The organism is Micromonospora sp. NPDC007220, from assembly GCF_040634035.1.
GTDB lineage: Bacteria > Actinomycetota > Actinomycetes > Mycobacteriales > Micromonosporaceae > Micromonospora > Micromonospora reichwaldensis.
This window is the reverse complement of the sequence record NZ_JBEYEU010000018.1, coordinates 1-57671: the sequence shown is the minus strand read 5'-3', so window position 1 is coordinate 57671 and position 57671 is coordinate 1. Positions and strand designations below refer to the sequence as shown.

Sequence of the window (57671 nt, the reverse complement as noted above, 5' to 3'; positions counted from 1 at the left end):
GGCGTGGATCCCGACCACGAGTTCGCCACCTACCTGCTCTCCGCCGGCAATCCCGCACCCGACGACGGCACCGGTCCCACCGGGCCGGGGTATCCACCGCCGTTCCGCCTGGCCGCCAGCTCCCACCGGTCACCGGCCGACCCCGCCGCCGGCCCGGAGCAGCTCGGATGAGCCCGACCGGCCGCACCGGCGTCCCCATCGTGGCGCCCGGCACCGGCAGCCGCGGGGCCCCGCCCGGTCACGCGGCCGGCCCGGCGTCCGTCGTCGGCGTGCCGGCCACCGGCCACCGCCGGGCGCGCCGCACGCCATGAGCGCGCCCACCAGCCCCGCCACCGCCGCCGCGCAGAAGCTGAGTCAGCACCCGCGGTTCCTGCGGGTGTGGGCCAGCCAGTCCGCCGGGGCCGTCGCCGACCAGATCCTGCCGGTCGCGTTCGCGCTGTACGCCGTACAGCGCGGGGCCGGTGCCGGCACCATCGCCGTCATCCTCGCCGGCCGGGCGATCGCCCTGGTGGTCTGCCTGCTCGCCGGGGGCATCCTCGCCGACCGCGTCTCCCGGCCCCGGATCCTGTTCACCGCCGATCTGATGCGCACCGCCATCGTCCTCGGCACGCTGCTCGCCCTCGACGACCTGCCCCTGGCCGCGCTCGGCATCGTCACCGCGCTCTCCGGCGTGGCCGAGTCCCTGTCCCGGCCGGCCATGCGGTCGTTGATCCCGGCGCTGCTCCCCGCCGGCCTGCTGGAGCGCGGCAACGCCCTGATGTCCGCCGTGCAGCGCTCCGCGACCCTCCTCGGGGCGCTCGCCGGCGCCGCGATCGTGACCGCCATCGGCATCCACGCCGCGCTGGGCCTGGCGGCCCTGCTGTTCGCGACCGGCGCCCTCGCGGTGCTGGGCGTACGCGACGTCGCCGCCGGTGACCGGCCCCGGACCAGCGTCCTTGCCGACGCCGCGGCCGGCATCGCCACCGTCCGGCGCCGTCCCTGGGTCGCCGCCGTCATGGCTGCCGTCGCGGTCCAACTCTTCGCCGGCACCGCGCCCAGCCTGACGCTGCTCCCGCTGATCGCCGCGGACCGCCTCGGCGGCGAACTCGCCTACGGGCTCGTCCTCGCCGCTGCCGCCGCCGGCGCTCTCCCGGCCATCGCGCTGGCCGGCCGGTGGCGGCCCCGGCGGCCCGGCACGGTCAGCATGCTCGCCCTCACCACCTACGCCGCCCTGCCCGCCAGCCTCGCCTTCGCCCTGCCGCTACCGGTCACGGCGCTCTGCTTCGCCCTCGGCGGATTCGTCGTGGAGATCTACTTCATCTCCTGGCTCTCCGCCCTGCAACGCGAGATCCCCGCCGAGGTACTGGGCAAGACCCTTGCCCTGGATCAGCTCAGCGCGTTCGCCCTGCTGCCGGTCGGGTACGCCCTCACCGGGCCGGCGGTCGCGGCGTTCGGGATCCAGCCCACCCTCGTCGCGGCGGCCGCCCTGACCGCCGCGGCCAGCGCCGTCACGCTGCTGGTCCCCGGCGTCAGCACCTTCAGCGACCCCGCCCGGGCCCACGCCGCCGGTGCGCCGGCGGGCGGCGCGGACCGCAGCGGATGATCCCTTCGGGTACGCGGAACGGGCCGTGACCGCCTGGCGGCCACGGCCCGCTGCGCGTGGAGACCGCTGCCGGGTCAGCCCACCCGGGCCGCGGCGGCGGTGACGCCCGTGACGCCGCTGCCCGACTTCGTGACGTGGTAGGTGACGGTCGTGCCGCTCCAGAAGTGGAACGTCAGGGTCACCCGGGCGCCGTCGTTGACCTCCGCGAAGAAGGCCTCGGTCAGCGTGATGCGGTTGCCGGCGTAGTCGGGGGCGAAGGCCACGTCGAACTCCTTGAACGGCGTCCAGTTGTGCGGGCCGGCGTTGCTGCCGTCGGCGTACTTCGCCTCCAAGGTGGCGAGCTGGTCACCCCGGAACTGGGTCGGCACGGCGAACGAGGTGGTGCTCCCGGTCGCGTTCGACAGCACCGGCGGGTCGTACGTGATCACGTTGATCCGCCACGGGACCCCGGCGGAGAACCGCGCGTGCAGGGTGGCGTTCACGCCGTACGCCCGGCTGCCGACCAGCCGGGTCAGCGCGCTCGCGGTGAGCGTGAGCTGGCTGCCCGACACGGTGTAGTCGGTGCCCTGCGCCAGGGCGGTGCTGCCCTGGTACAGCCCCTGGATGGTGGTGCCGTTCAGGTTCAGCGCGAGCGTTTTGGCAGTGATCGAGCCGGTACGCGGCACGTACACCTGGTCGGCGAAGGCCGTGCCGGAGCGGGTGGTCCAGCTCGACTTGATCTGCGCGAACAGCTCCGCGTCCTTCCACTGGAACGTGAGCCGGTTGAAGTGCTGCCCGTTGTCCCAGAACTGGGTGGTGATCTTCCTGGTCTTCGCGTACCAGCCGAGGAACTCGAAGAACTTCAGCTTCTCGCCCTGCTGGATGGTGCCGGTGTGCCGGTCGAAGCCGAGCAGGCCGTACTCGCCGATCACCACCGGGATGCCCTTGGCGACGAAGGCGTTGTGCACCCGGTCGAAGGCGTCGGTCAGGTCCTTCTGGGTGGTGGCGTCGAACCGGGTGCCCCCGGCGACGTTCACGCTGAACGGCCAGTAGCCGTAGAAGTGCACGGTGGCGATCAGGTTGCGGTCGCCCAGCTGGGTGAAGGTGCTGGTCAGCTCGTCGATGCGGGCCTGGTCCGACGAGGTGTGCAGGGTGGGCAGGACGAGCATCCGGGTGGCGTTGTTGCCGCCGGAGGCCCGCACGATCCGGTGGAAGGACGTGTTCAGCTCGTGCAGCAGCTGGGCGTTCTGGGCGTCGCCGGAGCTGTTGGCGAACTGCGGCTCGTTGACGCTCTCGAAGTGCAGCCTCGGCGAGGCGTCCCGGAACGCGGCCGCGATCTGGGTCCACAGCGCGTTGTAGCGGTTGAGGACGGTGGTCCGGTCGGTCGGCATCGCGTTGATCCACTGCCACGAGTCGTGGTGGATGTTGATCATTACGTAGAAGCCGTCATCCAGGGCCCAGCCGACGACCTCCTTGATCCGGTTGAGCCACGCCGCGTCGATCGTGTACGCCGGCGCGGCCCCGTGGTGGTTGCTCCAGGTGACCGGGATCCGGATGCTGTTGAAGCCCTGCGCCCGGATGGCGTCCAGCTGCGCCTGGGTGACCCGCGGGTTGCCCCAGGCTGTCTCGTCGCTGCCGACCGCGTCGAAGGTGTTGCCGAGGTTCCAGCCGGGCTGCATCGCGGCCACGTAGGCCATCGGGTCACCGGTCGGCGGCGGGGTGGTGGGTGGCGGGGTGGTGGGTGGCGGGGTCGTCGGCGGGGCGGTGGTCGGCGGGGCGGAGGTGGGGCCGACGCCGCCGGTGCAGGTGACGCCGTTGAGGGCGAACGACGTGGGGGCGGTGTTCGCGCCCGACCAGGAGCCGTTGAAGCCGAAGGACACCGTGGCGTTGGTGCCGATGGCGGCGTTGTAGCCGACGTCGGTGGCGGTGACGTTGGCGCCAGCGGCGGTGACGTTGGCGTTCCACGCCGAGGTCACCTGCTGCCCGGAGGGGAACGTCCAGGTCAACCGCCAACCGTTGATCGGGTCACCGAGGTTGGTCACGGCCACGTTCGCGGTGAAGCCGCCGGGCCACTGGTTGGCCGAGTACGCCACCCGGCAGCCGGCCGCCGCGTGCGCGCTCACCGCGAACGTCAGGCCGAGGCTCACCAACAGCAGGGTGAGGGCGCCGGTGAACAGGCTCAGCCGCCATCGGGTTCTTCTCGTCGTGCCTCGCATCTCGGCCATGACGCTCCTCGCCTGGGTTGCCGCTGGGACGGGCTCGCGGCAGGCGCCACCACGAACGCGGCCGCACCCGATCGCGAACCGCAGATTAAGTTTGGATTCCAAACTTTGTCAATCGGCGTACCTCTATCTGGGCAAGGAGGCGCGGGACGGCCGGAGGTCCGACCGCCCCGCGCCGCGCCTCACTGGTTGCGGCGGTACACCTCGATGTACGCCGCGGAGCGGTACTGCTGCTTCACGTCCTCGGCCAGCACACCGATCCACAGCGGGCCGGTGCCGGTCTTCGAGCTGACCCTGGTGTGCGCCGGGTCCAGGGCGCCGGTGGGCAGGAACGCCGGCTGCTCCACCACGGCGGAGTGGTACGCGTCCGTGCCCCCCAGCCACCAGACCAGCACGTCCCTGGCCGCGACGTTGCGCGCGTTGTCGATCCGCCCGAGTGTCTGGTACTCGTCGGCCAGCACCTGCGGCAGGAAGTCGCCCCAGACGGTGTACCTGTGCGCCCCGAAAGTGCCCAGCGAGTAGCCGTGGCAGAAGAACCTCTGGTCACCGGTGACGGTGGGCGCCGCCCGCCACGCCTCCACGCGGGTGCCGAGATCGGTGCGTACGGAGAGGTTCATCCCGCTGACGTTGTTCGCCAGCGCGGGCTGGAGGAGGATCTGGTCGCCACTGGTCAGGTCGAACGGCTGCATGGGACTCCTCGGCACATGTGCGACGGATGTGAGCAGGGTTCGACCCTCGACCATCCGGTCACGCACGGCAAGCATGAGGTCACCAACCCGACCGGGGACGGGACGATCCGCGCGTGCCGGTCGGCGATGTCCCGGACGATCCGGCGGGGCCGTGGCCGGCCGTCGACGGCGGTCAGGCGACCGGCGACGTCCGTACGCCGGTGAGGTGTTTGGTGACGCGTAGCAGCACCTGGTCCGATGGCCCGGCGACGAAGGCGGCCGTGTCGGCCAGCGCGGTGATCAGGGGCAGTCCGCGACCACCGACGGTGAGCGGGGCGGGCAGTGCGGCGTCGAGCCCGGCGCCGTCGGGGATGCTGCCGCGGTTGCCGACCTCGAGCAGGCAGACGTCGTCGTCGATCACGATGGTGATGTCGACGCTGCTGTCGGCGTCCGCGTGCAGCACCGCGTTGGTGCACGCCTCGGTGATCAGCACGGCGAGGTGACCACGGGAGTCCTCGGCGGTGTCGGTGAGGCTCAGCAGGGTGGCGAGTACGTGCCGGGCGCGGGTCACCGAGGACGGTCGACGCGGGAGTGAGAACGTCGTGGTTACGCGCATCGCGCCGTTCCTCCTCCCCGCTGGGTGACCGCGCCGGACTACTGTGCCACAACTCGGGGCGGGACGCTTCCGCGGTGATCAGCACTACCCGGAGTTGCCGCGGTCAAACGGCCGGGCGTGTCGGCGCGACGCACGCCGGCCGGCGGCGGTCCGCACCCGGCAGCATAGGGTGAGCGGGGATCATCGGCGTGGGGAGGCTGTCGTGGCACTGCTGTTGTCGGTCCGGCCGGGCCGTGGTTGCACCGTGCTCGAGGTGCGCGGCGAGCTGGACCTGGCGACGTCCCCGCAGTTGCGTGAGGGTCTGCAACGGTTGGTCGACGCCGGTGACCGCCAGGTGGTGGTGGACCTGGCCGAGGTGGGGTTCATGGACTCCAGCGGGCTGGGCGCGCTGGTGGTGATGTTCAAGGCGTTGCGTGACGCCGGCGGTCGGCTCTGCCTCGCCGCGGTGCAGCCCGCCGTGCGGAGCGTCCTGACGGTCACGTCGGTGGACCGCGTGATCGACATCTACGACAGCGTGCAGGCGGCCGAGGCCGATCTGCCGTCCGGGCACGACGCGACGGGCCGGTAGTCAGTCGGGCAGCGCGCCGCTGGCACGTGCCTGGTCGGCGCCGGCGCTGGTGCTCCGGTCCTCGCTGTGCCCGCCGTGCCAGTCGAGGATGAACAGCGTGGCATCGTCGGCCAGAGTCGGCCCGCTGACCTCGAGCACGGCATCCGCCAACGCCCGGGCGGCCTCGCGCGGATGCAGCCCGGCGATCGACCGCAAGTGGGCCGGAAGGTCCAGGCTGGCGGCGTTGCGCTCCCGCATCCCGTCGGTGATCACCACCAGACGGTCGCCCGGTCGCAGCGTGACCTCGCCTGCGCCGTAACTGGCTTCGGCGAACATGCCGAGGGGGAAGTTGGCCGGTAGCGACAGCGCCCGGGTGTCCCCGTCGCGCACCAGCAGCGGCGGCACGTGCCCGGCGTTGAGCAGCGCGCACACCCCCGCGCGCAGGTCCAGACGGCCGAGGACCGCCGTGACGTAACTGCCGGGCACGCTGGCGTGAGCGGCCACGTCGGCGTTCGCAGCGTCGGCCTGCTCCACCAGACCAGCCCCGCGGCGGCGGCTGTTGCGCAGGCTGCCCACGCCCAGCGTGGCCGTCAGCGCACTGGCCACCCCGTGGCCCATCGCGTCGGTGACGCTGAAGTGCAGCACGTCGCGGGCGAGGCTGTAGTCGAAGGTGTCCCCGCCGATGCTGGCGGCGGGTTCGAGCCAGCCGGACAGGGTGAACGCGCTGGCCTCACACGTGAACGAGGCGGGCAGCAGGCGGCGCTGGATCTCCCCGGAGAGAGTGAACGGGGTCGTCCGTTGCCCCCACTCGAACAGGTCGGTGTACCGCCGGTTGGCGATCACCACGAACGCCAACACGTGCGCCGTGCGGGCGATCTCCTCCAGCGTTCGCGCATCGGGCTCGTCCGGCAGGACCATCTCGAGCAGGCCCATCGCCTCGCCGCGCTCGGTCACCGGGGCCAGCACGGTCCATCCGTCGGGCTGCGCGAGAACCTGCACCGCCTGGGCGCGCAGCGCCTGCTCGGCGGGGCCGCCGTCGAACGGCATCACCGTGGCGGCCTCGTCGCCGTCCCGGCGTCCCGCACCGGCGCCGTCGAGCGGCACGTGGGTCAACCGGACCAGCGCCCGGCCGCTGAGGTCCGCGATGAGGAACGCGATCGTACGTGCCCCCAGCGCCGCGCCGAGCCCTCGCGTGACCGCCTCCACCGCCTCGACCGGCGAGGCGTTCTCCGCAGCATCCAACAACATCTGAACCACGATCCGCCCTCGACTGCTCTCCACTGTCGGAGCCTACCGACCCGGCCGGTGAGCGCCGAGTACGGCGATCCTCCCCCGCGACGACCTCAGCCAGCCGCTTCGACGTACGACGCCAGGTTGGCCAGCGAGGAGGCGATCCCGGCCTCGTGGTCCGCCTGGTCGATACCGCGTGGTACGTCCGTGGCGGTGACGGTCACCTCGGTCCCCGCGCCGGTGGCCGCGAGGTGCCAGGTCATCGTCATGGTGCCCGCGTACGCCGGGTCGTCGGCCTCGAACACCGCCCGCTGCACCACGTGCTCGGATGGCACCAGGGCGGCGAACCCGACGTCGACGACATCCGTCGCGTCCGACGTCTTGCCGGGGCTGTCGGCGGCGTCGAGGTAGGTCAGGACCATCCGGAACCCGCCTCCGGGCCGGGGATCCCATCGCTCGATCCGCCCGCGCATGCCGTCCGGCGGCAGCCACGCCTCGAGCGCCTCCCGGTCGAGCAGGGCGCCGTAGACGGTCGCCGGTGGTGCCGCGATCACCCGGCTGGCGCGGTCGGTCCTTCCCATGACCCGATCCTAGGACCGGGCTCGCGCCGTGCCCATCCGCGTCGACCGCCCTGGGTCAGCTCAGCCTGGAACCGGTCAGCGTCGGGTTGCGGGCGCCGAGGAAGAAGATGCCGGGGTAGCCGCGCGTCTCGAAGCCGTTGCTCGGGTTGCGGCGCAGGGTGGAGTTCTCGATCCGCATGGTGCCGGTGCGGTCGTTGCTGACGAAGAAGACGGCCCCGCCGCCCTCGTTCGCCTCGTTGCCCTCGATGAGGGTGCCGGCGATCCGGACGGTGAACTCGTTGCCGTCGCAGTAGATCGCCCCGCCGCTGCCGCCGCCCGGTGTGCCGGGCCTGGCCGGGTTGGCCCCGGTGCCGACCGCCCGGTTGCCGCGCAGGACGCTGTTCAGCACCGCCCAGGTGACGCCGATGCTGCTCAGCGCGCCGCCGTTGGCGCAGACGCCGCCGTCGAACGTGCTGCCCACCACGTACACGGGCTTGTTCTCGTGCTGGCTGAGTACCCGGATGGCCGCGCCGCCCAGGTCGGGGCCGGTCCGGTCGCAGCGGTTGCGGACGAAGCGCGAGTTGACCACCTTGAACCGGCCGCCCCGGACGAAGATCGCCCCACCGCCGCCGCCCTCGGTGCGCTCGCCGGTGGAGTTGCCGTCGGCGAAGGTCAGGTTCTGCACGGTGAGCTGGGGGTGGTCCTGGTTCTGGCAGTGCGAGGTGGTCCAGCCCTGCGCGCTGTCGCAGGTGTTCATGTAGAGGATCCGCCGCTGCCCCTGGCCGCTGAGGGTGACCTTGCCGCCGCCGTCCAGCACCACCCTGGGACCGTTGGCGTTGCGGACCTTGGCGGTGGCCGTCATCTTGATCGTCACCGGTTGCGGCCCGCAGTCGAACGTGATGACGCCGCCGGCCGCGACCGCCTTCACCACCGCGGCCGAGGTGCAACTGGCGGCGGTGCCACTGCCGATCGTCCGGGTCGGCCTCGACGTGTCGACGACGCGCGCCTCCGCCGGCACGGCCGCGCCGCCGTCCGGGTTGCCGGCCTTCAGGGTCCCCGCCTTCGTCGCGCGCCCCGGGCTGGCGCTCGCGGAAGGTCCGCCGAGTCCGGAACGGGCCGTCGGGGCGGCCCCGGGGCTGCTCGCCTCGGCCCCACCGGCCGGCGTCGCCGCGGCTGGCGGGGCCGGCGGCGGGTCGCCGTCGGCGGCGGAGTTGCCGCAGGCGGGCAGGCCCGCCCCGGCGACGGACAGGACGAGTAGGGCGGCAAGCGACTTCACACGCACCCCGTGATGCTAGGGGCCGCCCGGCCTCCGCCGTCGACGGGACAGGGACCAGCGGTGCCGCCCGCCCGGTCACCGGACCCGACGGCGGACGAGCCCCGGTCGATCCACCAGCGATCGACCGGGGCTCGTCGTCCGGAGCCGGGTCAGACGAGGTCGAACCGGTCGAGTTCCATGACCTTGGTCCAGGCCGCGACGAAGTCGGCGACGAACTTGTCGCGCGCGTCCTGACTGGCGTAGACCTCGGCGAGGGCCCGCAGCTGGGAGTTGGAGCCGAAGATCAGGTCGACCGCGGTGGCGGTCCACTTCACCTCGTCGCTGGCCAGGTCCCGGATCTCGTAGACGTGCTCGGCGGACTCCGACGCCTTCCACCGGGTGCCCGGGGAGAGCAGGTTGGCGAAGAAGTCGTTGGTGAGCAGGCCGGGCCGGTCGGTGAGGACGCCGTGCCGAGTGCCGCCGGCGTTCGCCCCGAGGGAGCGCAGGCCGCCGACGAGGACGGTCATCTCGGGCGCGGTCAGGTTGAGCATGTAGGCGCGGTCGAGGAGCAGCACCTCCGGCTGGGTCTTCTCGCCGGCACGCAGGTAGTTGCGGAACCCGTCGGCGCGCGGCTCCAGCACCCGGAAGGACTCGACGTCGGTCTGCTCCTGGGTGGCGTCGGTGCGGCCCGGCCGGAACGGCACGGTCACCTCGACGCCGGCGTCGCGCGCCGCCTTCTCGACGGCCGCCGAGCCGGCCAGCACGATCAGGTCCGCGAGCGAGATCTTCGCGCCGCCGGCGGAGTTGAACTCCTGCCGGATGCCCTCGAGGGCCTCCAGGACCGTCGCGAGCTGCTCGGGCTGGTTGACCTCCCAGCCGCGCTGCGGCTCGAGACGGATCCGCGCGCCGTTGGCGCCGCCGCGCTTGTCGGTGGACCGGAAACTGGCGGCCGAGGCCCAGGCGGTGGAGACCAGCTGCGCGGTCGTCAGACCGGACTCGAGGACCTTCGCCTTGAGCGCGGCGACGTCGGCGTCGCCCACGAGCTCGTGGTCGACGGCCGGCACCGGGTCCTGCCACAGCTGGGCTTCCGGGACCCACGGCCCGAGGAAGCGCTCGACCGGCCCCATGTCGCGGTGCAGCAGCTTGTACCAGGCCTTGGCGAACGCCAGCGCGAACTCGTCGGGGTTCTCCAGGAAACGGCGCGAGATCTTCTCGTACGCCGGGTCGACGCGCAGCGACAGGTCGGTCGTGAGCATCGTCGGCTTGTGCTTCTTCGACGGGTCGTGGGCGTCCGGGATGATCGCCTCGGCGTCCTTGGCGACCCACTGCTTCGCGCCGCCGGGGCTCGTGGTCAGCTCCCACTCGTAGCCGAAGAGGATCTCGAAGAACCGGTTGCTCCACTGCGTCGGCACGTCGGTCCACGTCACCTCCAGGCCGCTGGTGATCGTGTCACCGCCCTTGCCGCTGCCGTAGGTGCTCAGCCAGCCCAGGCCCTGCGACTCCAGCGGGGCGCCCTCGGGCTCGGGGCCCACGTGGTCGTCGGCGACGCCGGCGCCGTGGGTCTTGCCGAAGGTGTGGCCGCCGGCGATGAGGGCGACGGTCTCCTCGTCGTTCATCGCCATCCGGGCGAAGGTCTCACGGATGAAGTGCGCCGCGGCGAGCGGGTCCGCGTTGCCGCGGGGGCCCTCCGGGTTGACGTAGATGAGCCCCATCTCGGTGGCCCCGACGCCGGTCACCATCTCCTTCTCGGAGGCGTAGCGCTCGTCACCGAGCCAGGTGTCCTCCGGGCCCCAGAAGATCTCCTCGGGCTCCCAGACGTCCTCCCGGCCGAAGGCGAAGCCGAAGGTCTTGAAGCCCATCGACTCCAGGGCGACGTTGCCGGCGAGCACGAGCAGGTCGGCCCACGAGATCTTCTGGCCGTACTTCTGCTTCACCGGCCACAGCAGCCGGCGGGCCTTGTCGAGGTTGGCGTTGTCCGGCCAGCTGTTGAGCGGGGCGAACCGCTGGCCACCGTCGCCGGCGCCGCCGCGGCCGTCCTCGATGCGGTAGGTGCCCGCGGCGTGCCAGCTCATCCGGATCATCAGGCCGCCGTAGTGGCCGAAGTCGGCCGGCCACCAGTCCTGCGAGGTGGTGAGGACCTTGACGATGTCCTGCTTGAGGGCCTCGACGTCGAGCTTGGCGAACTCCCTGGCGTAGCTGAAGTCCTCCCCCAGCGGGTTGCCCTTCGACGAGTGGGCGTGCAGCACCGAGAGGTCGAGCTGGTTGGGCCACCAGTCCCGGTTGGTGCGCGGACGGCCTCCGGTCTTCGGCGTCGGCGAGTCGATCGCCGGGTTCTCGCTCTCGCTGCCGTGCGCGGTCACGGAGTCGTGCGCGACCGGGCAACCGGCCGCCTCCTTCTTGTCCACGCCCTGCGCGCTGACGGGGCCATTGTCCTGGGTGTCGCTCATCTGCTTCCTTCCGGACTGGCGGTTCACTGAACGGTGCGTTCGGTCGCGCAGTCGGGGCAGGTGCCCCAGTAGACGACCTCCGCCTCGTCGACCACGAAGCCGCGGTCGTCGGAGGCGGTGAGACAGGGTGCATGGCCGACGGCGCACTCGACGTCGGCGATCGCGCCGCAGGAGCGGCACACGACATGGTGGTGGTTGTCGCCCACCCGGGACTCGTAGCGGGCGGTCGCCCCGGCGGGCTGGATGCGCCGCACCAGACCGGCGTCGGTGAGCGCGCGCAGCACGTCGTAGACCGCCTGGTGGGAGACCGTGGGCTGGTCCGCCCGCACCAGGGCGATCACCGTGTCGGTGTCGACGTGCGGGTGGTCACGCAGCGCTCTGAGCACCGCCAACCGGGGCCGCGTCACGCGCAACGAGACCGCCCGCAGCTGGGTCTCGAAGTCGGGCGTCACGTGTCGAACATAGTCCAGTATTTTGGAACGGATCAAGTTTTTCTGAGGTTCAACCCGCGCACCTCCGACCGACGCGGCCCCGGCCGCCCGGCGGGCGGTCGGGGCCGTTCACCGACTGCTCCCGGAGCGGCTGTCGGGCCGCAGCAGCTCGTCCACGCTGTCGCGCAGCGTCCTGCGGTTCGCGTGTCCGGTCTTGAGCAGCAGGCTGGCGACGTGCTTCTCGACCGTACGTGGCGAGAGGTGCAGCAGCGAGGCCAGATCCTGGTTGTCGTGGCCCTTCGCGAGCAGCACGAGCACCTCGTGCTCGCGGACGGTCACCCCGACGGCGCGCAGCCGGGCCGGGATGCGGTCGTGACCGGAGCGCCGCTGCCCGAGCGACGCGCCGGCCTGACGGAGCAGGCCCCGGCAGGCCCCGGCGATCACCGGCGCGTCGACGTTGTGGAAGTGGTCCTCCGCCGCCCTCAGCCAGGCGACGGGCTCGCCCCACCCGTCGGCGAGCGCGGCCTCGGCGACCAGACGCAACCCCAGGTGGTACGACATGCGGTACGGCGCCGCGGCCTCCAGGGCCAACGCGACCTCCGTGGCGGCCCGCTCGCGCTGCCCCGCGCGCCCGTACACCACCGCCTTCGCCAGGTGCAGGAACTGCCGGTTCCAGCGCAGGGTCGCGCCCGGGGCCAGCGCCACCGCCTCCATGCCGGTGCGGTCCAGCGACCCGGCCAGCGCGTCGAGCAGCGGTCGCAGTCCGAAGCGGCCCGTCATGTAGTAGGTGTTCGGGTGGTCGTCCTCCCACGCGCGGGCCAGGTCGAGGGCCCGGATCGCCGCCGGCCGGTCCTCCTCCAGCAGTGCGCAGACGGCCTCGCAGAAGCCGTAGGCGAGGGGAACGTGCCCGGACTCTCCCCCACCGACCGCCCGGAACTCCTCCAGCCGCTGCTCCATCAGTCGCCGTCGTCCCCGGTGGGCGGCGGAGGCGGCGGCCGTCACCAGCGCGAACTGCTGGTCGTCGATGTTGCGCAGCCGGGCGGTCGCCGCGGCGCACCGGGCGGCGAGCTCGTCCCCCGTCGGGTAGTCGCCCTGCATCACGGCCCGGATCGCGTACACGCCCTCGATGCTCTGCCCGATCATGATGGCGCCGGACAGCTGCGCGGCCTGCTCCGCCTGGCGCAGCAGGGTCTGCTCGCCGGTGCGCATGCTCTGGTTGACCCCGAGCCGGAACAGCGCGTTGATGCGCCACAGGGGCAGGCGGTGTTCCTCGGCCATCGCCAGCATCCTGGTCAGGTAGGACTCCGCCTCGTCGAAGCTCCGGCTCCGGGCGATCATGGCCAGGAGTTGCAGCGCCTGGCACGCCGTCTCCGCCATCGGCACCCGTTCGGCCACCGCCAGGGCCTGGAGCACGAGCTGCTCGGCCTGCGTGGTCCGGCCGCAGCCGTCACCGTCGCCGAAGATCAGGTGCGCCTCGACCACGTCCACCCGGGCCGCCGGCCCCGGCGGCGGGTTGCTGCCGAGGACCGCCCGGGCGATGCGCACCTGGGACGCGCCGTCGGCCCACCGCCCGGTCGTGACCGCGACCCAGGCGAGCCGGGTCCGGATGCTGACGTGCTGCTCGACGCCGAGGGTCACGGCGTTCACCCAGGTCGCGTCGTTGACCAGGGCGAACGCCCGGTTCGCGTGGCCGGCTTCGGCCAGGGCGTTGAGCAGCGACTCGAGAATGCCGGCGCGCGCCTCGGGGTCGGGCGGGTCGGACATCAGCTGGTACGCGCGGTCGAGCAGGGTGACGGCCGACGTGGTGGCGCCGTCGCCGAGTGCCCGCCGGCCCGCCTCCGCGAACAACAGGCCCGCGGCGTGGTTGTCCCCGGCGGTCTGCCTGAGTTCGGCCGCGAGCTGGCACCAGTGTCCGGGCAGCCCGGCGTACGCCGACTCCAGCGCGTCGGCGGCGCGTTTGGCCAGCGCGGACCGTTCGGCGGGGGTGAGCGTGGCCAGGATCGCGTCGGCGGTCAGCGCGTGGCGGAAGGAGTACCAGTCGGGCGTCGACCGGTCGGGCATGACGACCTCGACGTCCACGCCGGAGCGCAGATGGCTCAGCATGGCCCGCTCCTCGAGACCGGTCGCCGCCCGCAGCGCAGCCACGGGGAAGCGCCGGCCCAGCACCGCGGCGGTGTGCAGCAGTGTCCGCGCCTGCGGATCGAGGCCGGCCAGCCGGCGGGTCACGCTGAGCGTGACGGTGTTCGGCAACGCGATGGCCGGGTCGTCGGTGAACCGCCAGCCGTCGCCGTCGCGGACCAGTGCGCGCGCGCCGATCATGCTGTTCAGCAGTTCCTCGGCGACGAACGGGTTGCCCTCGCTGTCGCGTACCAGCCGGTCGGTCAGCTCGGCGGGCAGGGCGTCGGTGTTGAGGCAGGCGGCGGCGAGCTGGTGGACCTCCTGGTCGGACAGGGGGTGGAGTTCGACGACGGTCGCGGAGCGACGCACAGCCGCGGCCCAGGCCAGCTCGGTCGCGGGGCCGCTGCCCGGCCGCATGGTGGCCACCATCAGGATGGGCAGGTCGGCGAGGTTGTCGACCAGGTACTCCACGACGGCGTGGGTCTCGGCGTCGGCGTCGTGGATGTCCTCGAGGATGAGGACGCAGCCCCGGCCCCCGGCCACGGCGGTGACGAGCCGCAGGACCGCCTCGGCCAGTTCGACGATCGAGGCCACCCGTTCCGGCACCGCGGGGTCCCGCCACTCGGGGACGAGTCGGGCGAGGGCCGGGCGGTAGGGCGCCAGCTCGGTGTTGTCCGGCAGCCGGCCCGTGCGCGACAGCGCGAAGATCGCCTCGGTCAGCGGGCGGAACGGGACGATGGGGCCGGTGGAGCTGCTACGGCCCCGTAGCAGCTCCATACCGGCCTCCGCCGCCGCGTGCGCGCAGTGTTCCGCGAGCCGGGTCTTGCCGATCCCCGCCTCGCCGATCAGGAAGATCGTGCCGCCGGACGAGGACCGCGTGGCCGTCAGTCGAGCGTTGACGGCGCGGATTTCGGCATCACGTCCGATCACCACCGGCGAGGAGAAGCGCATGCCCGCAGGCTAACGTGAGCGGCACCCGCGTTACCGCGTCGAACACGGGCGCCCGCTGTCGATGAAACGACACGGGAAGGTGCCGCTCCCGGTCGAACTCACTCCGACGAGTGACCGCCAGTACCACCGGTGTCGATGATGGCCGCGATGGCGGGCGCGGCGATCATCAGGCCGGTCAGGATGCCCGACCGCCTCCCGACGTGCCACAGGAAGCTGAACTTGATGTCGCCCGCCGGGTGAGTGTCGGCCGGCTCGGGTTCCTCGGCCGCCCCCGCCGGTCGAGGAACAGTCAGGTCGTTCCGCATATCTTCCCCCTATCTGGTTCTCGACACCACGTCGGATGTCGTCGGCTCGGCATGCAGCAGCAGTGCCGAGGGCACTCGATCGGCGAAGCCGATACGGAGCAGTCCGTGGCCGATCCCGGCCAGGCCGTCCAGCAGGCCGGGGACGCTCACGCCGCCGGCGGCACCGCATCTCGGGCCGGCCTGGTCCAGCGCGGCGACCAGTTGTCCGGCCTGGTCGGAGCGGACGCTGGCGGCGGCCCGGCGACCGCGCGCGGCGGCGACCGACAGCATCTCCTGCCTGCCCAGCTCCCCGTGGCAGAGGCTGTGGTCGTCGACCAGCCCCGATCTCGACACGGCGGTCGCCGCGCGGTCCACGAAGGCGGCCAGCGCCGGGTCTGCCAGCAGCCGGCCCTGGTCGGCGATGGCGACCGCGATTCCGGGCACGCCGTGGCACCACGAGTGCGCCGACGGGTCCGGGACCGGGCCGGTGGCGGCACGGGCCAGCATCGCGCTGCCGGCCTCGGCGTACCGCTCGTCGCCCTCCGCCTGCGCGAACCGCAGCAGGGCCCAGCCGATCCCGGCCGTACCGGTGGCGAAGCCGGGCTGCGCGGGCAGCGTGGGGACTGCCGCCAGCAGCCGCTTGGCGCAGTCGCGGGCCGTCTCGGCGGCGAGCGGCAGGCCGGTCAGCTCGTTGACGGCGAGCATCGCGGCGAGACAGCCGGCCAGCCCGTCGAGCACGCCCGGGTTGGGGTCCGTCGCGGCGGCGATCGCCGCGAGGCGTACCGCCGGTTCGACGGAGTCGCCGAGCGCGTCGTCCCGGAGCAGGTCGGCGAGCCGGGCCGCCGCGTAGGCGATCCCCCCGAGGCCGGTGAACCCGCCGCTGCCGACCGTGTCCGCCAGGTACGGCCGGGCCTGCATCGCGGTGAGCAGCACGGGAAGTTGGCGCACCGCCCTGCGGGCGGCCTCGGCGTAGCGGTCGACGTCCGTCAGCCGGGCCAGTTCGGCCAGGAAGAGGGCGGTGCCCGGGTATCCGTTTCCCAGCCCCGCGCCCAGCGGCATGATCGTGCTGTGCCCGCCGTCCACCGGTTCGAGGCCGAGCCAGTTGGCGAACACGCCGTCGTCGTAGGCGTCCGAGATGATCTTGTCGGCGATGCCGCAGGCGACCGTGAGCAGCCTGCCCGGGTCCGGTGCCGTGGCCTCCCACCGGACGGGGGCCGGCTCCGCGCACTCGTGGCGTGCCCCGCCGAGTCGGCCGGCGAGCGCGGCCCGGACGATCCACTCCTGGTCGCGTTGGTCGACCGCGCCCATGGCGGCGATCCTGCGCAGCGCGGTCGTCAGCACCGGCTCGTCGAGCACGTCGACGAATCCGACGCCGTCGCCCCCGGCCAGGTCGCGGTCGTCCGGGCGGCAGGTGAACAGGGGGACGTCGCCGTCCCAGAGCTGTTCGATCTCGCGGGACACCAGTCGGTTGCGTACCGGGTCGTCCACCGAGGCCGCCCAGAGCAGGTCGAAGATCTGGTCTCGGTCGAGCGCGTCGCGCAGCACGTCGGGATGGGTGGACTCGCTCAGCAGCACGGTGTAGGTCCGCGTCGACCGGGCGATGACCCGCAGCTCGTCGGCGGTGAACCGCCGGAGCAGGCCGTCCGGGCCGGTCAGGTCGCCGGCCCGCCGGGCGATGGCGCGGTACCCGGCGCGGAAGCCGGCGAGCAGCTCGCCCGTGTACCCGGCGGCGTCGGCCGGGACGCCGTCCAGCGTCGGGCGGTTCTCGGCCGCCCGCACGGGCGCGGCACCACGTACCAGGTGCATCGTGTCGGTGCCGGCAGCGGCCCACTCGACGACCTCCCGGAGCTGCTGCGCGCCGGGGTCGCCGCCCAGGCCGGAGATGTCCAGCAGGCCGCGTTCGCCGATGAGCGGCTGCGGCAGCAGGGCGGTGCGGTACACCGACGTCCGCAGCGCCCGGGCGGCGGGATCGGGCGCGGCGGTCGGCACGGGCAGGTCGGGGTGCAGCAGCGTCTCGACATCGACGAGGACGGGCTGGTCGGCGCAGGCGATCAGGTTCTCGTGGTGGATGTCCGTCATGCCCAGCAGGTACAGCAGCGCGAGCAGCACCCCCTGCCGGCGGTAGAACGCGCCCACCTGGGCGGCGTCGGAGCAGGCGGCACGATCGACGACCTCGATCCACCCGTAGCCACCGCGGGCGAGCACGGTCAACCTGCGCAGCTCCAGCTCCGGCAGCAACCCGTTGAGCCAGTCCAGGACCTCGTTGAAGTGCACGTGGACGGCGACCGAGCGCGGCCGGTAGACCACCCGGGCGCCGGAGGCGAAGCGCAGGAGCGCCACCGCCCGCCCGTGCCCGTGCGAGTCTCCCGCCACGTCGACTCCGACCAGCGGGCCCGGATCGTGGCCGTCGAACAACCGCCGGAGGATCTCCGCCCGGTCCGCGACGAACCGGTCGAGCAGCTCGGCCGCCGCCTCGACGGCGTGCCGACAGGCGGTCGCCAGGATCCGCGCCAGCACGGGATAGTCCGTCATCACCCGCGTCAGCCGCTCGCGCTGGGCGAGGTCGGCCACGAAGGCGGCGAACCGGTGCTCGGGCGTGGGACCCGCCAGCCGGCCGGCGGCGCGGGCGACGTTGAGTTCCAGGACGAAGGTACGCGACGCCATCGAGACCAGCCGGGCGCGGAGCGCGTCGGCGAACCCGGCGTACACGGCGGCGAGGTCCACCACCGCGGGCGTCCCGGGAGCCCGTACCCGCTGCCGCAGGTCGGCGCAGGCGGCCGCGACGAACGGCGCCAGCACGCCGGCGAACGCGTCGGACCACGGGGTGCCCGGGGTCGGCTGGGAGGCGCCGTCGGGGGCGAGGCCGAGCGCCCGCTCGGTGTACTCGGCCCAGCCCGGCGCCGCCGACCCGGCCGCCAGCGCCGCCGGCGGTCGGTCGAGGAGAGCCAGGAACTGCCCCTCGGTGATCCTCAGGGCCGCCAGGCGGTGCGCGAACTGCCCCGTCGTCCCCAGCTCGTACGCCGAACGCCAGTCCTGCAACCGCCGCACGGCGTGCTCGGACCCGGGGTCGGCGACGACGGACCCGCCGTCGTCGGCTGCCCGTACCCGTTCGGCCAGCGTGAGGCCGGGCGCCCACCAGGCGTCGCCCGCACCGCCCACCGCCGCCGCAATTCGCGTCCCCGATCTCTCCACGCCGATATCGTGCCGGCGGCCCGCAGGGGGTCACATGGGTAACCGGTACCCATATTTGGGCGGCGCCGGCGCACCGCCGGTGACCTGGGACGATCCGCCACGCGGCACCCTCGGCCATGCCGCCGACGGCCCAGCCGCGCCGCACCCGGCTGTCCAGGTGGCCCACCAGCACCCCGTCCCGAGGGCGACCGGCTCGCCGGGGCTCCCGCCGCCGCCGTCGTCGTCGGGGGCCGTGCTGCGGGGCGGGCGGGTGCCGCGGCGACCCGCGGCCGGGCTCACCCGGCGCACCACTCCAACGCGGCCTGGGCGCTGGACATCTTGTGCCTCGCCTGAGCGAAGGCGATGCTGCGGGGACCGTCCAGCACGCCGGCGGTGACCTCCTCGCCCCGGTGCGCCGGCAGGTCGTGCATGAACACCGCCTCCGGGCTCGCCGCCAGCAGCGCCCCGTCGACCCGGAACGGCGCGAAGACGCGCCGCCAGTCCGGGTCCGGCTTGGTGGTGCCGGTGGTCTGCCAGCGGGTGGTGTAGACGACGTCGACCTCCGGCAGGTCCGCCATGTGGTGCGCCTCGGCGACCGCCGAACCGGTCCGCGCGGCGGCCGCCCGGGCGGCGGCGAGGACGTCCGGGTCCAGCCCGTACCCGGGCGGCGTGCGCAGGTGCAGCCGCGTTCCGGTGAACCGGCTGAGGGCCAGCGCGAGCGCGGCGGCGGTGTTGTTGCCCTCCCCCACGTAGAGCACCCGCAGCCCGTCGACCCGGCCGAACCGCTCGGTCATGGTGCTCAGGTCGGCCAGCGCCTGCGTGGGGTGCTCCTCGGCGCTCATCGCGTTGATCACCCCCATCCGGTCCTGCCCGGCGAACGCCCGCAGCTCGGCGACCGGGTCGGCGGTCCGGGCGACGAACAGGTCGACCATCTCGGACAGCACCCGGGTGGTGTCCTCGACCGTCTCGCCGGTGTTCAGTTGCAGGTCCCCGGGGCCGTAGCTGATCAGCTGAGAGCCGAGTCGCAGGGCTCCGCTGGAGAAGGCGGTACGGGTCCGGGTCGAGGTGCGGCGGAAGTAGACAGCGGTGACCAGTCCGCGCAACTGGTCGGCAGGCCCGACCCGACCGGCGGCGTGGTCGGCGCTGCGGGCCACGAGGTGCCGCAGGTCGGCGTCGCTGAGGTCCTTGATGGACAGCAGGTGACGGCGGGGACGACGGTCCATCGGGATCCTCCAGAAACGGTCGCGGTGGCGGGCGGCGGTCAGCTGGCCCGGATGGCCCGGTGCAGGACGGCGAGGCCCCGCTCCAGCCGGGCGAGGTCGATGGTGAGCGGCGGCATCACCTTGATCACCTCGTCGTCGCGCCCGCAGAGTTCGACGATCAGCCCGGTCTCGAAGCAGCGCCGCTGGATCCGATCGGCCCGCTCGGCGCCCCCGGCCGCCCGCAGGTCGATGCCGAGGACCATGCCCAGGCCCCGGACGGCGAGCGCCGGTTCGCTGTCGCGCAGGTCGGCGCCGAAGCGCTCCAGTCGCCGGGCGCCGACCGCGGCGGTGGTCCGGAATCCGTCCTGGCCCCAGAGTTCGCAGGCGGCGGCGCCGGCGACGAAGGCGAGCTGGTTGCCCCGGAAGGTGCCCGTGTGCTCCCCCGGCGACCAGACGTCGAGTTCCGGCCGGAACAGCACCAGCGACAGCGGCAGCCCGTACCCGCCGATCGCCTTGGAGACGGTGATGATGTCCGGCACCACGCCGGCGTGTTCGAAGCAGAAGAACGTGCCGGTGCGTCCGCAGCCGGACTGGATCTCGTCGAAGATGAGCAGGACGCCGTACCGGGTGGTCAGGTCGCGCAGCCGGCGCAGCCAGTCGGCCGACGCCGGGTACACCCCGCCCTCCATCTGCAACGGTTCGACGATCACGGCGGCCGGGAGGTCCAGCCCCGACGACGGGTCGGACAGCATCCGCTCCAGGTAGCCGATCGAGTCGAAGGGCCCCGCCGGACCGTCCTCGTACGGCACGAACGTCACGTCCGCCGTGCCCACCTGCCCGGCGGCGCGGGCCCGGCGGCCACCGCTGACCGCAAGCGACCCCCGGGACATGCCGTGGTAGGCCCCGGTGAAGGAGACCACGCCGCGGCGTCCCGTGGCCCGGCGGGCCACCTTCAGCGCCGCCTCCACCGCGTCGGTGCCGGTCGGCCCGCAGAACTGCACCTTGTGGTCCAGCCCGCGCGGGGCCAGCACCTGCTCGCGGAGCCGGCTCAGGAAGGTCCGCTTCGCCACGGTGTACATGTCCAGGCCGTGCATCACGCCGTCCCTGGCGAGGTACTCCGTGATGCGACGCTTGAGGTGGGGATGGTTGTGGCCGTAGTTCAGGGTGCCGGCGCCGCAGAAGAAGTCGGTGAACATCCGACCGTCCTCGGCGTAGAGCTCGGCGCCCCGGGCCCGGTCGAACACCACCGGAAACTTGCGGCAGTAGTAACGCACCTCCGACTCCATCGCCTCGAAGAGGGAGAAGTCGTAGGCCGCCTTGTGCGGCGGTACCGTCTCGTCCACCAGCATGGTCATCGGTCCGGGGTCTCCTCGGTCGTAGTCGTCTCGTCGTCGAAACAGGTCGGTCGGGTGCGTGCTCCCCGACCGCCGGGCGGTGCCGGGGCCCGGCGGGGCCCGGGGGCACGTCAGCCGCGGGTGGTCAGCGCGACCTGACCCAGGGCGCCGAAGGAGGCCCGCACGGTGTCCCCCGGCACGAGGTCCACCGCCGCCGCCCAGGATCCGGAGAGCACGAGCTGCCCGGCCCTGATCCCGGTGCCGAACCTGGACAGGATGCGGACCAGGCAGGCCACGGACTCGGCCGGATGGCCCATCACGGCCGAGCCCCGCCCCGCCTGCACGCCGTGGCGGCTACGCAGCTCCATGCGTGCGCCGGCCAGGTCCGCCGTGCCGGGCGGCACGCCGGCGCCGAGGACGGCCAACGCCGACGACGCGTTGTCGGCGACGGTGTCCACGAGGCCGATCCGCCAGTCCCGGATCCGGCTGTCGAGCACCTCCAGCGCCGGCAGGACCTCCGCGGTGGCGGCCAGCACGTCGTGCGCGGTCACGGTCGGGCCGGTGACGTCCTGCGCGAACCGGAACGCGATCTCGCCCTCGACCTTCGGCGCGATGAACCGGCCCAGGTCGAGGTCGGCGCCGTCGTCGAGGACCATCCGGTCGGTCAGGTAGCCGAAGTCGGGATGGTCGATGCCGAACATCGACTGGATCGCCTCGCTCGTCGCACCGATCTTGAGCCCGGCCAGGACCGCGCCCTCGGCCAGTTCCATCTCGCGCAGCTCGCTCTGGATGGCGTAGGCGTCCGCCAGGTCGAGCTGCGGATGCCGGGCCGAGATCGGCGGTACGGCGCGAAGGGTCCGCGCCGCCGTCCTGAGTTCCCCCGCGAGCGCGCGGTGCAGCGACAGCATGGTGGCCACTACCTGGCCGCCACGAAGAGCCGACCGCCGGGCACGCCGAGCGGTACGCACGCCGTCTCGGAGAAGCCGGCGGACCGGAACGTGTCCAGCCACTGCCGCTCGGTCGGCAGGGTCACCCGCATGAAGCTGGCGTGCAGGTAGGTGAAGAGCGCGCTGAACCTCCGCTCCGCGGGGTCGGGCGCATAGGAGACCGCGTCGGCGACCGCCATGAACCCGCCCGGCGCCAGCGCGTCGCGGCAGGCGCCCAGCACCTCCTTGGCCACCGACTCGTCCGCCACGATGTCGTGCATGACGAAGCACGCCAGCACGGCGTCCGCGCCCTCGACCGGTCCGGGATCGTCCGCGAGGGACTGGACCGTACGCTCGACGACCCGGAGCCGGTCGGCCACCCCCGCCGCGGCGGCGGCCTCCCGCGCGGCTTCACACGCGGCGCCGCTGCTGTCGAGCGCCACGCCGGTACGCCCCGGGTCCCGCCCCAGGAGCTCGATGAGCAGCCCGCCGGCGCCGGCGCCGAGGTCGGCCACGTGCGAGGCGCCGGCCGAGGCGACCCGGTCGACGATCGGCGGATAGAACGCCCGCTCGCCGATCCACCTCGAACTGACCGCCACCCGGCGTCCGTTCCGCCGGTGGACCCGGGCCGCCGCGTCGCGGTCGGTCAGGAACTCCCGGGCGTTGGCGAGGAACGGCCCGTTGGCGCTCATGGCCCAGGACACGTAACCGGCCGCGTACCGCCGGTCCGGGTAGTCCTCGGCCGCCCGGAAGCGGTCCGGGACGTCCGTGCCGACCACCAGCCCGGCGGCGACCAGCGCGGCGAGGTAGTCCTCCACGCCGGCCTGCGGGAGGTCGGCGGTCCTGGCCAGCTCGGCGGCGTCGAACGTGCCGCCCGAGTCCAGCAGCCGGTCCACCCCGATCTCCGCGCCGATCTGCAGCAGCGCGGCGACACCGGCCAGGTCGGCCGCCTCGTCGAGCGAGGAATGGCGTTGCATTGGTCCTCCTACGTCAGGTGATGCGAGCCCTTGGTGAGGTGATGCGAGCCCTTGGTGAGGTGGTGCCAGCCCTGCGTCGGGTGATGCGGGCCCGGAGGGCCCGCGTACCGGCTCAATGGCTCTGCTCGGCGGCCAGCGACATGGCGACCTCGATGATGGTGTCCTCCTGGCCCGCCACCACCCGGCGGTTGCCCAGCTCCAGCAGGATCCTGCGGGGGTCGACGCCGAAGCGGGCGCTCGCGCGCCGCACCGGCGCGGCGAACCCGGAGAACACGCCGGCGATCCCGCTGGCGATGGTGACGCTGTCGTTGGTGGGCACGTGCTTGACGAACCGCTCCTGTGCCACGTCGGCCGCGTCCAGCGCGCCGAAGAGCTGGATGTCGGTCTCGACCTGCCCGACGTGCAGGTTGGCCGCGACGAGCTCGATCGGTGCGTTGCCCGCGCCCGCGCCGAAGCCGCGCGCCGTGACATCGACGATGGTGGCGCCTGCCTCGATCGCCGTCATGCTGTTGACGACCGACATGCCGAGGTTGTTGTGCGCGTGGAAACCGACCGCGATGTCGAGGTGCTCGACGAGTTCGCCGACCTTCTCGCGGACCTTCTCCGGCGTGTACGCGCCGGCGGAATCCATCAGGATGACCGCCTCGGCGCCGTAGCCCTGCATGAGCCGGGCCTGTTCCAGCAGCTTCGCCGCGGAGGCCATGTGGCTCATCAACAGCATCCCCTTGACGGCGACGCCCATCGCCCGCAGCATCGTGACCTGCTGCCGGGTGACGTCCGCCTCGGTGCAGTGCGCGCCGACCCGGACCTCGTCCACGCCGTGGTCCAGCGCCGGCTTGAGGTCGCGCTCGACGCTGGCGAACCCGGGGATGGACAGCACGCCGAGGCGGGCGGTACGCAGCTCGGCCTTGGCGGCCCGCAGCATCTCGGCGTCGCTGAGCGCGGCCATGCCGACCTGGATGGAGGAGGCGCCGAGGCCGTTGCCGTGGCCGACCTCGACGACGTCCACCCCGGCGGCCTCGGCCGCCCGCGCGTAGGCGCTGATGTCCGCGCGACCGAGTTGGTGGCCGACCGCGTGGTTGCCGTCGCGCAGGGTCGTGTCGCAGATGCTGAGTTTCGGTGCGCCGCTCATGACCGCCGCCGTTCCGCCCGGGCCTCCGCGACCGCGAGGGCGGCGCAGGTGATGATGTCGAGGTTGCCGGCGTAGCGCGGGAACCAGTCGCCCCGGCCCTCGACCTCCACCGTGATCGTGATCCGGTCCCCGACGGCCACCGGCGGGACGACGACGCGGTAGCCGGGGACGTACGACCTGATCTGCTTCTCCATCATGGCGACGGACGCGCGCAGGGCGTCCATGTCGATCCGTTCGGCGGTCGTCACCGCGATCGAGTTGCGCATGACGATGCCGGGCTCGGCGGGGTTGATGACCAGCACGGTCTTGGTGCGTCGCACGCCGCAGAACTCGATGGTCGCCTGCTCGGTGGTGTGCACGTACTCGTCCAGGTTGGCCCGGGACGCGGGGCCGACGGTGGCCGAGGCGCTGGCCGAGACGATCTCCAGGTAGTCGATGCCCTCCGCGGCCTCCGCCATGCAGTGGGCCATCGGGACCGCCGCCTGTCCCCCGCAGGTGACCATGCTGAGGTACTGCTCGTCGAGGCAGTCGTCCAGGTTGAGCGCCGGTACGCAGAACTTCCCGAGGTGCGCCGGCGTGAGGTCGACGAACGGCAGCCCGGTGGGCGCGACGACCGACCAGTGGCGGGTGGCGTCGTCGGCCGAGGTCGCGTCGCAGACCAGGTCGATGTGCTCGGCGCGGGCGGTGACCGCGTCGATGCCGGCCACGCTGGTCGGCACCCCGTGCCGCTCGGCCAGCTCGATCCCGGGTGATCCGGCGCGGCGCCCGGCGAACAGGACGCACTCCAACAGGGGGGACGCCTCGACCTTCAACAGCAGGTCCGTGCCGATGTTGCCCGTGCCCACGATGGCCACCCGTAGGGGTGGCGGGCTCGTGTGGGTACTCATCCAGTTCTTCCTCTCGTCCGGCCGCGCACGGCGGGCGCGGCCGGCATCCGTGACAGACGGTCAGCCCTCACCCAGCACGTCGGCGATGACGCGGGCGAGCGTGGTGACGTGCGGCGGCTTGATGACGCTGAAGTGGTCACCCGGCACCCGGTGCACCCGCACGCCGCCGGTGCAGAGCTCCTCCCAGCGCGCCAGGTAGTCCGGGTAGCTCTGGCCGGAGGTGACCTCGTGCTGGCCGTCGGCGAGTTCGTCGCTGACGATCAGTTCCAGCCGACCCGGCCAGGGCCGGTGCCGGTACTCGACGTCCACCTCCATGACCTCGCGCCAGATCCGTACCTGCCGCGGCCACGAGTCCCCCACGCCGCGCTCGGGCAGCGCGATGCCGGTCTCCTCGTCGATGTCGTCGACGAGGTGTTCGAGCAGGTCGAGGATCTCCCGGCGGCGTTCCGGCGTGTCGGCCTCGTCGCCACCGGTGCCCACCTCGTGCAGCAGCGACTCCAGGCGGCGGATCAGGGCGAGTTCGTTCCAGGCGTCGGCGCGGGTGTGGATGTCCAGGCCCGGATCGAGCAGGATCAGCGTCACCTCGTGCCCGTCCTCGACCAGCCGGTGGGCCATCTCGCTGGCGATGCCGCTGCCGCCGCACCAGCTGAACAGCCGGTACGGCCCGTGCGGTTGGGCCCGGCGGAGTTCGTCGCCGTAGCGTTCGGCCATCTGCGCCGTGGTGGGCGTGCCCCCCGGGTGCGGGCCCGGCCATTCGAACGCCGCGACCGGCTGGTCCGGGGGCAGGTGCGGGGCCAGGCGCAGGTACCAGTGGGCGCTGCCGCCACCGGGGTGCACGCAGAACAGCGGGGGCCGGCCGTCGCCACCGCGCCGCAGCCACATCATCGCGCCGGCCGTCGCCGCCGGGTCCTGGAGTGTCGCGGCCAGCCCGGCGACGGTGCGGTGTTCGACGAACGAGCCGAACGTCAGCTCGTAGCCATGCCGGCTGCGCAGCGTCGCGGTCAGTCGCATCATCGCCAGCGAGTGGCCGCCGAGGGCGAAGAAGTCGTCGTGCACGCCGATCCGCTCGATGCCGAGCGCCTCGCTCCAGGCGGTGGCGATGTGCCTCTCGACGTCCGAGCGCGGCGCGACGTACTCGACGTCCGTCACCGGCCGCGAGCCGTCCGGCGCCGGGAGGGCGGCCCGGTCGACCTTGCCGTTGCGGGTGTACGGGAAGTCGTCCACGGCCAGGTAGTGGTGCGGGACGAGGTGCTGCGGCAACCGCTCCCGCAGGTGGTCGCGCAGCTCGGCCGGGGACGCCGCGGTCGCGTCCGCGGGGCGGGTGTAGGCGACGAGCGAGGCGTCCGGGGTGCCGGCCCGGTGCACGGCGACCACGGCGGCGGCGACCGCCGGGTGGGCGGCGAGGGCGTGCTCGATCTCGCCGAGCTCGATCCGGAACCCGCGGACCTTGACCTGGTGGTCCCGGCGCCCGTGGAAGTGCAGGGTGCCGTCGGGGTCCCGGGAGACCACGTCGCCGGTGCGGTACATGCGCTCGCCCGGTCGCGACGCGTACGGGTCCGGCACGAACCGCTCGGCGGTGAGCGCCGGCCGGTTGAGGTACCCGCGCACCACTCCCGCCCCGCCGAGGACCAGTTCCCCGCGTACGCCGGGAGGCAGCAGGCGCATTTCGTCGTCGACGACGTAGGCGCGCACGTTGTCCAGCGGGAGCCCGATCGGCGGCGGTGCCGTGTCCGTGGCCCGCAGCTCGGCGATGGTGGCGACGACGGTGGTCTCGGTGGGCCCGTACGCGTGCAGCACGCGGACCCGGTCGGCCCACCGCGCCGCCTGCTCGGCCGTGCACGCCTCGCCACCGGTGACCAGCACCCGCAGGCGCGGGAAGTCGGCCGGGTCGAGGCGGTCCAGCAGCGGCGGCGGCAGGGTCATGTGGGTGAGCTCGGCCGCGTGGCGGCGGAGGTCGCCGGGGTCGGCGTCCGGCGGGGGCAGCACCAGCGCCGCGCCGTTGGCGAGGGCCAGCAGGATCTCCCAGACCGAGGCGTCGAAGCTGGGCGAGGCGAACTGGAGCACCTCGTCGCCGGGCCGCGCTTGCAGGACCCGCCGCTGGGCGTGGCAGAAGTTGAGCACGGCGCGGTGGGTGACCGCGACGCCCTTGGGCCGCCCGGTGGAGCCCGACGTGTAGATGACGTAGGCGAGGTTGTCCCCGCTGAGCCGTGCCGTTGGCGGGTAGGCCGCCAAGGGCCGGCCGTTCGCGAGGTCGGCGACCAGCACCGTCGCCGTCGTGCACGGCAGGCGCGGGGCCAGGTCGCCGTCGGTCAGCACGACCACGGGCGCCGCGTCGCGGACCATGTCGCCGACCCGCTCGGCGGGATAGGCGGGATCGAGCGGCAGGTACGCCCCGCCGGCCTTGAGGACCGCCAGCATCGCGACGACGAGGTCGATCCCGCGGGGCAGGTGGATGCCGACGACCGTGTCGGCCCGGACGCCCAGCTCTCCCAGGCGCGCGGCGAGCCGGTCGGACCGGTCGTCGAGCTGCCCGTAGGTGAGCGTGGCGTCGCCGTGCCGTACCGCCACCGCGGCGGGCGCGGCGGCCGCGCGCCGGGCGACGAGGTCGTGGACGAACGGGGTCGCCGGGAACGGCTCGACGGGCTGGTGCGCCTCGACCGCCCAGGCCCGGTCGGCGGCGCTCAGGCCGACGTCCGTGTCGCCGTCGGGGTCGGCGGCCATCGCCTCCAGCACGTGCCGGTAGGTCCGGGCCAGCAGTTCGAGGTACGGCCGGTCGATGTCGGCGGGCCGGGCGCCCAGCCGCAGGACCCCCGGGAAGGTCCACACGTCCAGCCCGACGCTGCTCGGGCTGAAGTCGTCGACCATCCCGACCGACTCGGCGGAACCGTCGAGCACGTGGAAGTCCAGGTACGAGAAGCCGACCCGCAGCAGTGGCGAGCCGTTGCCCCACTGGCGTTGCATGGCCGGCAGCGGGTAGCGGCGGTGCGGCCAGAGGCGCGCCTCGCCGGCGAAGACGGCCTGCACCAGGGCCCGCCAGGTGCGGGCGGAGGTATCGGCGGCGAACGGCACGGTGTTGAGGTACATGCCGAAGACCTCGTCGCCGCGCAGCCGCTCGGGCCGGCCGTTGCACAGCAGGCCGGTGAAGAAGCGCTGCCGGCCGGTGACGACGCTCAGCACCTTGAGGTGCGCGGCGTGCAGCACGCTCTTCAGGGAGGTGCCGGCGGCGGCGGAGAGCCGGCGCAGTGCGGGCCGCAGGTCGGCCCACGGCACCTCGACGACGTTCGCCGGGGCGTCCGACCCGGTGCCCCACTCCGGCGGGAGTTCGAGCCGGTCCGACCCGGCCACGGTCGCCGCCCAGAAGCCACGGTCCGTCGCCGAGGCGAGGGACGCGCGTTCGCGGGCGACGAGGTCGGCGAAGCGCACCGCCGGCGGTGGCGGCAGGGCGGGCCGCTCGCCCCGGCGCAGCGTCCGGTACAGCGAGATCAGCATCGCCACCGTGGAGGTGTGGCTCCAGCCGTCGAGGATCGCGTGGCTCTCCGAGTGGGTCAGCCGCCATTCGCAGTCGCCGAGCTGGTGCACGTGGTAGCGCAGCAGCGGCGCCGTGGTGATGTCGAACGGTCGGACGCGCTCGGCCCGCAGGTGTGCGCGTACCGCCTCCTCCTGCTCGTCGGGCCGCAGCCCACGCAGGTCGTCGTAGCCGATGGGCAGGTCGACCGACGCGTGGACGAGCTGCATCAGCTCGGAGTAGTGGGACAGGTCGAACGACGTACGCAGGATCTCGTGCCGGTCCGTGAGCAGCCGGCCGGCCTCCCGCAGCGCGTCCAGGGAGAAGGGCTGCTGGTCGGTGATCCCGTAGCAGGAGACGTTGCGGTAGACCGGCCGGTCGCCGCCGGAGAGCATCTCGAACAGCATGCCCGCCTGGTTCTGGGTGATCGGATAGGCGTCGACGAGCCCGTCCGGCAGCCGGCTGCGGTCCGCGTCGCCCACCAGCGCGAACCGGCCGACGGTCGACTCGGTCTCCTCGGCCGGCCCGGTCCGCACGGCCACGCCCGCCAGCTCGGCCACGCTCTGGTGGGTGAACAGGTCCTGGACCGACACGGTGAGGCCGGCCGCGCGCAGCAGCCCCACCATCCGGATCGCCCGCATCGAGTCGCCGCCGAGCAGGAAGAAGCTCTCCGTCACGCCGACCGTGTCGAGGCCGAGCGCCACGGCGAACGCGTCGGCGATCCGCTTCTCGGTCTCGTCGCGCGGGGCGACGTGGCCGCCGCCCGCCGCGCCCGACGCCGCCTCGGGTGCCGGCAGGGCGCGGCGGTCCACCTTGCCGTTGGCGGTCAGCGGCAGGGCGGGCAGGATCGTCCAGCGCGCCGGGACCATCGCGTCCGGCAGGCGGTCGACCAGGTACGCGCGCACCCGCTCGACGGTCTCCGGCCCGACGAGGTAGCCGACGAGCTGCTCGTCGTGTACGGCCACCGCCGCCGCGGTGACGCCGGGAGCCTCGTACAGCAGGGCCTCGACCTCGCCGAACTCGACGCGCTGGCCGCGGATCTTCACCTGGTGGTCGATCCGGCCCAGGTACTCGATGCCGCCGTCGGGACGGTAGCGGGCCAGGTCACCGGTGCGGTACAGGCGCCGCCCCGGCGCGGCGGCGAACGGGTCGGGAACGAACCGTTCGGCGGTCAGCGCGGCCCGGCCCAGGTAGCCCCGGGCGAGCTGCACGCCACCGATCAGCAGCTCGCCGGGCACCCCGACCGGCACGGGCTGCCCGGCGGCGTCGACGATGTGGGCGGTGGTGTTGGCGATCGGGCGGCCGATGGTGACCGGCTCGCCGGGCTCGCACCGCGTCGCGGTGACGTCGACCGCGGTCTCCGTGGGGCCGTACAGGTTGTGCAGCTCGCAGCCGATCCGCTCGTGCACCCGCTCGGCCAGGTCGGGCGGCAGCGCCTCGCCGCTGCAGATCAGCCGCCGCAGGGACGGCAGCGCCCCGACGGGCTCGGCCAGGAAGGCCCGCAACATCGACGGTACGAAGTGGACGGTGGTGATCCCCTCCGTGCGGATCACGTCGGCCAGGTACGCGGGATCGCGGTGCCCGCCGGGGCGGGCGAGGACCAGCGTCGCGCCGGTGATCAACGGCCAGAAGAGCTCCCACACCGACACGTCGAACCCGACCGGCGTCTTCTGCAGCACCCGGTCCGAGGCGTCGAGGCGGTAGGCGTCCTGCATCCACCGCAGGCGGTTGACGATCGCGCCGTGCTCGATCAGGGCGCCCTTGGGCCGGCCGGTCGACCCGGAGGTGTAGATGAGGTAGGCGGCGTGCCCGGGCGTGATCTCCGCCGACGGTTGCGGGTCGCCGTCGGCGGAGTTGTCCTCCTCGGCGGCGGCCAGGAAGTCCTCGTCGACCACGAGCTGGGCGCCCGAGTCGCGCACCATGAAGGCGCGCCGCCGCGCCGGCAGGTCCGGGTCCAGCGGCAGGTAGGCGGCGCCGGCCTTCAGGACCGCCACCAGCGCCCGCATCAGGTCCAGGCCGCGCGGCAGGCAGACGGCCACGACGGACTCCGGCCCGACCCCGGCGTCGCGCAGACGCCGCGCGAGGACGGCGGCCTCGGCGTGCAGCCGGCCGTACGACAGTTCCGCGCCGTCGAAGCGCAGCGCGACCGCGTCGGGCGTACGGGCCGCCTGCGTGTCCAGCAGCCCGGTCAGGGTGTGCCGGGGGTGGTCGACGGCGGTGTCGTTCCACGCCGCGAGTTGGGCGGTCTCGGCGTCGGTGAGCAGGGGCAGCCGGGTGACCGGGGCGTCCGGGTCGGCGACGACGGCGCTCAGCAACCGCTGGTAGTGCCCGGCCAGCCGCCGCACGGTCGCGTCGTCGAACAGCGCCGTCGGGAAGTCCACCCCGCCGGAGAGGGAGCCGTCCGCCTCCTCGGTCAGCCCGAGCGTCAGGTCGAACTTCGCCGTGGTCGGGCCGGCGTCAAGCTCCTCCCCCACCAGGCCACCCGCGTCGAAGCCGGCCGACCCGCCCTCCTGGAAGAGGAACATGGTCTGGAACAGCGGGTTGCGCGACAGGTCGCGTTCCGGGGACAGGGCGTCCACGATCCGCTCGAACGGCACGTCCTGGTGGGACTGCGCGTCCAGCACCGCCTCGCGGACCCGGGCCAGCACCTCGACGAAGGTCGGCTCGCCGGACAGGTCCGTCCGCAGCACCAGCGTGTTGAGGAAGAGCCCGACCAGGCCGTGCGTCTCCAGGCGGTCCCGGCCGGCGGCCGGGGTGCCCACCGCGACGTCGGTCTGCCCGGTGTGGCGGGCCAGCAGGAGCTGGAACGCGGCCAGCAGCACCATGAACGGGGTGGCGTTCGACGCCCGGCCCAGGTCACGCAGCCGGCCGGCGAGGGCGGCCGGCACCGTGAACGTGACCAGCCCGCCGTCCGGGTTCCACACCGCTGGCCGGGGCCGGTCGGTCGGCAGTTCCAACGGCGTCAGCCCGGCCAGCCGGTCCCGCCAGTGGTCGAGCTGCCGGTCCAGCCGGTCCCCGGCGGAGCGGGTCCGCTGCCAGACCGCGAAGTCCGCGTACTGGATGGGCAGCGGGGTCAGCGGGGAGGGCCGGCCGGCGACGAACGCGTCGTACAGGGCGGCCAGTTCGCGCAGGATGATCCCCTCGGACCAGCCGTCGGAGGAGATGTGGTGCATGGTGAGCGCCAGGGCGTGCTCGTCCCCGGCGAGGCGGACCAGCCGGGCCCGCAGCGCCGGGCCGGCGGCCAGGTCGACCGGGTCCGGCGTGCCGAGCAGCGCGGTGAGGCGCTGCCGGGCCGTCTCCCGGTCGGTGTGGCCGAGGTCGGTCGTCGTCAACTCGACCGGGGCGGGCGGGTCGACGACCTGTGCCGGCTCGCCGTCGACGACGACGTACCGGGTCCGCAGGATCTCGTGCCGGGCGACCAGTTCGGTCAACGCCCGGCGCAGCGCGTCGGCGCGCGGCGTCCCGCGCAGCCGCAGGCCGACGGACATCAGGTAACCGGTGCCGCCGGGCTGCAACTGGTCGAGCACCCAGAGCCGGTGCTGCCCGAAGGAGAGCGGCAGCGGGCCGGTGCGGGGCGCCGGGGCGATGGTGTCGGCGCGGCGGGCCCGACCCGCACCACGCAGGCGCCGCTGGAGCAGTTCCTGTCGCGGGGACGCGCTCGGGGTGTGGCTGGCGGTCACAGGTTGCCCTCCTTCAGCAGTTCCGCCACCTCGGCGTCGGAAAGCCGTGAGATCTCGTTTTCGATGGCCGTGTGCACCGCGTCGGCGAGGTCGGCCACGGTGGTCCGCTCGAACAGCAGGCGCAGCGGCAGGTCGAGGTCGAAGCTCTGCCGCAGGTGCGCGAGCACCCGGGTGGCGAGCAGCGAGTGACCGCCGAGGTCGAAGAAGTCGTCGTGGACGCCGACCCGGTCGACCTCCAGCACGGTGGCCCAGATGTCGGCCACGGCCTCCTCCAACGGGGTACGGGGTGCCTCGTACGCCCGGCCGAGGTCGGCGCGCACGGGTGTCGGGGCGGGCAGTGCCCGGCGGTCGACCTTCTTGCTGGTGGTCAACGGCAGTGCGTCCAGCACCATCCACTGGGCCGGCACCATGTAGTCCGGCAGCCGGTCGCGCAGGTGGGCCCGGAGTTCGCCGACCGCCGGCGGGGTGCCGTCCCGGCAGACCAGGTAGGCGACCAGGCCCTTCTCCCCCGGCTGGGTCTCGCGGGCCACCACCGCGACCGCGCGGACCGCCGGGTGCTCGGCCAGGGCCGACTCGATCTCGCCGAGCTCCATCCGGAAACCCCGGATCTTGACCTGCTGGTCGATCCGGCCGAGGAACTCGATCGTCCCGTCCGGCCGGTACCGGACCAGGTCGCCGCTGCGGTAGAGCCGGCCGCCGGGGGCGGCGCCGAACGGGTCGGGCACGAACCGGTCGGCGGTCAGTGCGGGCCGGCCCAGGTAGCCCCGGGCCAGCCGTACCCCGCCGAGCAGCAGCTCGCCGGGCACCCCGACCGGGACGGGGTCCAGGTGTTCGTCGACCACGTAGGTCCGGGTGCCGGGGACCGGGCGGCCGATCGGCAGGGCCTCGTTCCGCTCGCCGGGCGGGTCGCCCGCGACCGGGTGCAGCAGGCAGGTGACGGTGGCCTCGGTCGGGCCGTAGTTGACCAGGAACCGGCCGGGCAGTCCGGTGGCCGCCCAGCGCCGGGCGTCGGCGACGGTGACCACGTCGCTGCCGACGTTCATCAGCTTCAGGTGCCGCAGCCGTTCGTCGCCGGCCGGCAGGGCGTCCATCACCTCCCGGTAGTAGGCGGGGGTGATCTCCATGTGGGTGATCCGGTGCCGGGCGAGCCGGTCCGGCAGCTCAGCCGGGCTCCAGAAGACCGGGTCGCTGACCACCAGGGTCGCCCCGGCCAGCAGGGTGGCCATCATGCCGTCCATCGCCACGTCGAAGGTGAGCGCGGAGAGCAGCACCACCCGATCGCCGGGTGCGATGTCGTACGCGCGGGCGATGACCTCGCAGTGGTGGGCGTACGCGCCGTGCGGGATCATCACGCCCTTGGGCCGCCCGGTGGAGCCCGAGGTGTAGATGACGTAGGCGAGGTCGTCCGCTCCGGTCGACGGGTCCGGCGCGGTGCCGTCCCGACCGGCGATCACCGCCCGGTCGGCGTCCACGGCGACCACGGTCACCCCGTCGGCGGCGACCCGGTCGGCGAGGCTTTGCTCGGTGACCACCACCGCGGCCCTCGCGTCGGCGAGCATGAAGCGCAGCCGCTCGGTGGGGTGGTCCGGGTCGACCGGGAGGTACACCCCGCCCGCCTTGAGCACCGCGAGCAGCGTGACCACCACCTCCAGGCCGCGTTCCAGGCAGACCGCGACCGGGACCTCCGGGCGCACCCCGAGCCCGCGCAGGTGGTGGGCGAGCCGGTTGGCCCGGGTGTCCAGCTCGGCGAAGGTCAGCCGCCGGCCGTCGAACTCCACCGCCACGACGTCCGGGTGCTGCCGGACCCGCCGGCCGAACAGCTCCACCACGCCGGCGCCGGCGGGCGCGGCGGCGCGCAACGGCCCGGCGGGCGCGACCGGCTCGCCGGCCAACGGCCCGAGGAGGTACGCCCGCTCCGCGCCGGTGGGCAGGGTCAGGTCACGCAGGGCGGTTCCCGGCGCGGACGCCACCTGGGCGAGCAGGTGCAGGTAGTGCCCGGCCATCCGCTCGATGCCGGGGCGGTCCCAGAGCGCGGTGGCGTACTCGAACCAGCAGCGCAGCCGGCCGTCCGGGTGCTGCTCCACAGAGAGGGTGAGGTCGAACTTGGCCACCGGGACGGAGCTGTCGACGTGCTCGATGGTGGTCGGGCCGAGGGTCGCGGTCATCCGCTCCAGGTGTTGCAGTTCGAACATCACCTGGAACAGCGGATTGCGGGACAGGTCCCGGTCCGGCCGCAGCGCGTCGACCAGCCGCTCGAAGGCGACGTCCTGGTTGCGGAACGCGTCCGTCACGGTGCGGCGCACCTGGTCGAGCAGGACCGGGAAGGGCTGGTCGTCGACCAGCTCGGCGCGCATCACCAGGTTGTTGACGAAGAAGCCGAGCAGGTCCTCGGTCTCCTGCCGGGTCCGGCCGGCGACCGGGGTGCCGACGGCCACGTCGTGCTGCCGGGCGTACCGGCCGAGCAGGACCTGGAAGGCCGCCAGCAGCACCATGAACAGGGTGGCGCCCTCCCGGTTGCCCAGCTCGGCCAGCGCCCGCCCGACGTCGGTCGGCACGTCGACGACGACGTTGTCACCGGCCGGGTCGCGCAGCGCCGGGCGGGGCCGGTCGGTGGGCAGCTCCAGCGGGGTCGACCCGGCCAGTTGCCGGGACCAGTAGGCGAGCTGCGCGTCCAGCTCGGGGCTGTCCTGGCGGGCCGTCTCCCAGGCCGCGAAGTCCGCGTACTGCACGGGCAGGTCGGGCAGTGCGGTGGCCGCGCCGCCCCGCGCGTATCTGCGGTAGAGGGTGTCGAGTTCGCGCAGGAGGATGTCCATCGACCAGACGTCGAACGCGATGTGGTGCATGGTCAGCGCGACCAGGTGCTCGTCGCCCGCGACCCGGATCACCTGGGCCCGGATCGGGCGTTCGGTGGCCAGGTTGAAGGGCCGGCCGGCCGCGACCCGCAGCAGCACCTCGGCACCGTCGACGACGTCCGGTGCGCCGCTGAGGTCGACCAGCTCCCACCCGACCGGTCCCGGCGGGTCGACCACCTGCACCGGCTCGCCGTCGACCGAGTGGTAGCGGGTACGCAGGATCTCGTGCCGGTTGACCACCGCGTCCAGCGCCCGCCGGAACATCGCCACGTCCAACGGGCCGGTCAGCCGCATCGAGATCGGGATCAGGTATTCGAGGCTGCCCGGTTCGAGCTGGTCCAGGAACCACAGCCGGCGCTGGCCGAGGGAGAGCGGCAGCTTCCCGTCCCGCGTCACCGGCCGGATCGCCGCGTCGGCCGGCTCGTCGGTGGACCCGGCGCCGGGGCGGGCCTCGTCGACCAGGGCGGCGAGTTGGGCGACGGTGGGGGCGGTGAAGAGCTGCCCGACGGTCAGCTCCACGTCGAGTGCCCGGCGCACCCGGAGCACGCCCCGGATGGCGAGCAGGGAGTGGCCGCCGAGGGTGAAGAAGTTGTCGTCCCGGCCGACCCGCTCGACGCCGAGCAGCTCGGCCCAGATCCCGGCGACGGTCCGCTCGGTGTCGGTGGCCGGCGGCAGGTACCTCCGGTCGGCGCCGGGGCGGGGGCCGTCGGGCGCCGGCAGGGCCGCGCGGTCCAGCTTGCCGTTCGCGGTCAGCGGGAGGGCGTCCAGGCTGATCACGGTGGAGGGGACCAGCGCGGCGGGCAGCCGGTCGGCGAGCGCGTCGCGCAGCCCGTCCGGATCGATCCGGGCACCGGCGGCGGGGACCACGTACGCGACCAGCTCCGCGTCGCCCGACGACGGCCGGTGCAGGGTCACCACCGCCGCGTCGACGGTGGGGTGCCGCCGCAGGGCCGCCTCGACCTCGCCCGGCTCGATGCGTACCCCGTGCAGCTTGACCTGGTGGTCGAGGCGGCCCAGGTACTCCAGGCTGCCGTCGTCGCGCCACCGGGCCAGGTCCCCGGTCCGGTACAGGCGCTCCCCCGGCGTGCGGCCGTACGGGTTGGGGGTGAACCTCTCCCCGGTCAGGGCGGGCCGGCCCAGGTAGCCCCGCGCCAGGCCGACCCCGCCGAGGCAGAGCTGACCGGCCACCCCGACCGGCACCGGCCGGTCGTCGGCGTCGAGGAGCAGGACGCCGCAGCCGGGCAGCGGCCGGCCGATCGGCACGGTCCCGGTCCCCTCGTCACCGCGGTAACGCCAGGCGGTCGCGTCGATGGCGCACTCGGTGGGGCCGTAGGTGTTCCAGACCTCCACGGGCAGCAGGGCTTGAAGCTGCTCGCAGAGCGCCGCCGGCAGCGGCTCCCCCGCGGAGCAGACCAGCCGCAGCGCGGCACAGCCGGACAGGTCGGTCTCGTGCAGCAGCACCCGCAGCACGGACGGCACCAGTTGCAGCACCGTCACGCCGTGGGCCCGCATCGCCCGCAGCATCGCGCCCGGGTCGCGGTGGGCGTCCGGGGCGGCCAGGACGACCGCGCCGCCGCTGACCAGTGGCGCCAGGAACTCCCACATGGAGGCGTCGAAGCCGAGGGCGGTCTTCTGGAGCACCCGGTCGGCGGCGGTGAACCGGTACTGCTCGACCGACCACAGCACCCGGTTGCGGATGCCGGCGTGGGTGACCACGACGCCCTTGGGCCGGCCGGTCGATCCGGAGGTGTACATGACGTAGGCGGCGGCGTCGGGGTCGGTGGCCGGCAGCGGCACCGTCGCGGTGCCGTCGCCGCGACCGGCCCCGGCCCCGGTGTCCGGGCCGGCCTCGGTCCCGGTGTCGCCCTCGGCGTCGGTCCCGGTGTCGTAAGCGGCGTCGACGAGCACCACCGGGGCGTCATTGGCCGACAGCAGGCCCCGCAGGGCCGACTCGGTGACCAGCGCCGACACCCCGGCGTCGGCCGCCATGAACTCCAGCCGGTCGACCGGCTGGTCGGGGGCGAGGGGCACGTAGACGCCGCCGGCGAGCAGCACCCCGAGCAGCGCGGTCACCAGGTCCGGCCCGCGGTGCACCGCGACCCCGACCGGGGCACCGACGCGAACACCGACGGCGTGCAGGTGCGCGGCGAGCTTCCGGGCGCGCCCGGCCAGCTCGGCGTAGCCGACCTCGGTGCCGTCGTCGGCGACCAGCGCGGTCGCGTCGGGGGTCGCCGCCGCCTGGGCGAGGAAGAGTTCCGGCAGCCCCGGGCCCGCGGGCCGGTCGGCGCCCCGGGCCCACTCGCCGAGCACCTCGCGGCGCTCCCGGGGGGCCAGCAGGTCCAGCTCGTCCAGTGGGACCTGTCCGGCGACGACGACGGCGGCCAGCAGGTGCAGGTAGTTCGCGACCATGCGGTGCACCCGGGGGCCGTCGAACAGCGCGGTGGGGAAGACCACCTCCCCGTGGTACGAGCCGTCCGGTCGCCCGACCAGTTGCAGGGAGAGGTCGAACGCGGCCGAGGTCCACGAGGTGGGCTGCTCGGTGACGGTCAGGCCGGGCAGGGCGAAGGCGGCCCGGTCGGCGTTGTGCAGCCCGAACCCCACCTGAAACAGCGGGTTGCGGGACAGGTCCCGTTCCGGGGACAGCTCGGCGACGATCCGGTCGAACGGCACCTGCTGGTTGTCGTAGGCGTCCAAAGTGGTGCCGCGGACCTGGTCGAGCAGGTCGAGGAAGCACGCCGGGGCGGCCAGGTCGGCCCGGAGCACGACGGTGTTGACGAAGAGGCCGATCAGGTCCTCCAGCTCGACCTCGTGCCGCCCGGCCACCGACACCCCGACCGCCACGTCGCTCTGACCGGCGTACCGGCCGAGCAGGAGCTGGAAGGCGGCGAGGAAGACCATGAAGGGGGTGGCGCCCCGGTCCGCGCCGAGCCGGGTCAGGGCGGTCGCCAGGTCCGCCGGCACGGTGAAGGTGAGGCCGTCGCCGGCGGCCCGCCAGTGCGCGGGCCGGGGCCGGTCGGTCGGCAGGTCGAGCGGGCCGAGCCCGGACAGCCGCTCCCGCCAGTAGCCGACCTGGGCGTCGACGTGCGGCCCCGACAGCCAGTTCTCGCGCTGCCAGGCGGCGAAGTCCGCGTACTGCACGGGCAGCGGCGGCAGCGGGCTGGGCCGGCCGGCGACGAACGCCCCGTAGAGGGTGTGCAGTTCCCTGGCGAGCACGCCCCAGGACCAGCCGTCGAAGGCGATGTGGTGCACCACCAACAGCAGGACGTGGTCGTCGCTCGCGCACCGGATCAGCCGGGCCCGCAGCGGCGCGTCCTCACGCAGGTCGAAGGGGGCGTCGAGGGTGGCCTCCAGCACCTCGTCGAGGCGGCCGTCCCGGTCGCCGGCCGGCGAGTCGCCCAGGTCGACGAGGTCGACGTCGACCGGGCCGGGCGGGTCGATCACCTGCACGGCACGTCCGTCCACCGTGTCGTACCGGGTCCGCAGGATCTCGTGTCGCGCGCTGATCCCGCTCAGCGCGGCCCGCAGCGCCGGGGCGTCGAGCGGGCCGCGCACCCGTACCGCCTGGTGCAGGAGATACTCGCTGGCACCGGAGCGTAGCTGGTCGACGAACCAGAGCTGCTCCTGCGCCGACGACACGGCGTGGCCGCCCTCGTGATCGGACAGCACCGCCCCGCCGGTGCCGACGTACCGGCTGTCGCCGTCTGCCATGGGTCTTTCGCCTCCGTGTCCGGGCCGGGCATCGCTGCGATGCCGTGGGGAGTTGGTTCGGTGTGCGCGAGGGTCCCGGGCACACCGCCGACGGTCACCCCGGGGCCGCGCCGGCCGCCGCGAGCGCCGCGCGGTACGGCTCGGCCATCGCCACGGCGATCCTGCGGTCGCCGGTGAACGGTTCCCGGGCGTGCGCGGCGAGCATGTTGTCCACCACCAGGACGTCGTCGCGCTGCCAGTCGAAGCGTCGTTGGGCCGCCCGGTAGCAGTCCCGCAGGTGGGCCACCACGTCGTCGGGGATGCGCCCGCCGTCGCCGTAGTAGGTGTTCGTGGGCAGCTCGGTCTCGTCGAACAGTTCCCGCAGCCCGGCGCAGACCTCCTCGGCCAGCGTGGTCACGTGGAAGAAGGTCACGTGGTTGAACCAGAGCAGCTCACCGGTGCCGGGGTGCCGGTGCACGGCGTCGCGTCGGGCGCGGGTACGCAGCCCCGAGCCGGTCCACTCCACCTCGATGCCGCTGCGGGCGCAGTAGCGCGACACCTCGTCCCGGTCGTCGGTGTTGAACGCCCGCTGCCAGGGCACGCCGAAGCCCTCGTGGAAGTTGCGCACCACCAGCCAGCCCCGGGCGACGAACTCGGCACACACCGCCGGGTCGATGCGCTGGCGCACCAGGCGGGTGTCGGCGAGCGGGGTGGCGCCCAGGGTGGCCGGCGTACGCAGGCAGTAGAAGTACAGCGCCATGGGCCAGTCGGCCTGGTAGGAGTTCTCGTTGTGCAGGAAGATCTCCTCGGCTGGCGGGAAGTCCGTCGAGGTGTAGACCCGCCCCTGGATGGTGCTGCGGGGCGACGAGCGCTCGGCGTAGTCCAGCGGCTCACCGGAGAGCGCCCGGACCACCCCCTCGAAGCCGGCCACCCCGCCGACGTCGAACCCGCGCAGCAGGACGGCCCCGTGCTCACGCAGCCGGGCCCGGATCGCGGCCCGGTCGGCGGTCAGCCGCCCGTCGATCGGCTCCCCCGGCGCACCGGCGGTCAGGACGAACGGAAGCGGTTTCTCGGCCGGCCCGCGCGGCAGCGGCGGCACCGTCATCCGGGGCGTACTCATCGCTTCTCCTGTCGGCCTCTGGGCTGCCGGTCACGCGGCACGGCTCAGCCTCTCCGCTGAGGCACGGGTCAGAAAGAGAATCCCCGGCAAGGCTCGTACGCGTTTTTCTGCCAGTTCTTCTCTACGTACGGCGATCGGCGTCCCGGCAGGGTGTGACCGGCAGTGGGATCAGTGTCGTGTCGTACGACACGGCTGCCCTTTCCCGAGGAGGAGCCGGCATGTCCGACGAGAACACCGATGAGCGCGCGTACCGGGTCGTGGTGAACGACGAGGAGCAGTACTCGATCTGGCTGGGCGATCGGGAGCTGCCGCTGGGGTGGCGCGCAGAGGGCACCGAGGGCACCCGCGAGGAGTGCCTGAAGCGGATCGACGAGGTGTGGACCGACATGCGCCCGCTCAGCCTGCGCCGGCGCATGGAGCAGGCGGCGGGCCGGTAGTCGTGACCGCCATGGCGAAGCTGACCGCGGCCGACGGGCACCGGGTCCCGACAGGGTGGAACGACACCGAGGTCGCGTACCCGACCGACCCGTGCCTGCACGAGCTGTTCGAGGAGCAGGTACGGCGTACCCCGGACGCGATCGCCGTGGTGTCCGACGAGCGGACCGTCCGCTACGCGGAGCTGGACCGCGAGGCCGACCGGCTCGCGCGCCGGCTGCGGGCGGCCGGGGTGCGCGCGGAGTCGGTGGTGGGGGTGTGTCTGCACCGGGGGGTCGACCTGGTGGTGGCGCTGCTGGGGGTGCTCAAGGCGGGCGGCGCCTACCTCCCGGTGGAACCGGACCAGCCGGCCGACCGGATCCGCTACCTGCTGACCGACTCGAAGGCGACGACCGTCGTCACCGGCCCGGGCGTCGACCACGAGCCGCTGGCCGCCGCCACCGGCGCCCCGATCCGGGTCGACGACGACCACCGGGGGCTGCCGGACGGCGCCCCGGAGCCGGTCGTGGGTCCGGCCAACGCCGCCTACGTCATCTACACCTCCGGCTCCACCGGCCGCCCGAAGGGCGTGGTCGTGGAGCACCGCGCGATCGTCAACCGGGTGCGCTGGATGCCGGACGCCCTCGGCGCCGACGGCGGCGTGGTGCTCCAGAAGACGCCGTACGGCTTCGACGTCTCGGTGTGTGAGCTCTTCTCCCCGCTGACCACCGGGGCGACGCTGGTGACGGCCCGTCCCGGCGGGCACCGCGATCCGGCGTACCTGGCCCGGGTGGTGGCCGAACGGCAGGTCACCTCGATCCGGTTCGTGCCGTCGATGCTGCGCGCGTTCCTGGACGTGCTGCCCGCCGGCCGGACCAGCCTGCCGTCGATCCGGTGGGTGCTGTGCAGCGGCGAGGCGCTCCCCGCCGACCTGGTGGCCGCGGCGCACGACCGGCTCGACTGCGAGGTGGTCAACCTCTACGGGCCGACCGAGGCGGCGGTCGAGGTGACCAGCACCCGCTGCCTGCCCGGCGAGGCGGTGACCATCGGCCGGCCGGTGGCCAACACCCGCACGTACATCGTGGACGACGAGCTGCGGCCGGTGCCGGTCGGTGAGCCCGGGGAGCTGGTGCTCGCCGGGATCCAGCTCGCCCGGGGCTATCTCGGCCGGCCGGGACTGACCGCCGCCTGCTTCGTCCCCGACCCGTTCGCCGACCGGCCCGGACAGCGCATGTACCGCACCGGCGACCGGGCCCGGTACCTGCCGGACGGCAGCATCGAGTACCTGGGCCGGCGGGACCACCAGGTGAAGATCAGGGGCTTCCGGATCGAGCTGGGCGAGATCGAGGCGGTGCTCGGCCAGCATCCCGCCGTCCGCGCCGCCGTGGTGGACGTGCACCACGGCGCGGTCGGCGGCCCGCAGCTCGTCGCGTACCTGCTGCCGGCCGGAGCCGGGCCGGCCGACCACCGGGCGGTTCGCGCGTACCTGGCCGAGCGGGTGCCGGAGCACATGGTCCCGCAGAGCTGGGTGACGCTCGACGAGCTGCCCCTGACCGGCAGCGGGAAGGTCGACCGTCGGCGGCTGCCGGAGCCCGCCCCGCCCGGCCCGGTCACCGACGGACCGGCGGTGGCGCCGCGTACCCCCACGGAACGGGCGGTCGCCGAGGTGTGGGCCGAGGTGCTGGGCGTCGACCGCTGCGGGATTCACGACGACTTCTTCGACCTCGGCGGTCACTCCCTGCTGGCCACCCAGGTCGTCGCGCTGCTGCACGAACGGTTCCCGGTCGACCTGCCGGTCAGCGCGGTCTTCGAGGCACCGACCGTGGCGGAGCTGGCGACGGTGCTCCAGCGGGCCGTCGAGGAACGGGTGGCGGGGATGTCCGAGTCCGAATTGGAGACGATGTTGGCGCAGGTGGGCAAGGAATGACGACTCCCGAGGACCCGTCCCCGACCTCGACCGACGCCCGTCGTCGGGCGCTGGTGGAGGCGCTGCTGGCCGGGCGGGCCCCGGACCGGTCGCCGGCCACCCCGAGTTCACCGCGGCGGCCGACCGGCCCGCTGCCGCTGTCCTACCCGCAGCAGGGGGTGTGGCTGCTCGACCAGATCCGGCCCGGCGGCGCGGAGTACGTCGTGCCGTTCAGCTGGCGGTTGACCGGCCCGCTGGACCCGGTGGCCCTCCGCGACGCCTGGTGGGAGGTCGTCCGGCGGCACGAGGTGCTGCGGACCCGCTACCGGGTCGTGGACGGCCGGCCGAGCCAGGTGGTCGGCCCGCCCGAGCCGGTCGAGCTGCCGGTGGTCGACCTGACCGGCTGCGCCCCGGCGCAGCGGCGCGAGCGGCTGGATTCGCTGATCCGGAACGAGGCGAACACCCCGTTCGACCTGGGTCGGGACGCGCCGCTGCGGGTCCGGCTGGTCCGGCTCGCCGAGGACGAGCACGTCATGGTGCTGGTCGCCCACCACATCGCGTTCGACGGCTGGTCGGTCGGCGTGCTGGCCCGGGAACTCGGCGCGCTCTACCCCGCGCTCGTCGCCGGCGAGCCGTCCCCGCTCGCCCCGCCGCCAATCCAGTACGCGGACTTCGCGGTGCGGCAGCGGGACCGGGCGGCCGGCCTGACCGGGCAGCTCGACCACTGGCGCGACCGGCTGGCCGGCCTCGTGCCGCTGGAGCTGCCGACCGACCGGCCGCGCCCGGCCGTGCAGGACCCCCGGGGCGCGACGCTGCCGTTCACCGTGCCGGCCGACCTCGGTCGCACCCTCGCCTCGATCGGGCGGCGGCACCGGGCGACCCCGTTCATGGTGCTGCTGGCGGCGTTCCAGGTGCTGCTGGCCCGCTACACCGGGCAGACCGACGTCGCGGTGGGCACCCCGGTCGCCGGGCGTACCCGCCCCGAGGTCCAGGACCTGATCGGGTACTTCGTCAACACGCTGGTGCTGCGGACCGACCTGTCCGGCGAGCCGACCTTCGTCGAGGTGCTGGCCCGGGTCCGGGAGACGGTGCTGGACGCGCAGTCCCACCAGGACGTGCCGTTCGAGCGGATCGTGGACGCGCTGTCCCCGGAACGGGACCTGTCGCGCAACCCGCTGTTCCAGACCATGTTCGTGATGCAGAACGCCACGGCGGCCGACTTCGCCGGGGCGGGGCTGCGCGCGCGGCAGGTGCCGACGCTCTGGCACACCGCCAAGTTCGACCTGACCGTGCAGGTGACCGAGGAGGCGGACGGCTCCTTCTCCGCCGTCGTCGAGTACGCGACGGCGTTGTTCGACGACGCGACCGCGCGGCGGCTGGCCGGGCACTACCAGCGGTTGCTGAGCGCCGTCGCCACCGACCCGGACGCCCCGGTCACCCGGCTGCCCCTGCTCACCGAACCCGAGACCGCCCAGCTCGCGGCCTGGAACGACACCGCCGTCGAGCACCCCCGCCACACGCTGCTGCACCGGCTGATCGAGGCGCAAGCCGACGCCACCCCGGACGCGGTCGCCGTGCTCGACGACGACGAGGAGCTGACGTACGCCCAGCTCGACGCCCGCGCCAACCAGCTCGCCCACCGGCTGATCGCCCTCGGCGTCGGCCCTGAGCGGATCGTCGCCGTCAGCGCGCGACGCCGCGTCGCGCTCGCCGTGGCCCTCGTCGCCGTGCTCAAGACCGGCGCCGCCTACCTGCCGCTCGACCCCGGCCACCCCGTCGAGCGGCTGCGCTGGATGCTCGCCGACGCCGGCGACCCCGTCACCCTGGTCGACGCCCCGGACCAGCACGACTGGTCCCCCGGCCCACGGGTCCACCTCGACGACCCGACGCTCGCCGACGAACCCGCCGGACGACCCGGCGTCACCACCGACGACCGCAGCCCCGCCTACCTGATCTACACCTCGGGCTCCACCGGCCGCCCCAAGGGCGTCCTCGTCGACCACCGCGCCATCGTCAACCGGCTCCGCTGGATGCAGGACACCTACCGGCTCGACCACACCGACCGGATCCTGCAGAAGACCCCGCACACCTTCGACGTCAGCGTGTGGGAGTTCTTCTGGCCCCTGACCACCGGCGCCGCCCTCGTCATGGCCCGCCCCGACGGACACCGCGACCCCGCCTACCTCGCCGAGACCATCGACCGGCGGCGCATCACCACCGTCCACTTCGTGCCCTCGATGCTGCGCGCCTTCACCGGCCACCTCGCCGCCACCCGCACCGCCCTGCCCCACCTGCGCCGCGTCGTCTGCTCCGGCGAGGCGCTGACCGACGACCTCGCCACCGCCGTGCACGCCCACCTCGACGTCGAGCTGCACAACCTCTACGGACCCACCGAGGCCGCCGTCGACGTGACGGCCGCCCGCGTCCACCCCGGGCAGACCGTCACCATCGGCAGCCCCATCGCCAACACGGGCGCCCACATCCACGACCCCTGGGGCAACCCGGTCCCCGTCGGCGTACCCGGAGAGCTCCTGCTCACCGGCGTGCAGCTGGCCCGCGGCTACCACCGCCGGCCCGCGCTCACCGCCGCACGCTTCATCCCCGCCGACGACGGGGAACGCGCCTACCGCACCGGCGACCAGGCCCGCTGGCGCCCGGACGGCACGATCGAGTACCTCGGCCGCCTCGACCACCAGGTCAAGGTCCGCGGCAACCGCATCGAACTCGGCGAGATCGAGGCCACCCTCGCCGACCACCCCGGCGTCCGCACCGCCGTCGTGCACCCCCACGGCCCCGGCGACGACCGGCAGCTCGTCGCCTACCTCGTCGCCGCCGACGGCCACCCCGTCGACGCCGACACCCTGCGCACCCACCTGCGCGCGCGGCTGCCGGAGTACATGGTCCCCACCCACTGGGTCACGCTCACCGAACTCCCCCTGACCAGCAGCGGGAAGATCGACCGCAACGCGCTCCCCCCGCCCGGCACGCACGCCGCGCGCAGCGGCGGGCACACCCCACCGGGCACCCCCACCCAGCACCTGATCGTGGCCGCCTACGCCCGGGCCCTCGCCGGGAACGGCGGACCGATCGGCATCCACGACCGCTTCTTCGACATCGGCGGCGACAGCATCCGCGCCATCCGGGTCGTCGGGAACCTCCGCGACCAGGGGCTCGACCTCACCGTCACGGACCTCTTCCGGTACCGGACGGTCGCCGAGCTCGCCGCGGCCGTCGACGCCCGGGAGGGCGGGCTGCCGGCCGAGGCCACCCGCCTGGTGGACCGGTTCGCGCTCATCGGCGAGGAGGACCGGGCCCGATTGCCCGAGGGCGTCGTCGACGCGTACCCGCTGTCGATGGCGCAGGCCGGCATGGCGTACGAGATGCTCGCCGACCCGACCGGCGAGCTGTACCTGAACAGCCTCTGCTACCCGGTCGAGGGCGACGCGCTCTCGCTGCCCGCCCTGCGCGCCGCCGCCCAACTGCTCGCCGCCCGGCACGAGATCCTGCGGGCCTCGATCGACCTGACCTCCTACCGCGAACCGCTCCAGCTGATCCACCCGAACGCGGAGATCCGGGTCGGCCACACCGACCTGCGGGACCTGCCGGCCGCCGAGGTGGAGAGCACGGTGGCCCGGCTGGTCGCCGAGGAGCGCCGGGACCGCTTCGACCTGGGCACGCCGTCGCTGCTGCGGCTGCACGCCTACCAGCTGGCCGACGACCGGTGGCGGCTGCTGGTCAGCTACAGCCACGCCATCCTGGACGGCTGGAGCCAGAACTCGCTGGTCCCGGAGCTGCTGGCGTACCACCGGCGGATCCGCGACGGGCAGGATCCCCGGCCCGCCCCGGTGCCGGCCGTCCGGTTCGCCGACGCGGTGGCGCTGGAGCGCCGCGCGGTGGCCGCCGGGGTGGACCGCGAGTTCTGGGCGTCGCGGGTACGGACCCACGAGCGGCTGAGCGTCCCGGCGGCGTGGGCGGGTGCGGGTGCCCGGTACCGGGCGGTGCGGCTGCCCTTCGCCGACCTGATGCCGGGGCTGCGGGAGCTGGCCCGGACGGCGGACGTACCGCTGAAGAGCCTGCTGTTCACCGCGCACCTGGCCGTGCTGGGCGTCGTGACCGGGCAGCGGCGCTTCCACAGCGGGCTGGTCTGCAACGGGCGGCCCGAGCTGACCGACGGCGACCAGGTGCGGGGCATGTTCCTCAACACCGTGCCGTTCACGGTGGAGCTGACCGCGTCGACCTGGGCCGAGCAGGCCCGCCGGGTCTTCGCCGGGGAGGTCGCGCTCTGGCCGCACCGGCACTACCCGCTGCCGGCGATGCAACGCGAGTGGGGCGAGCAGAAGCCGCTGGTGGACGTCTTCTTCAACTACACCGACATGCACGTGCTCGACCTCGACGGCATCGACCGGTCGGCGATCACCGACACCACCCCGAACGAGTTCGGCCTCTCGGTGTCCAGCGAGCCCGGTCAGCTGATCATCGAGGCCGGCACCGACCGGATCTCCGACGGCCACCTGGACCTGCTCACCCGGACCTACCGCCGGGTGCTGGAGGCGATGGTCGCCGACCCGGCGGGTGATCCGCGCCGGTGCGGGCTGCCCGAGCCCGACCGGCGCGCCCTGCTCGGCCTCGGCGCCGGCGGACCGCGGCCGGTCCCGGACGGGACGCTGCCCGAGTGGGTCGCCCGGCAGGTGGCGGCCACCCCGGACGCGGACGCGGTGGTCTTCGGCGCCGACGTGCTCAGCTACGCCGAGCTGGACCGCCGGACCAACCGCCTCGCGCACCACCTGCGGGAGCTGGGCGTCGGGCCGGGGACGCTGGTCGGGGTGCACCTGAACCGGAGCGCGGACCTGGTGGTGGCGTTCCTCGCGGTGCTGGCCGCCGGTGGCGCGTACCTGCCGCTGGACCCGGACTACCCGGCGCAGCGGACCGCCTTCATGCTGGCCGACGCCGGCGCGCAGGTGATGGTGACCGAGACCGCGCTGGCCGGGCGGCTGGACACTGCCGGGATCCGGACGGTGCTGCTGGACGCGGAGCGGGCGGCCATCGCCGCCCGTCCCGAGCGCCGGCTGCCCGACGGGCCGGCCGCCGACGACCTGGCGTACGTCATCTACACCTCCGGTTCGACCGGCACCCCGAAGGGGGTGATGATCAGCCACCGGGGGCTGGGCAACTTCCTCGCCGCGATGCGGCACCGGCCGGGTCTGCCGGCGGGGGCCACCGTGGTCGGCCTGACCACCGTGTCGTTCGACCCCTCGGTGCTGGAGCTGTACCTGCCGCTGCTGGTCGGCGGCCGGGTGGTGGTGGCCGACGCGGAGCAGACCCGGGACCCGCAGCGGATGGCCGAGCTGATCCGCGCCGCCGGGCCGGCGGTGCTCCAGGCCACCCCGGTGACGTACCGGATGCTGCTGGACTCCGGCTGGTCCGCACCGCCGGGTGCGACCGTGCTCTGCGGCGGCGAGAAGCTGCCGACCGAGCTGGCGGTCCGGCTCGCCTCGACCGGGGCCACCGTGTGGGACATCTACGGGCCGACCGAGACCACGGTCTGGTCGACCACGACCCGGCTGGCCCCCGACGGCCGACCCGTCGACTTCGGCATGGCCCCGAACGCCGGGCTCCACATCCTGGACGAGCGGCTGGAGCCGGTACCGGTCGGCGTCCCCGGTGAGATCCACATCGGCGGGGACGGGGTGGCCTGGGGCTACCGGGGCCGGCCCGCCCTCACGGCGGAGAAGTTCGTTCCCGACCCGCACTCCACGGCGCCGGGCGCGCGCATGTACCGCACCGGCGACCTGGCCCGCTGGCACGCCGACGGGCACCTGGAGATCCTCGGCCGCGTCGACCACCAGGTGAAGATCCGGGGACACCGGATCGAACCGGCCGAGGTCGAGGCGGCGCTGCTGGCCCACGAGCACGTCCGGGCCGCCGTGGTGCACCCGCAGCGGTACGGCGGGGAGCAGGAGCTGGTCGCGTACCTGGTCGGCGGGGGGCGGCACCCGGTACCGGGCGACGCGGAACTCCGCGAGTTCCTGCTCCGTACGCTGCCGGACTACCTGTGCCCGGCCGCCTACGTGGCGCTGGACGCCTTCCCGCTCACCCCGACCGGCAAGGTCGACCGCAACGCCCTGCCGGTGCCGCGACCCGGTGCCGGCGGGCGGAGGGAACCCGTGCGGGTCGCGCCGCGTACCGCCGACGAGCGGACGGTCGCGCAGGTGTGGGGCGAGGTGCTCGGCACCGGCGAGGTCGGCGTGCACGAGAACTTCTTCCAGGTCGGCGGGCATTCGCTGCTGGCCACCCGGGTCGCGGTCCGGCTGCGGGACCTGCTCCGCGTCGACGTGCCGGTCCGGGCCCTGTTCGACCACCCGACCGTCGCCCGGCTGGTCGGGGCGCTGCCCGGCTATCCGAAGCTGGGCGACCGGCCGGCGGTCCCCAGGCTGACCGCCCGGAGCCGGCTGGCCGACGTCGCCGCCCGCCGGGGTGCCCGGTGACCGCGCGCGGGGGCACCGCTGGTCGCCGCCGGATCGGTGGCGACCGGTGAGCCGGGTCGACGCTCCGGTCGTCGGGGAGCGGATCCCGCCGCTGCACCGCAACCGGGACTTCCTGCTGCTGTGGAGCGGGTCGGCGGTCTCCATGCTCGGCTCGACCGCGTCGCTGGTGGCGTACCCGCTGCTGGTGCTGGCGCTGACCGGCTCGCCGGGGGCCGCCGGGCTGGCCGGTTTCGTGGCGCTGCTACCGACGCTGCTGTTCCAGCTGCCGGCCGGGGCGCTGGTGGACCGGTGGGACCGCAGGCGGGTGATGATCTGGTGCGACGTGCTGCGGGCCCTGGGGGTGGGCAGCATCGTGGCGGCGATCGCCGTCGACGAGCTGCACCTGTGGCACGTGCTGGCCGTCGGTTTCGTCGAGGGGACGCTGTCGGTCGGGTACGAGCTGGCGGCCGGCGCGGCGATCCCTAACGTGGTACACCCGAGCCAGGTGACCACGGCGCTGTCGCGCAACGAGGCCCGGGAGCGGGCCGCGGTGATGGCCGGCACCCCGCTCGGCGGGGCGCTGTTCGGGCTGGGGCGGATCTGGCCGTTCGTACTGGACACCGTCTCCTACCTGGTCTCCCTGCTGACGCTGCTGTTCATCCGCCGCGACTTCCAGGCCGCACCGGGCGACGCGACCGACCCCGACACCCGTCCCGGGAAGCTGGCCGCCGAACTCACGCACGGGCTGCGGTGGTTGTGGGGGCAGCCGTTCCTGCGCACGGCCACCCTGCTGGTCGCCGGCAGCAACCTGCTGTTCCGCGTCCTGTTCCTGATCATCATCGTGGCGTTCGAGGCCGCCGGGGCGGCCCCGGCCGCCATCGGCCTGCTGCTCGGTGTGGCCGGCACCAGCGGGGTGCTCGGCTCACTGGTGGCGACGTGGTGCGCCGGGCGGTTCCCGATGCGCGCGATCGTCATCGCCGCGAACTGGGTGTGGGCGCTGATGACCTGCGTCATCGCCCTCACCGACGACCGCTACCTGATCGGCGCCGCGTACGCCCTGATGTGGTTCGTGGGGCCGATCTGGAACGTGGCGGTCGCCGGGTACCAGATGGCCATCACCCCCGACCGCATCCAGGGCCGGGTGCTCAGCGCGGTCAGCCTGCTGGCCAACGGCGCGGTCGCGCTCGGTTCCCTGGTCGGCGGCTTCCTGCTGGAGTCGCTCGGGCCGGCACCCGCCGCGTGGTCGATGGCCGTCTGGATGGTCCTGCTCGCCGCCCTGGCGACGCTCAGCCGCTCGATACGTCGAGCGGGCTTTCTGCCGATCGAGCCCTCAAGGAGGAGCTGAAGGTGTTGCGCACCATACTCAAGTCGAAGATCCACCGCGCGGTGGTCACCCAGGCCGACCTGCACTACGTCGGCTCGCTGACCATCGACGAGGATCTGATGGACGCCGCCGACCTGCTCGCCGGCGAGCAGGTGCACGTGGTGGACATCAACAACGGCGCCCGCCTGGAGACGTACGTCATCGCCGGCAGGCGCGGCAGCGGGGTCATCGGGATCAACGGGGCCGCCGCCCGGCTGATCCACCCCGGCGACCTGGTCATCATCATCAGCTACGCGGCGATGGCCGACCCGGACGCCAAGGGGTACTCGCCCCGGGTGGTGATGGTGGACGAGGCCAACCGGATGCTCGGCACCACCGACGACCCGGCCGAGGCGGTCCCCGGCACCGCGACCGTTCCCGGTAACACCCTGCGGGCCGCTACGGATCCCCGTAGCGGGAGTGAACATGCGGGCCGATGAGACCGACGTCGGCGGGGTGCTGACCACGATCGGCGGCTCCCCACTGGTCCGGCTCGACAAGCTCATGCCGGACGCCGCGTTCACCCTGTGGGCGAAGCTGGAGGCGCACAACCCGGGCGGCAGCATCAAGGACCGCTCGGCGTTGGGCATGCTCATCGACCGGCTGCGGACCGGGCAGCTGCAACCCGGCCGGTCGGTGGTGGTCGAGTCCAGTTCGGGCAATCTCGGCATCGGGCTGGCCCAGGTGTGCCGCTACTTCGGCATCCGGTTCATCTGCGTGGTGGACCCCCGCACGAACGCGCAGAACATCGCGGTCATGCGCGCGTTCGACGCCGAGGTGGAGGTGGTGACCCGCACCGACCCGGCCACGGGCGAGTACCTGCCGCAGCGCATCCGCCGGGTCCAGGAGCTGGTCGCGACCATCCCGAACGCCTGGTGGCCGGACCAGTACGGCAACCCGTTGAACCCCCGCGCCCACGAGACGACCATGCGGGAGATCGTCGAGGGGGTGCCCGCCCCGCTGGACTTCCTGTTCTGCGCGACCAGTTCCTGCGGCACACTGCGCGGCTGCGCCGACTACGCGCGCCGGCACGAGCTGGCGCTGACCATCGTCGCGGTGGACGCCGCGGGCAGCGCGATCTTCGGTGACCACCCCCCACGCAAGCGGCTCATCCCCGGCCACGGCGCGGGGGTCCGACCGAAGCTCTACCGGGACGGGCTGGCCGACAAGGTGATGCACGTCGACGACCTGGACTGCGTGGTCGGCTGCCGCCGGCTGGCCCGCCGGGAGGCCATCCTCGCCGGTGGCTCGTCCGGGGCGGTGGTGGCCGCCCTGGAGCAGTTGCGCGACCTGATCCCGGCCGGCGCGACCTGCGCGCTGATCTTTCCCGACCGGGGTGAGCGCTACCTGAACACGATCTACGACGACGACTGGGTGACCGGGCACTTCGGCGACGTCACCCACCTGTGGAGGGACCAAACCATGGACGTGCCGTCATGCTGATCGTGTCCGCCGGCGAGGTCCGGCAGATCCTGGCCGACCGGGAGGACGCCGTCCTGGACGCGGTCCGCCGCGCCTACGTCCTGCACGCGCGGGGGCGTACGGTGCTGCCGCACTCGGTGTTCCTGCGGTTCCCGGAAGACGCCCGCAACCGGATCATCGGGCTGCCCGCGTACCTGGGCGATGATTCCCCGGTCGCCGGCATGAAGTGGATCTCGTCGTTCCCCGGCAACGTCGACCGGGGGCTGGCCCGCGCCTCCGCCGCGATCGTCGTGAACTCGATGACCGACGGCCACCCGGTCGCCCTGATCGAGGGCTCCACGATCTCCGCCCGGCGAACCGCCGCCAGCGCCGCCCTGGCCGCCGGCGCCCTCGCCCCGCCCGCCTGCGGCGTCTCCCTGATCGGCTGCGGCGTGATCAACTTCGAGGTGCTGCGGTTCCTCCGCGCGGCGCTGCCCGGCCTGACGGAGGTGACCGTCTTCGACCTGGACGCCGGGCGGGCCGCCGCGTTCGCCCGGCGCTGCGCGCGGTGGGACCTGACGGTGCGCGTCGCCGGCGGCGTCGAGGAGGCGCTCGGCGCCCACCCGCTGGTCAGCCTGGCCACGACGGCGGGCGTACCGCACCTGGGGCTGGCGCACTGCCGCCCCGGGGCACTCGTGCTGCACCTGTCGCTGCGGGACATCTTCCCGGCGGACGTCCGCAGCGCGGTCAACGTCGTCGACGACGCCGACCACGTCTGCCGGGCGGCCACCTCGCTGCACCTGGCGGAGCAGGAGACCGGCAACCGCGACTTCATCGCCGCCGGCATCGGCGAGATCCTGGACGGGGCCGGCTGGCGGCACGGCCCGGAACGGGTCACCGTCTACTCGCCGTTCGGCCTGGGCGTGCTCGACCTCGCCGTGGCCGAGCTGGTGCGGCGGGCCGCGGAACGCGACGGCGTCGGCACCCGCCTGCCGGACTTCCTGACCACCCCGCCGGAGGACCCGGATGCCGACTGAGCCGGGCGTCGCACCGTGGAACGACACGGCCAGGAGCTACCCGGGGCAGCCGGCCCTGCACGAGCTGGTGCACGGGCAGGCGGCGCACACCCCGGCCGCCGTCGCGGTGGTCACCGAACGGGAGCAGCTCAGCTACGCCGAACTGGTGCGGCGGGCCGACCAGCTCGCCGACCTGCTGGTCTCGCGGGGCGTCGGCCCCGAGTCCCGGGTCGGGGTGTGCCTGCACCGGGGCGGCGACCTGGTGGTGGCCCTGCTCGGCGTCCTCACCGCGGGAGCCGCCTACGTGCCGCTGGACCCGGAGCACCCGGCCCGGCGGATCGCCCTGCTGGTGGCCGACGCCGGGCTGGACACCGTGGTGACCGACCCGGGCCTGCCGGCCCTCGCCGAGGCGGGCCGGAGCATCGCCACCGTGTCGGTGGGCGGGGGTACCCCCGGCCGGCCGGCCCGGGCGCCGCGGGTCACCGTCGACGCGGAGCATCCGGCGTACGTCATCTACACCTCCGGGTCCACCGGCCGACCCAAGGGCGTGGTGATCCCGCACCGGGCCATCGTCAACCGGGTCCGCTGGGGGCTGGACGCGCATCCGCTGGGCCCCGACGACCGGGTCCTCCAGAAGACCCCGTACGGCTTCGACGTCTCGGTGCCGGAGATCTTCGGCACCCTGGCCGCCGGCGCACGGCTGGTGATGGCCCGCCCCGGCGGACACCGCGACCCCGCCTACCTGATCGACACGATCCGCCGGTACGGGATCACCGCGGTCCACTTCGTACCGTCGATGCTGCGGGCGTTCCTCGCCGAGGTCCGCGACACCGGCGCCCGTTTGCCCACCCTGCGCCGGATCGTGTGCAGCGGCGAGGAACTCACCGGTGACCTGGTCACCGAGGCCGACGAGCTGATCGGCTGCGAGCTGCTCAACCTCTACGGCCCGACCGAGGCGGCGGTGGAGGTGACCGGTTCGTGCTGCCGGGCGGGTGAGCCGGTCAGCATCGGCCACGCGGTGGCGAACACCCGCACCCACATCCTGGACGAGCGCGGCGATGCGGCGGAGGTCGGCGAGCTCTGCCTGGCCGGGGTCCAGCTCGCCCGGGGCTACCTGGGCCGGCCCGGGCTGACCGCCGAGAGGTTCGTCCCCGACCCGTTCGGCCCGCCCGGCACCCGGCTGTACCGCACCGGGGACCTGGCCCGGCGGCTGCCCGACGGGGCGGTGGACTACCTGGGCCGGATCGACCACCAGGTCAAGATCCGGGGCCACCGGGTCGAGCTGGGTGAGATCGACGCGGCGCTGCGTACCGTGCCGGGGGTACGGGCCGCCGCCACGGCCGTGCACGCCGGGCAGCTCGTCGGGTACGTGGTGGCCGGCGCCGTCCCCGGCGTCCGGGTGCTCCGGGCCCACCTCGCCGAGCGGCTGCCCGGGCACATGGTGCCGTCGGCGTTCGTGGCCGTGCCGGCGTTGCCGGTCGGGCCGAGCGGCAAACTGGACCGGGCGGCCCTGCCGGCGCCCGACGGGCACCGGCTCGCCGACGGCGAGCGGGTCGACCCGCGTACCGACGACGAGCGCCGGCTCGCCGGTATCTGGGCCGAGGTGCTCGGCGCCGGGCCGGTCGGGGTGCACGACACCTTCGTGGAGCTGGGCGGCGACTCGCTGGCGGCCACCCGGGTCTGCTCCCGCCTGCGCCACCTGTGGGGCCGGTCGCTCTCCCCCGCCGACGTGCTCACCGCCACCGTGGCCGACCTCGTCGGGGCCGGCCGGGCGGCGGCCGGCACCGGTGCCGCAACCGGCGCGACCGTGCCGCCGGGCGCACCGGACGTCGACGCCGACCGGTCGGCCACCGGGGCCCTCAGCGCCGCCCAGCACCGGATCTGGTTCGCCGACCAGCTCGATCCGGGATCGACCACCTACACGATCACCGAGTCCTACCGGCTGCGCGGACCGGTCGACGTCGACGCGCTGCGCGCCGCCCTGGCGGACACGGTGCGCCGGCATCCGGCCCTGCGGACCACCTTCCGGTCCCGGCGCGGCGTGCCGTACGCGGAGATCGGGCCGGACGCCCGGGTGCCGGTCGAGGTGCGCACCGTCGCCGACCTCACCGAGGCGCGGGCGGCCGTCGATCGGCTCGCCGCCGTGCCGTTCGCGCTCGCCGAGGGGCCGCTGCTGCGGGTCACCCTGCTGCGGCTGGCCCCCGAGGAGCACGTCCTGGCCGCCACCGTCCACCACGTCGTCGCCGACGACTGGTCGATGGACGTGCTGTGGCGCGACCTCTGCCAGGCGTACGCGCGCCGCCGCCGGGGCGACACGGCGGCCGTCGACCCGCTGCCGCCGGCCCCACTGCCGGCGACCGACCCGGCCGACCTCGACTACTGGCGCCGGCACCTCGCCGGCGCGCCGCCCACCCTGGACCTCCCGACCGACCTGCCCCGACCGGCGCGACTGCGGCAGAGCGGGGCCACCGTCCGGTTCGGCCTGTCGGCGGAGACCACCGCCGCGGTGCGGACGCTGGCCCGGGCCACCGGCTCGACCCCGTTCATGGTGCTGCTCACCGCGTTCACCGTGCTGATCGGACAGCTCGCCGGCCGCGACGACCTGGTGGTCGGCACGTTCGCCGCGAACCGCGACACGGAGGCGGCCGAGAACGGGATCGGGATGTTCGCCAACACCCTCGCCCTGCGGGTGCCCTGCCCGCCCGAGGCGGCCTTCACCGACCTGCTGCTGCGGGTACGTGACGTGGCGCTGGCCGGGTACCGGCACCAGGGCTTCCCCTTCGACCGGCTGGTGACGGCGCTGCGTCCGAAGCGCGACCTGGGCCACAACCCGCTGGTCCAGGTCGCCTTCCAGACTCTCGGCGACCTGACCGGTCGGCTCCGGCTGCCCGGGGTGACCGCCGAGCCGTTCCGGCACGGTCAGGGCGGTTCCCCCTTCGACCTGCTGCTCACCGTACGGGGGGAAGGAACGCGGCTGACCGGGTGCCTGCAGTACCACGACGTCCTGTTCACCGCCGATCGGGCCGCTTCGTTCGCCGCCGGCTTCAGCGGGATCCTCGCCGCGGCGGTGCGCCGTCCGGAGGAGGCGGTCGGGCGGTTGGCCCGGCAGTGGGTCGTGGGCACCGGTGCGGAAAATGCGGGGGCGGCGGCCGGCAATCTGGGTGCGGCGGCCCGATGAGCGAGCGACGAGCCGTTCCTAGCCTGGGTCGGTAGGTCACCACCACACGGCCCAGGAGACGATCATGAGGAACGCGTCGAAGCCCGTACTCACCGCCCAGCAGCTCCGGGTGCTCGAACTCGTCGCCGAGGGGTACGACAACGCGGGGATCGCGCGGGAACTGCGCTGCTCACCACACAGCGTGAAGAACATGATCTACGACCTCATGGCCCGGTTGCAGGTCTCCAACCGGGTCCACGCGACCGCGTACGCCATCCGGCACGGGCTGATCTGACCCGGCGCGTCCGGCTCAGATGAGCCCCTCGCGCAGGGCGCACGCCACGGCGTGCGCCCTGTTGCGCACCTGCCACCGGTGCGTGATCGTGTGCACGATGCCGGTCACGGTGCGGACCGAGTAGGCCAGCGAGCGGGCGATCTCCTCGGTCTCGTGCCCGTCGGCGAGCATGAGCAGCACCGCCCGCTCCCGCTTGGTGAGCTGCCGGGCCGCCGGCCGTTCCGGGGCCCGCTCGTCGGCCCGGGTCAGCAGGTCCCCCAGCAGGTCCGACGGCACGGTGAAGCTGCCTCCGGCCGTCGCCCGGATCGCCGGACGCAGCCGGTCCGGGCGGACCTCACAACGGCGCAGCAGCCCGCCGGCACCCGCCGCCACGGCCTCGACCACGTCCGACTCCCGCAACGTGTCGGCCACCAGCAGCACCCGCCGGCCGGCGCGGGACAGCGAGCGCAGCAGGACCAGCACCGCGTCGCCGACCTCGTCGGTCACCACCAGCACCACGTCCGGCCGGTCGACCACCACGGTCAGCTCCGGGCACACCCGCACCATCTCGTCGACACCGACCCGTACCGCCGGGTCGGCGGCGATGACCTGCACCCGTACCTGCTCGTCCATGCGCACCACTCCAGGAAACTCGTCGCTGACGGACGGCAACGAGAATGTCACCGCGCCTGCGGCGACCGGTACGGGGAACGGCCCCCATATTCTCGGCATCCCCGGACAGCTTCCGCACCCGGCCGCGCGCAACGTCGCGATCAGGCTCTTTCCCGATGCCCTATGACGAGCAGGTGGGAGGGATCCGCCGTAGGCATCATCGACACTGCCGTGTCACGTGCGCTTGCGGATCTCGTCCGCGGCCTGCGGGACGATCTTGAACAGGTCGCCCACCACACCGAAGTCGGCCAGCTCGAAGATCGGCGCCTCGCCGTCCTTGTTGACCGCGACGATCGTCTTCGACGTCTGCATACCCGCCCGGTGCTGAATCGCACCCGAGATACCGAGCGCCACGTAGAGCTGCGGGGACACCGTCTTGCCGGTCTGACCCACCTGGAACTGGTGCGGGTAGTAACCGGAGTCCACAGCCGCGCGCGACGCCCCCACGGCGCCGCCGAGCAGGTCGGCCAACTCCTCGACCAGCTTGAAGTTGTCGGCGTTACCCACACCACGACCACCGGAGACCACCACACCGGCCTCGGTCAGCTCCGGACGCGAACCCTTCTGCTCGGCGACCCGCTCGACGACCCTGGCCAGCTTGTCGGTGTCCGCCACCGCGACGGTGAGCTGCTCGACGGCCGGAGTGGCCGCCGCCGGGACCGGATTCACCGAGTTCGGCCGGACCGTCACCAGCGGCAGGCCGCGGGTGACCTTGGACTTGACGATCGTGGACCCGGCGAAGGCCACCTGCGTGGCCGTGCCGTCAGCGGCCAGGCCGACCACGTCGGTCAGGATGCCGTTGTCCAACTTCACCGCCAGCCGGGCAGCGATCTCCTTGCCCTCCTGCGACGACGCCAACAGCACCGCCGCCGGCTGCACGCGCGAGACCAGCTCGGCCACGACGGTCGCCTTCGGGGCCACCAGGTAGCCGTCGATCTCCTCGCTCTCGGCCGCGTAGATCTTCTCCGCGCCGTACTCACCCAACTTGGCGCTCAACGCCTCCGCGGCACCGGGGCCACCGAGCACGACCGCGCTCGCCGTGCCCAACTCGCGGGCCAGGGTGAGCATCTCCAGGGTGACCTTCTTGACGCCGAACTCCCGAGTGGCTTCGACGACGACGAGAACCTCAGACATGACCCCAACCCCTCACACGAACTTCTCGGTGGCGAGGAACTCGACCAGCTTCACGCCGCCGTCGCCCTCGTCGGTGATCTTCGCCCCACCGGAACGCGGCGGACGCTTGGTGTGCTCCAGCACGGCGCTGGTCGCGCCCTCGAAACCCACCTCGGCCGGGGCGACGCCGAGGTCACCCAGGGAGAGCGTCTGCACCGGCTTCTTCTTGGCGGCCATGATGCCCTTGAAGGACGGGTAGCGCGGCTCGTTGATGGTGTCCCAGACGGACACCACGGCGGGCGCGGTGGCGGTGACCACCTCGTAGCCCTCCTCGGTCTGCCGCTCCACGGTCAGGGTCGAGCCGTCCACGGTGAGCTTGCGGGCACCCGTCAGCGCCGCGATGCCCAACCGCTCGGCGAGCATGTGCGGCAGGACCTGCACCCGGCCGTCGGTCGACTCGCTGCCACACAACACCAGATCGGCGTTCAACTGACCGAGCGCGGCAGCGAGGACCTTCGACGTCGCCAC

The 57671-nt window shown here is 73.8% G+C and carries 34 protein-coding genes and 1 pseudogene (1 of these 35 running past the window's edge); 12 read left to right on the top strand and 23 right to left on the bottom strand.

The window, feature by feature from the left end; translation table 11 throughout:
* Positions 1-171: the final stretch of a SagB/ThcOx family dehydrogenase gene (locus ABZ573_RS24735; RefSeq protein ID WP_358121326.1), read on the top strand. It extends 981 nt beyond the left edge of the window; the window shows 171 of its 1152 coding nt (coding positions 982-1152); the start codon falls outside the window, past its left edge; the stop codon is at positions 169-171.
* A gap of 136 nt (positions 172-307) precedes the next feature.
* Positions 308-1582, top strand: a complete 1275-nt coding sequence (locus ABZ573_RS24730) for an MFS transporter (protein WP_192581455.1) — start codon at positions 308-310, stop codon at positions 1580-1582.
* Between the two features lie 74 nt (positions 1583-1656).
* On the opposite strand, the gene ABZ573_RS24725 is transcribed toward ABZ573_RS24730, so the two are convergent.
* From ABZ573_RS24725 to ABZ573_RS24715, 3 genes are all read right to left on the bottom strand, one after another.
* A complete protein-coding gene (locus ABZ573_RS24725) occupies positions 1657-3786 on the bottom strand; it encodes a cellulase family glycosylhydrolase (protein ID WP_358121324.1) in 2130 nt (709 codons plus the stop codon).
* Between the two features lie 179 nt (positions 3787-3965).
* Entirely contained in the window at positions 3966-4472 is a 507-nt protein-coding gene (locus ABZ573_RS24720; protein ID WP_358121322.1) for a hypothetical protein, read from the bottom strand.
* Positions 4473-4644: 172 nt separating this feature from the next.
* Positions 4645-5067 (bottom strand): ATP-binding protein, encoded by a 423-nt coding sequence (locus tag ABZ573_RS24715; RefSeq protein ID WP_151453871.1) that lies wholly within the window; start codon positions 5065-5067, stop codon positions 4645-4647.
* Between the two features lie 202 nt (positions 5068-5269).
* On the opposite strand from ABZ573_RS24715, the gene ABZ573_RS24710 reads away from it, so the two are divergent.
* Positions 5270-5635, top strand: a complete 366-nt coding sequence (locus ABZ573_RS24710; protein ID WP_151453870.1) for an STAS domain-containing protein — start codon at positions 5270-5272, stop codon at positions 5633-5635.
* Here the strand turns inward: ABZ573_RS24710 and ABZ573_RS24705 are convergent, their stop codons facing one another.
* The 17 genes from ABZ573_RS24705 to ABZ573_RS24625 all read right to left on the bottom strand — a co-directional run bounded on the left by ABZ573_RS24705 (position 5636) and on the right by ABZ573_RS24625 (position 39363).
* Positions 5636-6895, bottom strand: a complete 1260-nt coding sequence (locus ABZ573_RS24705) for a PP2C family protein-serine/threonine phosphatase (protein WP_358121319.1) — start codon at positions 6893-6895, stop codon at positions 5636-5638. It abuts the gene before it with no gap.
* A gap of 62 nt (positions 6896-6957) precedes the next feature.
* Positions 6958-7425 (bottom strand): SRPBCC family protein, encoded by a 468-nt coding sequence (locus ABZ573_RS24700; protein ID WP_358121317.1) that lies wholly within the window; start codon positions 7423-7425, stop codon positions 6958-6960.
* Between the two features lie 55 nt (positions 7426-7480).
* Positions 7481-8686 (bottom strand): hypothetical protein, encoded by a 1206-nt coding sequence (locus ABZ573_RS24695; protein WP_358121315.1) that lies wholly within the window; start codon positions 8684-8686, stop codon positions 7481-7483.
* Positions 8687-8829: 143 nt separating this feature from the next.
* Entirely contained in the window at positions 8830-11106 is a 2277-nt protein-coding gene (gene katG / locus ABZ573_RS24690) for a catalase/peroxidase HPI (RefSeq protein WP_151453866.1), read from the bottom strand.
* A gap of 23 nt (positions 11107-11129) precedes the next feature.
* Entirely contained in the window at positions 11130-11558 is a 429-nt protein-coding gene (locus ABZ573_RS24685) for a Fur family transcriptional regulator (RefSeq protein ID WP_132240588.1), read from the bottom strand.
* A 108-nt stretch (positions 11559-11666) separates the two neighbouring features.
* Positions 11667-14606: an AAA family ATPase gene (locus ABZ573_RS24680; RefSeq protein ID WP_358121312.1), complete on the bottom strand. Its 2940-nt coding sequence runs from the start codon at positions 14604-14606 to the stop codon at positions 11667-11669.
* A 98-nt stretch (positions 14607-14704) separates the two neighbouring features.
* Positions 14705-14911: a hypothetical protein gene (locus ABZ573_RS24675; RefSeq protein WP_132240586.1), complete on the bottom strand. Its 207-nt coding sequence runs from the start codon at positions 14909-14911 to the stop codon at positions 14705-14707.
* 9 nt (positions 14912-14920) lie between these two features.
* Complete coding sequence (locus tag ABZ573_RS24670) at positions 14921-18082, bottom strand: type 2 lanthipeptide synthetase LanM family protein (RefSeq protein ID WP_358121310.1); 3162 nt, start codon at positions 18080-18082, stop codon at positions 14921-14923.
* A 275-nt stretch (positions 18083-18357) separates the two neighbouring features.
* Positions 18358-19284 carry an ornithine carbamoyltransferase gene (locus ABZ573_RS24665; RefSeq protein ID WP_151453863.1) on the bottom strand — a complete coding sequence of 309 codons (927 nt, stop codon included), beginning with the start codon at positions 19282-19284 and terminating at the stop codon, positions 18358-18360.
* A 38-nt stretch (positions 19285-19322) separates the two neighbouring features.
* Complete coding sequence (locus ABZ573_RS24660) at positions 19323-20618, bottom strand: aspartate aminotransferase family protein (protein ID WP_358121307.1); 1296 nt, start codon at positions 20616-20618, stop codon at positions 19323-19325.
* Positions 20619-20728: 110 nt separating this feature from the next.
* A complete protein-coding gene (locus ABZ573_RS24655; protein WP_358121357.1) occupies positions 20729-21505 on the bottom strand; it encodes a fumarylacetoacetate hydrolase family protein in 777 nt (258 codons plus the stop codon).
* An 8-nt stretch (positions 21506-21513) separates the two neighbouring features.
* On the bottom strand, positions 21514-22500 hold the full coding sequence (locus tag ABZ573_RS24650) for a class I SAM-dependent methyltransferase (RefSeq protein ID WP_151453860.1): 987 nt from the start codon (positions 22498-22500) through the stop codon (positions 21514-21516).
* 112 nt (positions 22501-22612) lie between these two features.
* Positions 22613-23632 carry a 4-hydroxy-2-oxovalerate aldolase gene (dmpG, locus tag ABZ573_RS24645; protein ID WP_132240580.1) on the bottom strand — a complete coding sequence of 340 codons (1020 nt, stop codon included), beginning with the start codon at positions 23630-23632 and terminating at the stop codon, positions 22613-22615.
* Positions 23629-24519, bottom strand: coding sequence for an acetaldehyde dehydrogenase (acetylating) (locus ABZ573_RS24640; RefSeq protein ID WP_327028839.1), 891 nt, complete (start codon positions 24517-24519; stop codon positions 23629-23631). Before ABZ573_RS24640 ends, dmpG begins: the two co-directional genes overlap by 4 nt.
* Before the next feature lie 60 nt (positions 24520-24579).
* Positions 24580-31704, bottom strand: a complete 7125-nt coding sequence (locus tag ABZ573_RS24635; RefSeq protein WP_358121304.1) for an amino acid adenylation domain-containing protein — start codon at positions 31702-31704, stop codon at positions 24580-24582.
* Positions 31701-38219 carry an amino acid adenylation domain-containing protein gene (locus ABZ573_RS24630; RefSeq protein WP_358121355.1) on the bottom strand — a complete coding sequence of 2173 codons (6519 nt, stop codon included), beginning with the start codon at positions 38217-38219 and terminating at the stop codon, positions 31701-31703. The genes ABZ573_RS24635 and ABZ573_RS24630 overlap by 4 nt, the downstream gene beginning before the upstream one ends.
* 139 nt (positions 38220-38358) lie before the next feature.
* Complete coding sequence (locus ABZ573_RS24625; protein WP_327028841.1) at positions 38359-39363, bottom strand: TauD/TfdA family dioxygenase; 1005 nt, start codon at positions 39361-39363, stop codon at positions 38359-38361.
* A gap of 218 nt (positions 39364-39581) precedes the next feature.
* Between ABZ573_RS24625 and ABZ573_RS24620 the strand changes: the two genes are divergently transcribed.
* From ABZ573_RS24620 to ABZ573_RS24580, 9 genes and pseudogenes are all read left to right on the top strand, one after another.
* Positions 39582-39800 (top strand): MbtH family NRPS accessory protein, encoded by a 219-nt coding sequence (locus ABZ573_RS24620; RefSeq protein ID WP_091630286.1) that lies wholly within the window; start codon positions 39582-39584, stop codon positions 39798-39800.
* A 20-nt stretch (positions 39801-39820) separates the two neighbouring features.
* A pseudogene (locus tag ABZ573_RS24615) lies at positions 39821-41704 on the top strand (amino acid adenylation domain-containing protein); the annotation flags it as partial.
* Positions 41701-48168 carry an amino acid adenylation domain-containing protein gene (locus ABZ573_RS24610; protein WP_358121301.1) on the top strand — a complete coding sequence of 2156 codons (6468 nt, stop codon included), beginning with the start codon at positions 41701-41703 and terminating at the stop codon, positions 48166-48168. The pseudogene ABZ573_RS24615 and the gene ABZ573_RS24610, both read left to right, overlap by 4 nt.
* 46 nt (positions 48169-48214) lie before the next feature.
* Positions 48215-49492, top strand: a complete 1278-nt coding sequence (locus ABZ573_RS24605; protein WP_358121299.1) for an MFS transporter — start codon at positions 48215-48217, stop codon at positions 49490-49492.
* Positions 49493-49494: 2 nt separating this feature from the next.
* Positions 49495-49950, top strand: coding sequence for an aspartate 1-decarboxylase (gene panD, locus ABZ573_RS24600; RefSeq protein ID WP_358121297.1), 456 nt, complete (start codon positions 49495-49497; stop codon positions 49948-49950).
* Entirely contained in the window at positions 49937-50953 is a 1017-nt protein-coding gene (sbnA, locus tag ABZ573_RS24595) for a 2,3-diaminopropionate biosynthesis protein SbnA (protein ID WP_151456348.1), read from the top strand. Before panD ends, sbnA begins: the two co-directional genes overlap by 14 nt.
* Complete coding sequence (gene sbnB, locus ABZ573_RS24590) at positions 50947-51948, top strand: 2,3-diaminopropionate biosynthesis protein SbnB (protein ID WP_358121294.1); 1002 nt, start codon at positions 50947-50949, stop codon at positions 51946-51948. The genes sbnA and sbnB overlap by 7 nt, the downstream gene beginning before the upstream one ends.
* Complete coding sequence (locus ABZ573_RS24585; RefSeq protein WP_358121292.1) at positions 51938-55105, top strand: amino acid adenylation domain-containing protein; 3168 nt, start codon at positions 51938-51940, stop codon at positions 55103-55105. The genes sbnB and ABZ573_RS24585 overlap by 11 nt, the downstream gene beginning before the upstream one ends.
* A 64-nt stretch (positions 55106-55169) precedes the next feature.
* Positions 55170-55379 (top strand): LuxR C-terminal-related transcriptional regulator, encoded by a 210-nt coding sequence (locus tag ABZ573_RS24580; RefSeq protein ID WP_121401277.1) that lies wholly within the window; start codon positions 55170-55172, stop codon positions 55377-55379.
* 15 nt (positions 55380-55394) lie between these two features.
* Here ABZ573_RS24580 and ABZ573_RS24575 read toward each other — a convergent pair whose 3' ends face one another.
* From ABZ573_RS24575 to ABZ573_RS24565, 3 genes are all read right to left on the bottom strand, one after another.
* Entirely contained in the window at positions 55395-55991 is a 597-nt protein-coding gene (locus tag ABZ573_RS24575) for a response regulator transcription factor (RefSeq protein ID WP_327028846.1), read from the bottom strand.
* 213 nt (positions 55992-56204) lie between these two features.
* Positions 56205-57164, bottom strand: coding sequence for an electron transfer flavoprotein subunit alpha/FixB family protein (locus ABZ573_RS24570; protein WP_358121289.1), 960 nt, complete (start codon positions 57162-57164; stop codon positions 56205-56207).
* A gap of 12 nt (positions 57165-57176) precedes the next feature.
* A partial coding sequence (locus ABZ573_RS24565; protein ID WP_358121287.1) for an electron transfer flavoprotein subunit beta/FixA family protein occupies positions 57177-57671 on the bottom strand: 495 nt, incomplete at its 5' end.

Bases quoted from the DNA above. Each gene is read 5' to 3' on its own strand.
- ABZ573_RS24730 (WP_192581455.1), top strand. From the start codon at position 308: ATGAGCGCGCCCACCAGCCCCGCCACCGCCGCCGCGCAGAAGCTGAGT.
- ABZ573_RS24725 (WP_358121324.1), bottom strand. From the start codon at position 3,786: ATGGCCGAGATGCGAGGCACGACGAGAAGAACCCGATGGCGGCTGAGC.
- ABZ573_RS24720 (WP_358121322.1), bottom strand. From the start codon at position 4,472: ATGCAGCCGTTCGACCTGACCAGTGGCGACCAGATCCTCCTCCAGCCC.
- ABZ573_RS24715 (WP_151453871.1), bottom strand. From the start codon at position 5,067: ATGCGCGTAACCACGACGTTCTCACTCCCGCGTCGACCGTCCTCGGTG.
- ABZ573_RS24700 (WP_358121317.1), bottom strand. From the start codon at position 7,425: ATGGGAAGGACCGACCGCGCCAGCCGGGTGATCGCGGCACCACCGGCG.
- katG (WP_151453866.1), bottom strand. From the start codon at position 11,106: ATGAGCGACACCCAGGACAATGGCCCCGTCAGCGCGCAGGGCGTGGAC.
- ABZ573_RS24680 (WP_358121312.1), bottom strand. From the start codon at position 14,606: ATGCGCTTCTCCTCGCCGGTGGTGATCGGACGTGATGCCGAAATCCGC.
- ABZ573_RS24675 (WP_132240586.1), bottom strand. From the start codon at position 14,911: ATGCGGAACGACCTGACTGTTCCTCGACCGGCGGGGGCGGCCGAGGAA.
- ABZ573_RS24665 (WP_151453863.1), bottom strand. From the start codon at position 19,284: ATGGACCGTCGTCCCCGCCGTCACCTGCTGTCCATCAAGGACCTCAGC.
- ABZ573_RS24660 (WP_358121307.1), bottom strand. From the start codon at position 20,618: ATGACCATGCTGGTGGACGAGACGGTACCGCCGCACAAGGCGGCCTAC.
- ABZ573_RS24655 (WP_358121357.1), bottom strand. From the start codon at position 21,505: ATGCTGTCGCTGCACCGCGCGCTCGCGGGGGAACTCAGGACGGCGGCG.
- ABZ573_RS24650 (WP_151453860.1), bottom strand. From the start codon at position 22,500: ATGCAACGCCATTCCTCGCTCGACGAGGCGGCCGACCTGGCCGGTGTC.
- dmpG (WP_132240580.1), bottom strand. From the start codon at position 23,632: ATGAGCGGCGCACCGAAACTCAGCATCTGCGACACGACCCTGCGCGAC.
- ABZ573_RS24640 (WP_327028839.1), bottom strand. From the start codon at position 24,519: ATGAGTACCCACACGAGCCCGCCACCCCTACGGGTGGCCATCGTGGGC.
- ABZ573_RS24625 (WP_327028841.1), bottom strand. From the start codon at position 39,363: ATGAGTACGCCCCGGATGACGGTGCCGCCGCTGCCGCGCGGGCCGGCC.
- ABZ573_RS24620 (WP_091630286.1), top strand. From the start codon at position 39,582: ATGTCCGACGAGAACACCGATGAGCGCGCGTACCGGGTCGTGGTGAAC.
- ABZ573_RS24610 (WP_358121301.1), top strand. From the start codon at position 41,701: ATGACGACTCCCGAGGACCCGTCCCCGACCTCGACCGACGCCCGTCGT.
- sbnA (WP_151456348.1), top strand. From the start codon at position 49,937: ATGCGGGCCGATGAGACCGACGTCGGCGGGGTGCTGACCACGATCGGC.
- sbnB (WP_358121294.1), top strand. From the start codon at position 50,947: ATGCTGATCGTGTCCGCCGGCGAGGTCCGGCAGATCCTGGCCGACCGG.
- ABZ573_RS24585 (WP_358121292.1), top strand. From the start codon at position 51,938: ATGCCGACTGAGCCGGGCGTCGCACCGTGGAACGACACGGCCAGGAGC.
- ABZ573_RS24580 (WP_121401277.1), top strand. From the start codon at position 55,170: ATGAGGAACGCGTCGAAGCCCGTACTCACCGCCCAGCAGCTCCGGGTG.
- ABZ573_RS24575 (WP_327028846.1), bottom strand. From the start codon at position 55,991: ATGGACGAGCAGGTACGGGTGCAGGTCATCGCCGCCGACCCGGCGGTA.
- ABZ573_RS24570 (WP_358121289.1), bottom strand. From the start codon at position 57,164: ATGTCTGAGGTTCTCGTCGTCGTCGAAGCCACTCGGGAGTTCGGCGTC.